51 protein-coding genes, 4 pseudogenes and 1 riboswitch (1 of these 56 running past the window's edge) are annotated in these 57395 nt (G+C 70.9%); of the genes and pseudogenes, 26 read left to right on the forward strand and 29 right to left on the reverse strand.

What is annotated here, in order from left to right; genetic code table 11:
* The first annotated feature begins 378 nt into the window (after positions 1-378).
* The 15 genes from ACFW2Y_RS02650 to hypE all read left to right on the forward strand — a co-directional run bounded on the left by ACFW2Y_RS02650 (position 379) and on the right by hypE (position 15223).
* Complete coding sequence (locus ACFW2Y_RS02650) at positions 379-2091, forward strand: hydrogenase maturation protein (RefSeq protein WP_384872443.1); 1713 nt, start codon at positions 379-381, stop codon at positions 2089-2091.
* A 56-nt stretch (positions 2092-2147) separates the two neighbouring features.
* A complete protein-coding gene (locus ACFW2Y_RS02655) occupies positions 2148-3230 on the forward strand; it encodes a hydrogenase expression protein HypE (protein ID WP_384872446.1) in 1083 nt (360 codons plus the stop codon).
* A gap of 80 nt (positions 3231-3310) precedes the next feature.
* Positions 3311-5095, forward strand: coding sequence for a nickel-dependent hydrogenase large subunit (locus ACFW2Y_RS02660; RefSeq protein ID WP_384872448.1), 1785 nt, complete (start codon positions 3311-3313; stop codon positions 5093-5095).
* Positions 5092-5649, forward strand: coding sequence for a hypothetical protein (locus tag ACFW2Y_RS02665; RefSeq protein ID WP_384872451.1), 558 nt, complete (start codon positions 5092-5094; stop codon positions 5647-5649). Before ACFW2Y_RS02660 ends, ACFW2Y_RS02665 begins: the two co-directional genes overlap by 4 nt.
* On the forward strand, positions 5646-6305 hold the full coding sequence (locus ACFW2Y_RS02670; RefSeq protein ID WP_384872454.1) for a DUF5947 family protein: 660 nt from the start codon (positions 5646-5648) through the stop codon (positions 6303-6305). Before ACFW2Y_RS02665 ends, ACFW2Y_RS02670 begins: the two co-directional genes overlap by 4 nt.
* Positions 6302-6940, forward strand: a complete 639-nt coding sequence (locus ACFW2Y_RS02675) for a DUF6084 family protein (protein WP_384872457.1) — start codon at positions 6302-6304, stop codon at positions 6938-6940. The genes ACFW2Y_RS02670 and ACFW2Y_RS02675 overlap by 4 nt, the downstream gene beginning before the upstream one ends.
* Positions 6937-8334 (forward strand): hypothetical protein, encoded by a 1398-nt coding sequence (locus ACFW2Y_RS02680; protein WP_384872460.1) that lies wholly within the window; start codon positions 6937-6939, stop codon positions 8332-8334. The genes ACFW2Y_RS02675 and ACFW2Y_RS02680 overlap by 4 nt, the downstream gene beginning before the upstream one ends.
* Positions 8331-8846, forward strand: a complete 516-nt coding sequence (locus ACFW2Y_RS02685; RefSeq protein WP_384872463.1) for a hydrogenase maturation protease — start codon at positions 8331-8333, stop codon at positions 8844-8846. The genes ACFW2Y_RS02680 and ACFW2Y_RS02685 overlap by 4 nt, the downstream gene beginning before the upstream one ends.
* Complete coding sequence (locus tag ACFW2Y_RS02690; protein ID WP_384872466.1) at positions 8843-8971, forward strand: DUF6893 family small protein; 129 nt, start codon at positions 8843-8845, stop codon at positions 8969-8971. The genes ACFW2Y_RS02685 and ACFW2Y_RS02690 overlap by 4 nt, the downstream gene beginning before the upstream one ends.
* A gap of 169 nt (positions 8972-9140) precedes the next feature.
* Positions 9141-9536, forward strand: a complete 396-nt coding sequence (locus ACFW2Y_RS02695) for a hydrogenase maturation nickel metallochaperone HypA (protein WP_384872469.1) — start codon at positions 9141-9143, stop codon at positions 9534-9536.
* 2 nt (positions 9537-9538) lie between these two features.
* Positions 9539-10234, forward strand: coding sequence for a hydrogenase nickel incorporation protein HypB (gene hypB / locus ACFW2Y_RS02700; protein WP_384872472.1), 696 nt, complete (start codon positions 9539-9541; stop codon positions 10232-10234).
* Positions 10231-12648, forward strand: coding sequence for a carbamoyltransferase HypF (gene hypF / locus ACFW2Y_RS02705; RefSeq protein WP_384872475.1), 2418 nt, complete (start codon positions 10231-10233; stop codon positions 12646-12648). Before hypB ends, hypF begins: the two co-directional genes overlap by 4 nt.
* A 25-nt stretch (positions 12649-12673) precedes the next feature.
* A complete protein-coding gene (locus ACFW2Y_RS02710; RefSeq protein ID WP_384872479.1) occupies positions 12674-12994 on the forward strand; it encodes a HypC/HybG/HupF family hydrogenase formation chaperone in 321 nt (106 codons plus the stop codon).
* The gene (gene hypD, locus ACFW2Y_RS02715) at positions 12991-14145 is read left to right on the forward strand and encodes a hydrogenase formation protein HypD (protein ID WP_384872482.1); all 1155 of its coding nucleotides are present in this window, start codon (positions 12991-12993) and stop codon (positions 14143-14145) included. Before ACFW2Y_RS02710 ends, hypD begins: the two co-directional genes overlap by 4 nt.
* A 4-nt stretch (positions 14146-14149) precedes the next feature.
* The gene (gene hypE / locus ACFW2Y_RS02720; RefSeq protein ID WP_384872621.1) at positions 14150-15223 is read left to right on the forward strand and encodes a hydrogenase expression/formation protein HypE; all 1074 of its coding nucleotides are present in this window, start codon (positions 14150-14152) and stop codon (positions 15221-15223) included.
* A 3-nt stretch (positions 15224-15226) separates the two neighbouring features.
* Here hypE and ACFW2Y_RS02725 read toward each other — a convergent pair whose 3' ends face one another.
* From ACFW2Y_RS02725 to fahA, 3 genes are all read right to left on the reverse strand, one after another.
* The gene (locus ACFW2Y_RS02725; RefSeq protein WP_384872485.1) at positions 15227-15460 is read right to left on the reverse strand and encodes a hypothetical protein; all 234 of its coding nucleotides are present in this window, start codon (positions 15458-15460) and stop codon (positions 15227-15229) included.
* Entirely contained in the window at positions 15444-15695 is a 252-nt protein-coding gene (locus ACFW2Y_RS02730) for a DUF6400 family protein (RefSeq protein ID WP_384872488.1), read from the reverse strand. Before ACFW2Y_RS02730 ends, ACFW2Y_RS02725 begins: the two co-directional genes overlap by 17 nt.
* A gap of 524 nt (positions 15696-16219) precedes the next feature.
* The gene (gene fahA / locus ACFW2Y_RS02735) at positions 16220-17440 is read right to left on the reverse strand and encodes a fumarylacetoacetase (RefSeq protein ID WP_384872491.1); all 1221 of its coding nucleotides are present in this window, start codon (positions 17438-17440) and stop codon (positions 16220-16222) included.
* Between the two features lie 434 nt (positions 17441-17874).
* Between fahA and ACFW2Y_RS02740 the strand changes: the two genes are divergently transcribed.
* Positions 17875-18282, forward strand: coding sequence for an FKBP-type peptidyl-prolyl cis-trans isomerase (locus ACFW2Y_RS02740; RefSeq protein WP_384872494.1), 408 nt, complete (start codon positions 17875-17877; stop codon positions 18280-18282).
* 171 nt (positions 18283-18453) lie between these two features.
* On the opposite strand, the gene ACFW2Y_RS02745 is transcribed toward ACFW2Y_RS02740, so the two are convergent.
* Both ACFW2Y_RS02745 and ACFW2Y_RS02750 read right to left on the reverse strand, forming a co-directional pair.
* Positions 18454-18606 (reverse strand): hypothetical protein, encoded by a 153-nt coding sequence (locus tag ACFW2Y_RS02745; RefSeq protein ID WP_384872497.1) that lies wholly within the window; start codon positions 18604-18606, stop codon positions 18454-18456.
* Positions 18607-19190: 584 nt separating this feature from the next.
* The gene (locus ACFW2Y_RS02750; protein WP_384872500.1) at positions 19191-19766 is read right to left on the reverse strand and encodes a TetR/AcrR family transcriptional regulator; all 576 of its coding nucleotides are present in this window, start codon (positions 19764-19766) and stop codon (positions 19191-19193) included.
* 127 nt (positions 19767-19893) lie between these two features.
* Between ACFW2Y_RS02750 and ACFW2Y_RS02755 the strand changes: the two genes are divergently transcribed.
* Positions 19894-20739 carry an SDR family NAD(P)-dependent oxidoreductase gene (locus ACFW2Y_RS02755; RefSeq protein WP_384872503.1) on the forward strand — a complete coding sequence of 282 codons (846 nt, stop codon included), beginning with the start codon at positions 19894-19896 and terminating at the stop codon, positions 20737-20739.
* 120 nt (positions 20740-20859) lie between these two features.
* On the opposite strand, the gene ACFW2Y_RS02760 is transcribed toward ACFW2Y_RS02755, so the two are convergent.
* Both ACFW2Y_RS02760 and htpX read right to left on the reverse strand, forming a co-directional pair.
* Complete coding sequence (locus tag ACFW2Y_RS02760; protein ID WP_384872624.1) at positions 20860-21582, reverse strand: hypothetical protein; 723 nt, start codon at positions 21580-21582, stop codon at positions 20860-20862.
* A gap of 5 nt (positions 21583-21587) precedes the next feature.
* On the reverse strand, positions 21588-22505 hold the full coding sequence (gene htpX / locus ACFW2Y_RS02765; RefSeq protein ID WP_384872506.1) for a zinc metalloprotease HtpX: 918 nt from the start codon (positions 22503-22505) through the stop codon (positions 21588-21590).
* 261 nt (positions 22506-22766) lie between these two features.
* Between htpX and ACFW2Y_RS02770 the strand changes: the two genes are divergently transcribed.
* A complete protein-coding gene (locus ACFW2Y_RS02770; protein WP_384872508.1) occupies positions 22767-23165 on the forward strand; it encodes a hypothetical protein in 399 nt (132 codons plus the stop codon).
* Positions 23166-23338: 173 nt separating this feature from the next.
* On the opposite strand, the gene ACFW2Y_RS02775 is transcribed toward ACFW2Y_RS02770, so the two are convergent.
* From ACFW2Y_RS02775 to ACFW2Y_RS02800, 6 genes and pseudogenes are all read right to left on the reverse strand, one after another.
* Positions 23339-23839, reverse strand: coding sequence for a DUF1269 domain-containing protein (locus ACFW2Y_RS02775; protein WP_384872511.1), 501 nt, complete (start codon positions 23837-23839; stop codon positions 23339-23341).
* 23 nt (positions 23840-23862) lie between these two features.
* Complete coding sequence (locus tag ACFW2Y_RS02780) at positions 23863-24504, reverse strand: FxLYD domain-containing protein (protein ID WP_384872514.1); 642 nt, start codon at positions 24502-24504, stop codon at positions 23863-23865.
* Between the two features lie 81 nt (positions 24505-24585).
* Positions 24586-25680 carry a chemotaxis protein gene (locus ACFW2Y_RS02785; protein WP_384872627.1) on the reverse strand — a complete coding sequence of 365 codons (1095 nt, stop codon included), beginning with the start codon at positions 25678-25680 and terminating at the stop codon, positions 24586-24588.
* A gap of 711 nt (positions 25681-26391) precedes the next feature.
* A pseudogene (locus ACFW2Y_RS02790) lies at positions 26392-26565 on the reverse strand (DUF5701 family protein); the annotation flags it as partial.
* Positions 26566-26834: 269 nt separating this feature from the next.
* The gene (gene metE, locus ACFW2Y_RS02795) at positions 26835-29159 is read right to left on the reverse strand and encodes a 5-methyltetrahydropteroyltriglutamate--homocysteine S-methyltransferase (RefSeq protein WP_384872516.1); all 2325 of its coding nucleotides are present in this window, start codon (positions 29157-29159) and stop codon (positions 26835-26837) included.
* 164 nt (positions 29160-29323) lie between these two features.
* Positions 29324-29539, reverse strand: a riboswitch (cobalamin riboswitch).
* A gap of 52 nt (positions 29540-29591) precedes the next feature.
* Positions 29592-29972 (reverse strand): hypothetical protein, encoded by a 381-nt coding sequence (locus tag ACFW2Y_RS02800; RefSeq protein ID WP_384872519.1) that lies wholly within the window; start codon positions 29970-29972, stop codon positions 29592-29594.
* A gap of 680 nt (positions 29973-30652) precedes the next feature.
* Here ACFW2Y_RS02800 and ACFW2Y_RS02805 point away from each other — a divergent pair.
* On the forward strand, positions 30653-31729 hold the full coding sequence (locus ACFW2Y_RS02805) for a hypothetical protein (protein WP_384872521.1): 1077 nt from the start codon (positions 30653-30655) through the stop codon (positions 31727-31729).
* A gap of 634 nt (positions 31730-32363) precedes the next feature.
* On the opposite strand, the gene ACFW2Y_RS02810 is transcribed toward ACFW2Y_RS02805, so the two are convergent.
* From ACFW2Y_RS02810 to ACFW2Y_RS02870, 13 genes and pseudogenes are all read right to left on the reverse strand, one after another.
* Positions 32364-33017 carry a restriction endonuclease gene (locus tag ACFW2Y_RS02810; RefSeq protein ID WP_384872524.1) on the reverse strand — a complete coding sequence of 218 codons (654 nt, stop codon included), beginning with the start codon at positions 33015-33017 and terminating at the stop codon, positions 32364-32366.
* A gap of 110 nt (positions 33018-33127) precedes the next feature.
* Positions 33128-33337: a hypothetical protein gene (locus ACFW2Y_RS02815; protein ID WP_384872526.1), complete on the reverse strand. Its 210-nt coding sequence runs from the start codon at positions 33335-33337 to the stop codon at positions 33128-33130.
* Between the two features lie 419 nt (positions 33338-33756).
* Positions 33757-34375 (reverse strand): annotated as a pseudogene (locus ACFW2Y_RS02820) (transposase); the annotation flags it as partial.
* 102 nt (positions 34376-34477) lie between these two features.
* Complete coding sequence (locus ACFW2Y_RS02825; RefSeq protein ID WP_384872529.1) at positions 34478-34804, reverse strand: hypothetical protein; 327 nt, start codon at positions 34802-34804, stop codon at positions 34478-34480.
* A gap of 97 nt (positions 34805-34901) precedes the next feature.
* Positions 34902-35000 (reverse strand): annotated as a pseudogene (locus ACFW2Y_RS02830) (IS481 family transposase); the annotation flags it as partial.
* A gap of 405 nt (positions 35001-35405) precedes the next feature.
* Entirely contained in the window at positions 35406-36617 is a 1212-nt protein-coding gene (locus ACFW2Y_RS02835) for a protein-L-isoaspartate O-methyltransferase (RefSeq protein WP_384872531.1), read from the reverse strand.
* Entirely contained in the window at positions 36607-36816 is a 210-nt protein-coding gene (locus ACFW2Y_RS02840) for a hypothetical protein (protein ID WP_384872534.1), read from the reverse strand. The genes ACFW2Y_RS02835 and ACFW2Y_RS02840 overlap by 11 nt, the downstream gene beginning before the upstream one ends.
* Positions 36813-37157, reverse strand: coding sequence for a methyltransferase domain-containing protein (locus ACFW2Y_RS02845; protein ID WP_384872536.1), 345 nt, complete (start codon positions 37155-37157; stop codon positions 36813-36815). Before ACFW2Y_RS02845 ends, ACFW2Y_RS02840 begins: the two co-directional genes overlap by 4 nt.
* On the reverse strand, positions 37145-38611 hold the full coding sequence (locus ACFW2Y_RS02850; RefSeq protein ID WP_384872539.1) for an NUDIX domain-containing protein: 1467 nt from the start codon (positions 38609-38611) through the stop codon (positions 37145-37147). Before ACFW2Y_RS02850 ends, ACFW2Y_RS02845 begins: the two co-directional genes overlap by 13 nt.
* A 95-nt stretch (positions 38612-38706) precedes the next feature.
* Positions 38707-39753 carry a phosphotransferase gene (locus ACFW2Y_RS02855; RefSeq protein WP_384872542.1) on the reverse strand — a complete coding sequence of 349 codons (1047 nt, stop codon included), beginning with the start codon at positions 39751-39753 and terminating at the stop codon, positions 38707-38709.
* Complete coding sequence (locus ACFW2Y_RS02860) at positions 39753-41768, reverse strand: ABC transporter ATP-binding protein (RefSeq protein ID WP_384872544.1); 2016 nt, start codon at positions 41766-41768, stop codon at positions 39753-39755. The genes ACFW2Y_RS02855 and ACFW2Y_RS02860 overlap by 1 nt, the downstream gene beginning before the upstream one ends.
* Positions 41769-42461: 693 nt before the next feature.
* Complete coding sequence (locus ACFW2Y_RS02865) at positions 42462-43010, reverse strand: SMI1/KNR4 family protein (protein ID WP_384872547.1); 549 nt, start codon at positions 43008-43010, stop codon at positions 42462-42464.
* Between the two features lie 96 nt (positions 43011-43106).
* On the reverse strand, positions 43107-43634 hold the full coding sequence (locus tag ACFW2Y_RS02870; protein ID WP_384872550.1) for a DUF3995 domain-containing protein: 528 nt from the start codon (positions 43632-43634) through the stop codon (positions 43107-43109).
* A gap of 95 nt (positions 43635-43729) precedes the next feature.
* On the opposite strand from ACFW2Y_RS02870, the gene ACFW2Y_RS02875 reads away from it, so the two are divergent.
* Both ACFW2Y_RS02875 and ACFW2Y_RS02880 read left to right on the forward strand, forming a co-directional pair.
* Positions 43730-44326, forward strand: a complete 597-nt coding sequence (locus ACFW2Y_RS02875) for a TetR/AcrR family transcriptional regulator (protein WP_384872552.1) — start codon at positions 43730-43732, stop codon at positions 44324-44326.
* An 888-nt stretch (positions 44327-45214) separates the two neighbouring features.
* Positions 45215-47698, forward strand: a complete 2484-nt coding sequence (locus ACFW2Y_RS02880; RefSeq protein WP_384872554.1) for an RICIN domain-containing protein — start codon at positions 45215-45217, stop codon at positions 47696-47698.
* 108 nt (positions 47699-47806) lie between these two features.
* Here ACFW2Y_RS02880 and ACFW2Y_RS02885 read toward each other — a convergent pair whose 3' ends face one another.
* Both ACFW2Y_RS02885 and ACFW2Y_RS02890 read right to left on the reverse strand, forming a co-directional pair.
* Positions 47807-48493: a response regulator gene (locus tag ACFW2Y_RS02885; RefSeq protein WP_384872556.1), complete on the reverse strand. Its 687-nt coding sequence runs from the start codon at positions 48491-48493 to the stop codon at positions 47807-47809.
* The gene (locus ACFW2Y_RS02890; protein ID WP_384872559.1) at positions 48490-49665 is read right to left on the reverse strand and encodes a sensor histidine kinase; all 1176 of its coding nucleotides are present in this window, start codon (positions 49663-49665) and stop codon (positions 48490-48492) included. The genes ACFW2Y_RS02885 and ACFW2Y_RS02890 overlap by 4 nt, the downstream gene beginning before the upstream one ends.
* Positions 49666-49872: 207 nt before the next feature.
* Between ACFW2Y_RS02890 and ACFW2Y_RS02895 the strand changes: the two genes are divergently transcribed.
* From ACFW2Y_RS02895 to ACFW2Y_RS02915, 5 genes and pseudogenes are all read left to right on the forward strand, one after another.
* Positions 49873-50793, forward strand: coding sequence for an ATP-binding cassette domain-containing protein (locus ACFW2Y_RS02895; RefSeq protein ID WP_384872562.1), 921 nt, complete (start codon positions 49873-49875; stop codon positions 50791-50793).
* Complete coding sequence (locus ACFW2Y_RS02900) at positions 50790-51614, forward strand: ABC transporter permease (RefSeq protein WP_384872565.1); 825 nt, start codon at positions 50790-50792, stop codon at positions 51612-51614. The genes ACFW2Y_RS02895 and ACFW2Y_RS02900 overlap by 4 nt, the downstream gene beginning before the upstream one ends.
* A gap of 91 nt (positions 51615-51705) precedes the next feature.
* Positions 51706-51908: pseudogene (locus tag ACFW2Y_RS02905) on the forward strand (transposase); the annotation flags it as partial.
* Between the two features lie 900 nt (positions 51909-52808).
* Complete coding sequence (locus ACFW2Y_RS02910; protein WP_384872568.1) at positions 52809-55871, forward strand: NPCBM/NEW2 domain-containing protein; 3063 nt, start codon at positions 52809-52811, stop codon at positions 55869-55871.
* A gap of 210 nt (positions 55872-56081) precedes the next feature.
* Positions 56082-57302 carry an aminotransferase class V-fold PLP-dependent enzyme gene (locus ACFW2Y_RS02915; protein WP_384872570.1) on the forward strand — a complete coding sequence of 407 codons (1221 nt, stop codon included), beginning with the start codon at positions 56082-56084 and terminating at the stop codon, positions 57300-57302.
* A 91-nt stretch (positions 57303-57393) separates the two neighbouring features.
* Here ACFW2Y_RS02915 and ACFW2Y_RS02920 read toward each other — a convergent pair whose 3' ends face one another.
* Positions 57394-57395 carry a 2-nt sliver of a hypothetical protein gene (locus ACFW2Y_RS02920; RefSeq protein WP_384872573.1) on the reverse strand. The gene runs 1945 nt beyond the window's last position, so a 2-nt sliver of its 1947-nt coding sequence is all that appears in the window; the start codon falls outside the window, past its right edge — the gene reads right to left on this strand; only part of the stop codon is in view: it crosses the right edge, with 2 bases visible at positions 57394-57395.

Consider the following 57395-nt stretch of genomic DNA (forward strand, 5'->3'; position numbering starts at 1 on the left):
GGCACCACCGGTCCCAAAGCCCCGTCCGCCACTCGCCAGCGACGCCCCCGGTCGGCGAACAGGAGCAGTCGGACGGCGGACCGGACGCGGACGAGCGGACCGTCGAGTTCCTGGAAGCGCGAGCCCGTCCGAGCACCCGGCCCGGCGGGCGTCCGGCCCGGGCCTCCGTGTTCCGTGCAGCCGTGGGGCTCGTCGAGAGCAGGCTCCGGGCCCCAGGTGCCGTGGTTCCCCGCCAATCGGTCGGACGCGCGCCCCGTACGGGTGAGGCGCGGGCTCCGTCGTGCTTCTCGTCCGCCCGTCGTGACCGAGGATCGCAGGCGGTCGGTGGGCTGAGGTTCCCAGGTCCGTACCGTCCGCCACGACTCGGAAGGGCCACCCGTGCGCATCCTGCTCATTGCCAGCAGCTTCAACAGTCTCACCCAGCGCGTCCTGGTCGAGCTGAGCGATCGGGGGCACGCCGTTTCCGTGGAGGTCACTCTCGACGGGGCCGCCGTGCGTGAGGCCGTGGTGCGCCGTGCGCCCGACCTGGTCGTCGCACCCATGCTGAAGGCCGTCGTGCCCCGCGACGTGTGGACGGCGCACCGCTGCCTCATCGTGCACCCGGGGCCGGTGGGCGACCGGGGGCCGTCCTCCCTGGACCATGCGATCCGCGACGGGGTCGACGAGTGGGGCGTCACCGTCCTCCAGGCCGACGAGGAGATGGACGCGGGGGACGTCTGGGCATCCGTCGCCTTCCGCGTCCCGGAGGTCGGCAAGAGCGATCTGTACCGCAACGAGCTGGCCGATGCCGCCGTCGCCGCCGTGCTCCTCGCCGTCGAGCGGGTCGTCGCCGGCGCGGCGCCGCGTCCCCAGAACGGCGAGATCCGCGTCCGTCCCGCCCTCCGTCAGGAGGCGCGTCGGATCTCATGGGCCGAGGACACCACCGAGACGGTCCTGCGCACCCTGCGGGCCGCCGACTCGCAGCCCGGTGTGCGCGACCGGCTGCTCGGCGCCGAGTGGTTCCTGCACGGCGGCCACGCGGAGGACGGTTTGCGTGGGCAGCCCGGCCGACTGCTCGCCACCCGTGCGGGCGCGGTCTGCCGCGCCACCGTGGACGGTGCGGTGTGGATCCCCGAACTCCGCGCCCGCACGGGCCCCGGCCGGCCGCGTGCCTGCAAGCTCCCCGCCACACTGGCCCTCGCGGGCCGGCTGCCGGAGCTCCCCGAACTCCCGGCATCCCTGGACCCCGGACGCCGGACGGAGCCCGGCAACCGCACCTGGTCCGACATCCGGTACCACGAGCAGGGACCGGTCGGCGTCCTGTCCTTCGCCTTTCCCGGGGGTGCGATGGGCACCGACCAGTGCCGCCGCCTGCGGGGCGCGTACGAGGCCGCCCTCACGCGCCCCACCTCCGTCCTGGTGCTCGGCGGACAGCGCGACTTCTTCTCCAACGGCATCCACTTGCACGTCATCGAGGCGGCGGCCGACCCGGCAGCGGAGTCCTGGGCCAACATCAACGCCCTCAACGACCTGGTCGAGGCGGTCCTCACCACGACCGACCGCCTCGTCATCAGCGCGATCGGCGGCAATGCCGCCGCGGGCGGGGTGATGCTCGCGCTGACCGCCGACGAGGTCTGGTGCCGATCGGGTGCGGTGCTCAATCCGCACTACCGGCGCATGGGCCTGTACGGATCGGAGTACTGGACCCGCACCCTGCCCGGGAAGGTGGGCGAGGCACCGGCCGCGCGGCTCGTCGACGAGGCCCGACCGGTGTCCGCGACGGCCTCGCTCGCCATGGGGCTGGTCGACCGGGTCATCGACTGCGGCCCGGGGGAGTTCGCCGACGAAATCACCCGATTGGCCCTCCGTCTGGCGTCCCGCGACCGCCTCCAGCCGCGCATCGCGGCGAAGAAGGCGGAGCACGAGCGACTGGAATCCGTCGCTCCCCTTGCGGCCCACCGCGAGCAGGAGCTCTCCCGGATGCGGCGGACCTTCGACGACCCCACCGCGAGCTATCACGTGCTGCGCCGCTCCTTCGTCCGGAAGGAGGCCCCCCGGCGGCCGTGCCCGGACGGCCCAGGTGCGGGCGCGGACGGATCGGTCGACTGTTAAGCAAGACCTAGGCCCTGAACGAGGCCTTCGCCCCACCCCTCCTCAGGAGGCGACTCATGAACGCAGCAAAGCCGGCCCCGGTCGAGGACCGGGCTGCCGCACCCGGCAGCGAAGAGAAGCCGATCCACATCCTCTGGATCAACGCGGGTCTGAGCTGCGACGGCGACTCGGTGGCCCTGACCGCCGCCATGCAGCCCAGCATCGAGGAGATCGCCCTCGCGGGGCTGCCGGGGTTGCCCAGGATCGCGGTCCACTGGCCACTGATCGACTTCGAGTGCGGCCCGGTGGGCGGAGCCGACACGTTCATCGAGTGGTTCTTCAAGGGCGAGCGGGGCGAGATCGACCCGTTCGTACTGGTCGTGGAGGGGTCGATCCCCAACGAGGCCATCAAGCAAGAGGGCTACTGGAGCGGCTTCGGCGACGACCCGGAGACCGGCCAGCCCATCACCACGAGCGAATGGATCGACCGGCTGGCCCCCAAGGCGCTCGCGGTGGTCGCGATCGGCACCTGCGCCACGTACGGCGGCATCCACGCCATGGCGGGCAACCCGACCGGTGCGATGGGGCTCCCTGACTACCTGGGCTGGGACTGGAAGTCGCACGCCGGCATCCCCATCGTGTGCGTGCCCGGCTGCCCGATCCAGCCGGACAACTTCGCGGAGACGCTGACCTACCTGCTCTATCAGGCGGTCGGCTCCGCACCCATGATTCCGCTGGACGACAAGCTCCGTCCGACCTGGCTGTTCGGGGCGACGGTGCACGAGGGCTGCGACCGGGCCGGCTACTACGAGCAGGGCCAGTTCGCCTCGACGTACGACTCGCCCAAGTGCCTGGTCAAGCTGGGGTGCTGGGGGCCGGTCGTCAAGTGCAACGTCCCCAAGCGCGGCTGGATCAACGGTGTCGGCGGCTGTCCGAACGTCGGCGGCATCTGCATCGCGTGCACCATGCCCGGTTTCCCGGACAAGTTCATGCCGTTCATGGACGAACCCCCCGGAGGCAAGGTCTCCAGCACCGCCAGCGGCGTGTACGGCTCCGTCATCCGCCGCCTGCGGTCCATCACGGCCAGGACCGTGGACAAGGAGCCGAAGTGGCGGCACACCGGTGAGCGCATCACCACCGGCTACCGGCCGCCCTGGTGACGGCGACGTCATCGCACCACCCCCCCATCCACCCCACTGTTCGCGAAGTCGAAGAGCTGACGAAGGGCACTGCAACGACCATGGCATCTCCGGCGAAGACGACGGGTGACGGCTCCGGACTGGTGGAGATGGCCTGGGACCCCATCACCCGGATCGTGGGCAGCCTCGGCATCCACACCAAGATCGACTTCAAGCAGAAGCGCGTCGCGGAGTGTTACAGCACGTCCTCCGTCTTCCGCGGCTACAGCGTCTTCATGCGGGGCAAGGACCCCCGCGACGCGCACTTCATCACCAGCCGCATCTGCGGCATCTGCGGTGACAACCACGCCACCTGCTCCGTGTACGCGCAGAACATGGCGTACGGTGTGAAACCCCCGCACCTCGGCGAATGGGTCATCAACCTCGGTGAGTCCGCGGAGTACATGTTCGACCACAACATCTTCCAGGAGAACCTGGTCGGGGTCGACTACTGCGAGAAGATGGTCCGCGAGACCAACCCCGGGGTCCTGGAGCTCGCCGAGCGCACCGAGGCGCCGCACGCCGCCGAGCACGGCTACCGCACGATCGCCGACATCATGCGCTCCCTCAACCCGCTCGAGGGCGAGTTCTACCGTGAGGCGCTCCAGGTCAGCCGCTACACCCGGGAGATGTTCTGCCTGATGGAGGGACGACACGTCCACCCCTCCACGCTCTACCCCGGCGGTGTCGGCACGGTCGCCTCCGTGCAGCTGTTCACCGACTACATGAGCCGCCTCATGCGCTACGTGGAGTTCATGAAGCGGGTCGTTCCGCTCCACGACGACCTCTTCGACTTCTTCTACGAAGCCCTGCCCGGCTACGAGGAGGTCGGCCGCCGCCGCGTCCTGCTCGGCTGTTGGGGCGCGCTCAACGATCCCGAGCACTGCGACTTCACCTACGCCAACATGACCGACTGGGGCCGGCGGATGTTCGTCACCCCCGGTGTGGTCGTCGACGGCAAACTGGTCACCAATGACCTCACCGAGATCAACCTCGGCATCCGCATCCTGCTCGGCAGCTCGTACTACGAGGACTGGCAGGGACAGGAGCAGTTCGTCACCCACGATCCGCTGGGCAACCCGGTCGACCCGCGCCACCCCTGGAACCAGCACACCATTCCGTCCCCGCAGAAGCGGAACTTCGACGACAAGTACAGCTGGGTCATGTCCCCGCGCTGGTTCGACGGCAAGGACCACCTGGCGCTCGACACCGGCGGCGGCCCCCTCGCACGCCTGTGGTCCACCGCACTCTCCGGCCTCGTCGACATCGGCTACGTCAAGGCCACCGGACACAGCGTCGTCATCAACCTCCCCCGCACGATGACCAAGCCGGAGACCACCTTCGAGTGGAAGATCCCGCAGTGGAGCAACGCCCTGGAGCGCAACCGCGCCCGCACCTACTTCCAGGCGTACGCCGCCGCCGTGGCCCTGCACTGCGCCGAGAAGGGCCTGGAGGAGGTGCGCGCCGGACGCACGCAGACCTGGGAGAAGTTCGACGTGCCGGACGAGTCCATCGGAGTCGGCTTCACCGAGGCCGTACGGGGCGTCCTCTCACACCACATGGTGATCAGGGACGGCAAGATCGCCAACTACCACCCCTACCCGCCGACGCCGTGGAACGCCTCCACGCGGGACACGTTCGGGACCCCCGGCCCGTACGAGGACGCCGTGCAGAACACCCCGATCTTCGAGGAGAACCCGCCCGAGACCTTCAAGGGCATCGACATCATGCGCGCCGTGCGCAGCTTCGACCCCTGCCTGCCGTGCGGCGTCCACATGTACACGGGCAACGGCAAGACCGTGAAGCAGATGCACATGCCCACCGGCCTGAGCGGCCTGGCCGGATGAGCACGACCACCGCCGAACAGGCGGGCCGGCGCGTCGAAGAGGTCCTGGACCGGCTGGCGGAGAACGGCGACGCCCAAGCCTGCGCTGCGGCGGAGGAAGTGGTGCGCGTCCTCATGGAGTTCTACGGCAGCGGCATCGCCCGCGTCCTCGACCTCCTCGGCCGCCCCGTCACCCGTCCGCCCGCCGATCCGCTCGGTCCGCTGCTCGCGGACGACCTCGTGGCGAGCCTCCTCAACCTGCACGGACTGCATCCGGAGGACGTGCCCACCCGCATCGACCGCGCCCTCTCCGCCCTGCCGCAGGCGGTGGAGAACGTCGGATTCGATCCGTCGACGGGCATGCTGCGGCTGCGCGTCACCGCCTCGACCGGCTGCGGCTGCTCCGGCACCCGGGAGTCCCTCCGACAGGCTGCCGTCGACGCCCTCGCCTGCTTCGCCCCCGAGGTCACCGAGGTAGAGCTCGAAAGCGGTGCCCCGCGCGAACCGGTGCTGCTCCAGATCGAAACCCGTCCGTCGCCCGCGCCCGCGGACGACCGCTCATCGGCCGCCCTGTGATCGGGCCGCCGAACGGCTCCGTGCGGCCCCCGGGACCCACCGGACTGCGCCGGTTCACCACCCCCCGCCCGCCCCGCGAAGAGCGCTGCGAACTCTGCGGCGCCCCACTGGCGGCCGAGCAGCGCCATCCGCACCTCGTCGACACGGACCGACGGGCCCTGGTCTGTGCCTGCGGCCCCTGCGCACAGCTCATGGACCGCTCTGCCGCCTCCCCCGGAAGGTTCCGTGCGGTCCCCGGCCGCTTCCTGAGCGACCCCGACCACCGGATCGACGACCGGGCGTGGGAGTCCCTGCGCATCCCGGTCTCGGTGGCGTTCTTCTTCCACAACTCGACCCTCGACCGACCGGTGGTGCTCTACCCGAGCCCCGCCGGAGCCACCGAGAGCGAACCGGACGAAGAGGCCTGGCGGTCCTTCCTCGACGCCACCCGGCTCGCCGCCCTCCTCGACCCCGACGTGGAAGCCCTGCTGCTGCGCCGTCACCAAGGCCGTACCGAGTGCTTCCTCGTCCCGATCGACCTCTGCTACGAACTCGTGGGCCGCATGCGACTGCACTGGCAGGGCTTCGACGGAGGGGCCAAGGCACGAGCAGCCCTCGACGCCCTCTTCGCCCATGTCCGCGGCCTGGCCAGGGAGCCACAGGGGAGCAGGCCGTGACCGAATTCTCCTTCCACTGCACCGACGTCCGTGCCGACGCCCATGCGGCCGGGCCCACGCTGGTGTTCCGGCTCCGGATCACCGCCGGCGGCGGCACCCGGGTCCACGCCATGGCCCTGCGCTGCCAGATCCGCATCGAACCCGCCCGGCGCGGCTACGACGACCAGGAGGCCGAGGCCCTGGGCGACCTCTTCGGAGAACGCTCCCGGTGGGGCAGCAGCCTCAACCCGGTCCAGTTCGCCCAGGCCTCCGTCATGGTGCCCGGCTTCACCGACGAGATCGAGACCGACCTCGTCGTGCCGTGCACCTATGACACCGACATCGCCGCCTCCCGCTACTTCCGGGCGCTCTCCGACGGGGACGTCCCGCTCCTGCTGCTGTTCTCCGGAACCGCCTTCACCGGTGCGGGCGGCTTCCACGTCGAGCCGGTTCCCTGGGACAAGGAGGTCTCCCACCGCATGCCCGTGAAGGTGTGGAGGGAGATGATCGACCAGCACTTCCCGGGCTGCGGATGGGTTCGGCTCTCCGGCAGCGCGATGGACGCCCTGCTCGCCTACCGATCGCGTCGGGCCCTCCCGTCCTGGGAGGCCACCGTCGAGTCCCTGCTCGAAGCGGCAGGGGAGAGGACACGATGACCACAGCCGCCTTCACCGCCGACACCGAGGCCCGGTTCGCCGTCGCCCGGCACGTCGCCGACGCGGTCCTCTTCGAGGGGTACGTCCTCTACCCGTACCGCGCGTCCGCCGCGAAGAACCGGCTCCGCTGGCAGTTCGGGGTCCTGGTGCCCCCGTCCTGGAGCGCCGCCACCGAAGAACACGACTTCCAGCTCACCGAGTGCCTGATGGAGCCCAGGACCGGCGCCGAACTCGCCGTGGAGCTCCGCTTCCTGCGTGCCCAGCGGCGCACCGTCGAGGAGCTCAGCCCGGACGGGACCTTCACGCCGACCGGCGAGCTCCACCTGGCCGACCGGGTCCTGGTGGACTGGGACGAGGGCGTCGAGGAGCGCGTCACCCTCGCCGTCGCCGTCGGCGACCTGAGGGGTGACGGCACCGTCCTGCCCTTCGCCCGACCCGCCGCCGAGGAGGTGGAGGAGGTCACCGGCCCCGACGGACGCCTCCTCGGCCGGCTCGTGCGCCGCCGCGAGCACGTCAGCGGCACCCTGCGGATCTCGGCGGCCGAACTCGACGGCCCGTACCGCGTCGAGCGCCTCTCGGTCACCGTGGAGAACACCAGCACCTGGACCGCCGGACAGGGCGCCGACCGCCACGCGGCGCTCCCGCACTCCCTCGTCGCCACGCACGTCCTGCTCCGCCTCGACGCGGGGTCGTTCCTGTCGATGACCGACCCGCCGGAATGGGCCGGGGGCGCCGTCGCAGCCTGCCGCAACCTGCGCACCTGGCCCGTCCTGGCCGGCGAACCCGACCACGACGACCTGATGCTCTCCTCGCCGATCATCCTTGAGGACCACCCGGCCATTGCGCCCGAGAGCCCCGGCGCCCTCTACGACGCGACCGAGATCGACGAGATCCTGGCCCTGCGCACGGCGGCCCTCACCGACGAGGAGAAGCGCGAAGCGAGGGGAACCGACGCCCGCGCAGCGGCGGTGATCGAGCTCGCGGACACCATGCCCCCCGAAGTCCTCGAACGCCTGCACGGCGCGGTGCGCAGCCTGCGGACCGTCACCGGGCCTCCGAAGCCGGCCGGCAACGTCCTCGAACCGGAGACTCCCTGGTGGGACCCGGGCGGGGACACCGGCGTCGACCCGGGCAGCGACCATGTCCTCGTCGACGGACGTGCGGTCCGTGCCGGCAGCAGGGTCCTCCTGCGCCCCCGGCTGCGCCGCACCGACGCCCAGGACCTGTTCCTCGACGGGCGCAGCGCGTTGGTCGAAGCGGTGCTCCACGACGTCGACGGTGGGATCCACATCGCGGTGACCGTGGAGGACGACCCGGGCGCCGACGTCCGCCGGGAACAGGGCCGGTTCCTCTACTTCCAGCCGGACGAGGTCGAAGCCCGGGAGGACGCGTGAGCACCCCCGCGTCCGGCGCCCCGAGGCCCCGCACCCTCGTGGCCGGGGTGGGCAACGTCTTCCTCGGCGACGACGGCTTCGGCGTGGAGACCCTGCGAAGGCTCACCCGGGAGGAACTCCCCGCCTCCGTCGAACTGGCCGACGTCGGCGTCCGGGGCGTCCACCTCGCCTATGAACTCCTCGACGGCTGGGACGCCCTCGTCCTCGTCGACGTCACCGCGCGCGGCGGGGAACCAGGCACGCTCTACCTGATCGACGCCTCGGCGCCCGGTGACCGCGGCACCGAGCCCGTGCCCCTGGACGGCCACCGGATGACGCCCGACGCCGTCCTCGCCCTGCTCGACACCCTGTGCGCGGGAACCGGCGCAGCACCTCCACGACGGATCCTCGTCGTCGGCTGCGAACCGGCCTGCCTCGACGAAGGCATCGGACTCAGCCCGCAGGTCGCCGCTGCCGTGCCCGAAGCGGTGCGGATGGTGACCGAACTGGTCCGCCAGGAAGCCGTCGTATGAACACCGAAACGGAGAGCACCATGCACAGGAGCGTCATCGGCGCCGCCGTCGCCCTGGCCGTCGTGGCCGTCGTCGTGAGGGTCCTTCCCGACCTCCGGCGCTATCTGCGCATCAGCAGGATGTGACGCCCGTCGGTGCAGCGGTCCACGGGACGACGCTCCCCGGCCCGGCGCGCCAGCAGCTGCACCGAACGGACGACACCGCCGTGCGGCGCCGGCGCGCCGGGCGGGATCCCGCCGCCACCCGTCCTCTAATGGCGCCCGAGACCCACTCCCGCGCCCAGGACGGAGACCGATGCACGAGATGTCCCTCGCGGTCGCCGTCGTCGACCAGGTCGAGACCGCGGCGAGGGCACGCGGGGCCGTGGGCGTCAGCAGCATCGAGCTGGACGTGGGCGAGCTGGCGGGCGTCGTCGCCGACGCCCTCTCCTTCTGCTTCGAACTCGCCTGCGCCGGAACCGTCGTCGAGGGCGCCGAGCTGATCACCCGTACCGTCCCGGGCACCGCGCGCTGCCAACCGTGTGCCGGGGTCTGGGCGGTCGGCATGCCACCGCGGCTGCTCTGCCCCGGCTGCGGCGCCGCAGCCGACGAACTCGTCTCCGGCCGCGAACTCCAGATCCGGGAGGTCCGTTGGACCGACCCCGGGGCGGCGCGCGAAGAACATCGCCGATCCACCACCGAGGAGAGCTGAGCATGTGCCGAGCAGTCGATCTCCAACGTGCCGTCCTCGCCAAGAACGAGGCCGCGGCACAGATCCTGCGCACCGAACTGACCGCCCGCGGCACCACCGTGGTCAACCTGCTCTCCAGCCCCGGAAGCGGCAAGACCGCCCTGCTGGAGCGGGAACTGCGGCTCGCCGGAGACCGGGGGGTCGGCGCCGCCGCGCTCACCGCCGACCTGGCCACCGAGAACGACGCCCGCCGCCTGGCCCGTTCGGGCGCCCCCGTCAAGCAGGTGCTCACCGACGGCCTCTGCCACCTGGAAGCCGACATGGTCGCCCGGCACCTGCACGACTGGCTGCCCGAGTCCACCCGCCTGCTGTTCGTCGAGAACGTCGGCAACCTCGTCTGCCCCGCCGGCTACGACCTGGGCGAGTCGCTCCGCGTGGTGCTCGCCTCGGTCACCGAGGGGGAGGACAAGCCGCTCAAGTACCCCACCGCGTTCGGCCTCGCCCAGCTGGTGATCGTCACCAAGACCGACATGGCCGAGGCGGCGGAGTTCGACGAAACGGCCTTCCGCGCCCACGTGGAACAGGTCAACCCCGGCGTCGAAGTCCTCCTCAGCTCGGTGCGCGACGGCCGGGGGGCCGGAGCGCTCCTCGACCGGGCCCTCGCGGCTGCCGGGGGGAACGGCGTCCACACCCCGGTGATGGCCCGGGCCGGCGCGTGACCACGGCGCACCCCGGAACCGCACCCGCCACGGCCCCGCGGCGCAGCCGCGTGCTCGTCCGCGGCGTCGTCCAGGGCGTGGGCTTCCGCCCCTTCGTCCACGCCCTCGCCACCGGGCTGCGCCTGTCCGGCCACGTCACCAACACGCCGGACGGCGTCGTCGCGGAGGTCGAGGGCGCCCCCGAGGACGTCGCCGCCTTCTGCGCCCGCCTCGCCCCCGATGCCCCGCCCCTGGCCCGCGTGGAGTCCGTCGAGACGGCCGAGGTGACGGCCAGCGGCGGCAGCGGATTCACGATCGTGCCCTCCCACCGGGGCGGCGCCGTCCGCACCCTCGTCCCGCCGGACACCGCCACCTGCGACGACTGCCTCGCGGAGCTCGCGGACCCGACCGACCGGCGGCATCTGCACCCCTTCATCACCTGCACCCACTGCGGCCCGCGGTTCACGATCGTCACGAGCCTCCCGTACGACCGGGTCCACACCACCATGGCCGGCTTCCCGATGTGCACGCACTGCGCACGCGAGTACGCGGACCCCGCCGACCGGCGCTTCCACGCACAGCCCGTCGCCTGCTCCCGCTGCGGCCCCCGGCTGCGCCTGGTCACCGCACCGGAGGGCCCGGCCCCCGCGGGTACCGCACCGAACGCCGACCGCCACTCCGACGACGACCCGATCGCCGCCGCACGCCGGATGCTCGCGGCCGGCGCGATCCTCGCGGTCAAGGGCCTGGGGGGCTACCACCTCGCCTGCGACGCGACCAACCCCGAGGCGGTGGCCGAGCTGCGCCGCCGCAAAGCACGTGGTGACAAGCCGTTCGCGATGATGGCCGCGGACCCGGCGGACATCGAACCCCTCGCGCACCTCGGCACGCTCGAACGCGAACTCCTCACCGGCGGCGTCCGGCCCGTCGTCCTGCTGCGCCGCCGCGACGACGCCCGGCCCCGCCCGAGGGCCGCCCCGGCACGGGAGGTCGCCCCCGGCAGTCCCGATCTCGGTTTCATGCTCCCCTACACCCCCGTGCACCACCTCCTCCTCGGCCTCGGCGCAACGGACCCGGAAGGGCCCCGACTGTTGGTGATGACCAGCGGCAACCTCTCCGGCCAACCCATCGTCACGGACGACGCGGAGGCACTGACCGGGCTCGGCGGCCTGGCGGACGCCTGGCTGCTGCACGACCGGCCGATCCACGTGCCCTGTGACGACTCCGTCGTCCGCGTCTGCGACGGGGAGCAACTGACGCTGCGCCGCTCCAGGGGCTACGCACCGCTGCCGGTGGCGCTGCCCGTCGAGGTCGTCCCCGCGCTGGCCGTCGGAGGGGACCTGAAGAACGCCTTCTGCCTCGGTGCCGGACGCCAGGCATGGCTCTCCGCCCACATCGGAGACATGGACGACCTCGCCACCCAGCTCGCCCTCGGTTCCGCCGTGCAGCACCTCGAGTCCGTCACGGGCGTACGGCCCGGCCTGCTCGCCGCGGACCGCCACCCCGCCTACCGGTCCGCCCGCTGGGCCAGGGACCGTTCCGCCGGTCGGCCCGTCGTCCCCGTGCAGCACCATCACGCGCACGTTGCGGCGGTGATGGCCGAGAACGGCCTCGACGGCACGGGGCCGGTGATCGGCGTTGCCTTCGACGGCACCGGCTACGGTCCCGACGGCGCGGTGTGGGGCGGCGAGTTCCTGCTCGCGGACTACGGGGGATTCCGGCGGCTCGCCCACCTCGCCTATGTGCCCCTGCCGGGTGGTGACGCGGCCGTCCGGCGGCCCTACCGCATGGCCCTGGCCCATCTGTGGGCCGCGGGCCTCGACGCCGACCCCGCACTGCCGTGTGTGACGACTTGCGCTCCGGAAGAACTTTCCGTACTGAAAAGGCAGTTGGCGCGCGAGTTGAACTGCGTGCCCACGTCCAGCATGGGACGCCTCTTCGACGCCGTCTCCTCCCTCGCGGGGATCTGCCACCGCGCGGGATACGAGGCGCAGGCCGCGATCGAGTTGGAGGCCGAGGCCCTGCGCGCCCCCGCCGTCACCGAGGACGGACGCTACGCCTTCCGGTTCGGCCCGGAGCGAACCGGTCTGCCGCTCACCGCGGACCCCGCACCCCTGCTGGCGGCGGTCACCGCCGACGTGCTCGACGGGACCCCGGCGGCCGTGGTCGCGGCACGGTTCCACCACGCCGTGGCCCGGCTGGTCCGCACGGTCTGCGCCGCCGCCCGCGAGGAGACCGGTGTGGAGACCGTCGCGCTGACCGGGGGAGCGTTCGCCAACACGGTGCTCTCGACGGCCTGCGCCGAAGGACTGCGGAAGGACGGATTCACCGTGCTGCGCCATCGCCTGGTCCCGCCGAACGACGGCGGCCTGGCGCTCGGCCAGCTCGTCGTGGCCGCCCGGGTCACCGACGGCGCGGCCCCCGGCACGCCATGACGAGAGCGACAGTGAGGAGACACCCATGTGTCTGGCGGTACCCGGAAGAGTGCTGGACGTCGAGGACCGGGACGGCACCCGGATGGCCACGGTCGACTTCGGCGGGGTGGTCAAGGAGGTGTGTCTGGAGTACCTGCCGGACCTGAAACCCGGTGAGTACGCCATCGTCCACGTCGGGTTCGCCCTGCAGCGCCTGGACGAGGAGTCGGCCAGGAAGACGCTGGAGCTGTTCGAGACCCTCGGCATGCTCCAGGAGGAGTTCGGCGACCCGTGGGAGGCTGCGGCCGAAGCGACGGGGAACGAGCGGCCGGCGCACGAGGGCGCGGCCGGAGAGGTGCGGCCGTGAAGTACATCGACGAGTTCCAGGACCCCGAGCTGGCCCGGCGGCTGCTCGACGAGATCCGGGCGACGGTGACCCGCCCCTGGGCGTTGATGGAGGTCTGTGGAGGCCAGACCCACACCATCATCCGACACGGGATCGATCAACTGCTGCCATCACAGGTCGAGTTGATTCACGGACCGGGCTGTCCCGTGTGCGTGACGCCGCTCGAAGTGATCGACAAGGCACTGGAGATCGCCTCCCGTCCCGGTGTGATCTTCTGTTCGTTCGGAGACATGCTCAGGGTTCCCGGTACGGGCCGTGACCTGTTCCAGGTCCGCGGGCAGGGCGGTGACGTCAGGGTCGTCTACTCGCCGCTCGACGCGCTGCGGATCGCCGAGCAGAACCCGGACCGCCAAGTGGTCTTCTTCGGCATCGGTTTCGAGACCACTGCGCCGCCCAACGCGATGACGGTCCACCAAGCGCGCAAGCTCGGCATCCGCAACTTCAGCCTGCTCGTCTCCCACGTCCGGGTCCCCCCGGCGATCGAGGCGATCATGCGTTCCCCCGACTGCCGCGTCCAGGGCTTCCTGGCCGCGGGGCACGTGTGCAGCGTGATGGGCACGGCGGAGTACCCCGAACTGGCCGCACGACACCGGGTTCCGATCGTCGTCACCGGGTTCGAGCCCTTGGACATCCTCGAAGGCGTACGCCGGACCGTGCTCCAACTGGAGCGCGGGGAACACACCGTCGACAACGCCTATCCGCGTGCGGTCCTGCCCGAGGGCAATCCCGCCGCCCTGGCGATGCTGGACGACGTCTTCGAGGTCACCGACCGTGCGTGGCGCGGGATCGGCGTCATCCCGGACAGCGGTTGGCGGCTCTCGGAGCGGTACCGGGACTACGACGCCGAGCACCGGTTCTGCGTCGAGGGCATCGACACCCGGGAACCGTCCGAGTGCCGCAGCGGCGAGGTCCTCCAAGGACTGTTGAAGCCGCACGAATGCGAGGCCTTCGGCACGACGTGCACGCCCCGTTCCCCCTTGGGCGCCACGATGGTCTCCAGCGAGGGCGCGTGCGCCGCGTACTACCTCTACCGACGGCTCGACCTCGGCACCCGGCCGTCGCAGTCCCCGACGGCCGACTCCCCGGCTCTGGAGGACGGTTCCCTTGTCTGAACTCATGCGCGACACCCCCGGGGCGCAGACGCCCGACATGCTCGCCTGGACGTGCCCCGCCCCCCTGCGCGACCAGCCGCGCGTGGTGATGGGGCACGGCGGGGGCGGCGCCCTCTCCGCCGAACTGGTCGAGCACGTCTTCGCGCCGGCCTTCGGCGGTCCTGCGCTCTCGACCACCACCGACGCGGCGACGGTCGAACTCGGCGGCGCCCGAGTGGCCTTCTCCACCGACTCCTTCGTCGTGCGCCCCCTGTTCTTCCCCGGAGGCAGCATCGGCGACCTGGCCGTCAACGGCACGGTGAACGACCTGGCCATGAGCGGAGCCCGCGCCGCCTACCTCTCCTGCGGCTTCATCCTGGAGGAGGGCGTGGAGACCGATGTGGTGACCCGGGTGGCGAACGCGCTCGGCGAGGCGGCCCGCGCGGCGGGAGTCCAGGTGGTCACCGGCGACACCAAGGTGGTGGAGGCCGGCCACGGCGACGGCGTGTACATCAACACCTCCGGCATCGGTCTGATCCCGCCCGGCGTCGACCTGCGGCCCCAGCGCGTCGTACCGGGAGACGTGGTGATCGTCAGCGGTTCCGTCGGAGTTCACGGCGTGGCGATCATGAGCGTGCGCGAGGGCCTGGAGTTCGGGGTCGAGATCGAGAGCGACTGCGCCCCGCTCGGCGGCCTGGTCGAGGCGATGCTCGCGGTCACTCCGGACCTGCACGTGCTGCGCGACCCCACGCGCGGGGGGCTTGCGGCCTCGCTCAACGAGATCGCGGCGGCATCGGGCACCGGCATCGTCGTCCAGGAGCGTGCGGTGCCCGTGCCCGCCCCCGTGGCCAATGCCTGCGCGGTCCTCGGCCTCGACCCGATGTACGTGGCGAACGAGGGGAAGCTGGTGGCCTTCGTCCCGCGCCCACAGGCCGACGCCGTGCTCGCCGCGATGCGCGCGCACCCGCTGGGCGCGGGGGCGACCGTGATCGGCGAGGTCGTCGAGGAGCATCCGGGCATGGTGGTCGCGCGTACCGGCCTGGGAGGCACGCGCGTGGTGGACATGCCGCTCGGGGAGCAGCTGCCGCGCATCTGTTGAGTCTCAGCCACGCGGGCCGCGACGGCGGTCACGGGCGGTGTCGAGGGTCCAGGTGTGGGTGCAGTTCGGGCACTGCAGATGGACCTGGGGCCCCTTGTTGGCTATCAGGTAGCGCCAGTGCTCCGGACAGTTGCGGCGCTCCGTGCAGGGCCCACAGCCGCGTGCGTCGTCGCAGCCCGGGCAGGCGACCCAGGCGCGGCGGGCCCGGTCGGCGTGGGGGTCAATGGGAAGCCGCACGGCCCGGCTCCCGTCCCGGCAGCACGCCTGCCGCCACCAGTGCGGAATGGATCCGCAACTGTTCCTCGTCCAGACCCGAGTAGAGCAGGTCGTGTGCGGCCTGCTCTACCCGCAGGACGGCCGCCGGGTCCCAGTCGGGTCCCAGTGCCGCCACGACCTCGGCCCGTCGGCGGGCCTCTTCCAGGGTGAGGTCGATGGTGAAGGGGACGAGGTCGGGGTCGGCGTCCTGGTTCATGGGAGTGCTTTCGATGGAAATCGGTGGGGGATCGGTCACGTGTACCAGAGCGGGCGCCGGGTACGAAAGGGCGGAATTCACTTTCTGGGACATGGGCGGGGACACCTGCGAGGGGACGGGAACGGGCCGGCACCTCCATGACGCGGGGCCGGAAAAGGGAACGGGCCGTGGAAGGCGGCTCGTGACGGGCCGCCGGGCTCCACGCTGTTGTGGTGCAGCTCACCGTTGGGGAATCCGACGTCGAACCGGTCGACGGGGGAGCCCCGCCCCCAAGCCCCACCGGGACCGTGGTGGCCGTGGTCACGGTGGAGCGGGCGGCGCCCCTCCCGGCCCGTGACGACGTCCGGACCGCTTCCGCTCCCCCGGTGGGGACCGGCAGGTGCCCCCGCCGGCCTGAGGGCCGATGCACGCGATCGTGCGGCGCCCCCGGGCCTTCCGGAGCGGAAGGGACGATCGGCGGCGATCGGGTGGCCCCGTCCTGCCGTCGCGCCCGTCTCCTGGAACGGACCGTGTGGAAGGCGGCCCTACGGGGCGATCCGGCCGGTGACCTCGCCGAAGCCCACGGTGGTGCCGTTCGGGCCGGGGGCGGTGGCGGTGATGGTGACCTCGTCGCCGTCCTCCAGGAAGGTGCGGGTGGTGCCGTCGGGGAGCTTGAGGGGCTCCTCGCCGTTCCAGGTGAGTTCGATGAGCGCGCCGCGGGTGTCCGGCTCGGGGCCGCTGACGGTGCCGGAGGCGAAGAAGTCGCCGGTGCGCAGGGAGGCGCCGTTGACGGTCATGTGGGCGAGCTGCTGGGCGGCGGTCCAGTACATGGCGCCGAACGGCGGTCGAGAGATCAGGTGGCCGTTGAGCCGGACCTCCATGGCGAGGTCGAGGCCCCAGGGCTCGCGCTGGCGGTCGTCGAGGTACGGGAGGGGCTCGACGTCGCGGGCCGGCGGGGTGATGCGTGCGCCTTCCAGGGCCTCCAGCGGAACGATCCACGGGGAGAGCGAGGTGGTGAAGGACTTGCTGAGGAACGGCCCGAGGGGGATGTACTCCCAGGGCTGGATGTCCCGGGCGGACCAGTCGTTGACCAGGCAGACGCCGAAGACGTGCTCGTGGAAGCGGTCCTGGGGGACGGGGGTGCCGAGCCGGGACGGGGTGCCGACGACGAAACCGACCTCGGCCTCGATGTCCAGACGGCGGGTGGGACCGAAGGACGGGGAGGCGTCGGCAGGGGTCTTGCGCTGGCCGTGCGGGCGCATGACGGGGGTGCCGGAGACGACGATGGTGCCGGAGCGGCCGTGGTAGCCGATCGGCACGTGCTTCCAGTTGGGGGTGAGGGGTTCGCTGCCGGGGCGCAGGATCCGGCCGAGGTTCGCCGCGTGGTGCTCGGAGGCGTAGAAGTCGACGTAGTCGGCGACCTCGAACGGCAGGTGCAGTTCGACGTCGGCGAGCGGGAGCAGCAGCGGCGTGAGCGCGTCCCGGTGGGTCTCCTCGGTGAGCCAGCGGGTGAGCGCTGCCCGTACTTCGGTCCATATCGGACGGCCGGCACCCATCAAGGGGTTGAGGGTCTCGGCGTCGAGCAGGTCGGAGGATTCCCCCACGGTGCGGGCGGCGGCCCCGGCATCGAGGACGAAGTCGCCGATCCGGACGCCGATCCGGCGCCGGCCGGGCCGGTCGGCTGCGGTGAAGACGCCGTAGGGCAGGTTGTGCGCACCGAACGGCGAGTCATTGGCGCTGGTGAGCCAGCTGCGGGGGGTGGCCAACGGTCCTCCTGGGCGGACGGCTCGGACGACGGCAGCGGGCCGGGGTGGGCAGGTCCTCCAGCGGCTCGGCGGTGCTGCAGATGCCGAAGGTGGTGAACGAGTTGTGGATCACCCTAACGAGGGAATCCGGCGGCCCCGGCCGCAGCCCACCGGCAAGGGACTCGCCCCCTCGATCCTGTCCGTCTCGCTCCCCGTGGCGCAGGAATCGTGACTGCAGGAGGAGTTGGGGGCCGTGGTGGGAGGGGTGCGGGAGATCGGCGGGAGGAGGGCGCTGCGGGGCGGGTGGCGGTCGAACCCCGTAGCGGTCCGCACCGCTGGACGGGGGGGTGCTCGGGGAATCCCCGTCCTCGGTAGCGTGTTCACGGGACGCGTGGAGGGCCCAGGTGTCCGGCTGGTCCGTGCGACGGTTTCCGGCGGAGAGTGATGAGGCTGCAATGAGCGAACCGACGAAGCCCCGGGTCGAGGTTCCGGAGGGCGAGGCCCCCACCGAGCTGACCATTCGGGACCTGGTCGTCGGAGACGGGGTCGAGGCGAAGCCGGGCATGGTGCTCAGGGTCCACTACGTCGGGGTGGCCTTCGGGTCCGGGAAGGAGTTCGACGCTTCCTGGGACCGTGGTGAGCCGTTCAAGTTCGCCCTGGGCGGTGGCAGGGTCATCAAGGGCTGGGACCGGGGGGTGAGGGGAATGAGGGTCGGAGGTCGGCGCGAGATCGTCGTTCCGCCGCGTCTTGGGTACGGCAAGCAGTCCCCTTCGCCGTTGATCCCGGCGGGCTCGACCCTGGTCTTCGTGGTGGACCTGCTGGACGCGTACTCCGGCACGGTGGGGTGGAGCAACAGGTCCTGATGCCGACCGTCTCCTTGCCCTTGCGGGAGGAGACGACCGTCCGCGGCCCCGAGAACGGCCCGGGGCCGCGGTCCGAGCGCTTCGCCGCGGCACGGCGACGAGCCGGCAAGGAACAGCGCATCGATCCGGGCCGCGGTGGGTGGCAGGCCTGCCGGCGGAGCGGCCGTGTGACTACCCGTCGAGGGCTTCGACCGGTTGGCGCAGGATGGTCCTCAGCTTCTCGGGCACGGTCCTGCGGGGGTCGCTGAGGTAGATCTCGTGATGCAGCCCCGACGGGCGCAGCCCGTGGGCGGCGAGGTAGGAGTGGTGGAGTTCGTGCAGCACGGGTGCCTTCGTGGAGGGCGAGGCGTCGGAGCCGGGAGACCGCGGGGACCTTCTTCTTGGCCAGCACGGTCCGCTTGGCCTCCTCGATCGTCTCCCCGGTGATCCAGGGAGGCATGCTGATGAGCACGGTCCAGCTCCAGGTGTCCTTGGCCCCGCTGGTGAAGGCTTCGGGCCGGTCCGCCCACCACAACCCTTCGAGCGGGGCGACGACGAAATCGCCGCCCTCCGCGCGCTTGCCGGCGGATTTGAGGGTGTAGGCCACCGGGTGGAGGGCCTCGACCGCATGGGCGTAGGCGGGTGCCGCATTGGGGTTCCCCGTGCCGTCGACGGCGATGAACTGTTGCTCGGGAACGTCCACGATGGCCCACGCCGTGTTCTTGGGCGCGTAGAGCTCTTTCCGCTCCCGCTTGACGTCGTACGGCGCCACGGGTGCCTCACTTCCTGGGGGCCACGCCTCCTCCGGCGGTGTTCCTCCACGGCCATAGGGGGCGGTACGGCGGGGAGGACGGGGTGTCGGTTACCGGCGGTGGGGGAGGCAGGTTCCGGCCCCGTGCGGAAGGCGATCGGGGCCACCGGCTCGGGCGCTATCCGGCCGCCCCGTGGCGAAGCCCGTCGAGGAGCAGGTCGAGGAGGTGGCCGGACCTGTCCCGCTGGGCCGGAGAACTGGTGATCAGGGCGACACCGGCGAGGCTGAGACCCACGTCGAAGGGGTCGACGTCCGAGCGCAGGAGGCCGGCTTCGGCTCCCGCCCGGAGCAGCGAGTCGATCGCCGCGCCGAGCCGGTCGAGGGTCTCGGCGAAGGGATCCGCGCCGGACGCGACGGCGGCCCGCAGGGCGTCCGCCATGCCCTGCTTGGCGGCCAGGTAGTCGATGAACCGGTCCATCCACAGGCGCAGGGCCCGATCCGGCGGGAGGTCGGCCAGCAGTTCGGCGGCGCTGTCGCAGACGCGGGCCAGTTCGTTGCGGTAGGCGGCTTCGACCAGCGCCCCGCGGGTGGGGAAGTGGCGGTAGAGCGTGGCCGAGCCGACGCCGGCGGCCTTGGCGATCGTGTCGATCGGAACGTCCGCGCCCTTCTCGGTGAAAGCGCGTACGGCTGCTTCGAGGATGCGCTCCCGGTTGCGGCGGGCATCGGCGCGCAAGACGCTCGGCTGGGTGGTCAAGGCTGCTCCCTTCGTCGGGTCCAGTCTATCTAGACAAACGGGGAGTCCCCCGGTTAGCCTCCCGATTAAGTGGGGAGTTCCCCGGTTATTGGCCGGCGCTCCGTTCGACAGGTAAGGAGACCCCTTGATGACCAGCGGGAAGACCGTTCTGATCACCGGTACCTCTTCCGGAATCGGACTGGCCGCTGCCGTGGCCGCCGCCAGGGCCGGCTGGACCGTCGTCGCCACCATGCGCGACACCCAAAAGGCCGCGGCCCTGCTCGAAGCGGCGGCCGAGCACGCCGTCACCGACCGGATCCGGGTCAAGCGCCTGGACGTCGTCGACGGCGGGGCCATCGCCACCTGCCTGGACGAGGTGATCGCCGAGCACGGTCGCCTCGATGCACTGGTCAACAACGCCGGTGCCGCACAGGTCGGCACCATCGAGCAGATGGGCCTCGATGACGTGCGCGCCACCATGGAGGTCAACTTCTTCGGCGTGGTCGCCACCACCCGCGCCGCACTGCCGCACCTTCGGGCGTCCCGGGGACGGGTGGTCACCGTCACCAGTGTGGGCGGCGCGGTCGGCCAGCCCTTCAACGAGGCCTACTGCGCGGCGAAGTTCGCGGTCGAGGGCTTCATGCAGTCGCTCGATCCCGTTGCCGCCACCGTCGGTGTCGACGTCGTCGTGGTCGAGCCGGGAGCGGTCGCCAGCGAGTTCGTCGCCAACATCGGCCTGGACGTTCCGGCCCTGCTCGCCGCGGCCGGACCGTACGCCCCGGCCCTCCAGGCGTACGTCGCCCGCACCCAGAAGTCCTTCGGCAACGCCCAGACCCCGTTCGAGGCCGCGGCACCGATCGTCGAGGCGCTGACCGGGGACCGCCCCCCGTTCCGCGTGCAGACCTCCGAGTGGGCCCGGGACTTCGTCGGCACCACGCTGACCGACCTCGACGGTTCCGCGGTCCGCGAGCTCACTCGCTCCTGGCTCCGCTGAACGGCGCTGCGGGGGCCGGGGAGACCGGTCGTCTCCCCCACACCACCGTCCCGCCGTCGGTGGCGATCCGCCCCGTCCCACGCCATCGCCGTGCGACCGGTGGGTCCGTTCGTACGGCGGTCAAGGTCCCGGGAACCCCTCCGCCCCGCCCAGCCCCGGCGCGCTCCAGACCGGGAACCACCGCTCCATGTCCGGTTCCATCGCCAAGTCACCGGCGAGCAGCCCCCTGACCTGGAGTTCGAGGACGTTGTCGCGGCTCTCGGCGCGATCGGTGCGCGGGGCGAAGGGATAGAAGGTGCCGCGCTTGTAGAGGTACACGAGCGCGAGGTCGCGCGCCCGGTGCCCATCGGCTCCCGGGCCGTCCGCGCGGTCCCCCTCCGCCTCCGGGCCCCGCACCCCGGACACCGGGGCGCGGAACGCGGTCAAGGAACAGAGCAGATTGGGGCCGAAACCGGCTTCCTCGAGGAGCGTGTTCACCGCGTGCAGATCGTTGACCAGCGTGATCAGGTCCTCGGCGGGACGTCGTACGGTGAGCCAGGTGTAGCCGTACGTGTCCGAGGAGTACGTCACCGGGTACGCTCCCGGCTCGCCGCTCCGGTCCTCGTCGCCCGTGTCCCCATCGGATCCGGCCACCACCTCGACGTCGAGGAGATCCCGCACCTCTCCCCTCAGCCGTACGAAGGCCCCGCCCTCCACCGCGGCGAAGCACACCGACCCGGCGCCCGTCGGAACGAAGCCCGTGCCCGCCCGAAGGGTGAGCGCCGCAGCCGGTAGGCCGAAGAGGCGGTCCAGATCGGGCCGTACCTGCCGACTGCGCCCGAGGATGCTGTCGAGCAGGCCCACCGCCGTCACGCCCCGCCGAGCTGCGCCGAGATCCGCGTGAGCTGTTCGAGCCGCTGCTCCAGGGTCGGGTGGGTGGAGAGCAGTCGACTCAGGCTCTCCTTGGAGGAGAAGGCGGGCGCGAACCAGAAGGCGTTGTACGGCTCCGCCTTGCGCAGGTCCTTCGTCGGGATCCGGGCCATCTCGCCGCTGACCTTGGTGAGCGCCGAAGCGAGCGCCGACGGGCGGCCCGTGAGGAGCGCGGCGGCACGGTCGGCGGCCAGCTCACGGTAGCGGGACAGCACTCGGGTCAGCAGGAAACTGACGACGTAGACGGCCGCGCTGATCACGGGGACGAGGATCATGGCGAGGCCCAGGGTGCTGTCCCGGCTGCGGCCGAGACCGCTGTAGAGCACGACCCGCGTCATCATGCCCGCGAGGACGCCGAGGAAGGACGCGATGGTCATGACCGCGACGTCCCGGTGCGCCACGTGCGACATCTCGTGCGCCAGCACCCCCTCCAGTTCCTCCGGCTCCAGGCGTCGCAGCAGGCCGGTCGTGACACAGATCAGCGAGGTCTTCTCGCCGCGGCCGGTGGCGAACGCGTTCGGCACGTCGCTCTCGGCGATCGCCACCTTCGGCTTCGGCATGTCGGCCAGGGCACAGATCCGGTCCACGGTGCCGTGCAGCTCGGGCGCCTGCCCGCGGGTCACCTCACGTGCTCCCATGCCCAGCGCTGCGATCCGGTCGCTGAACCAGAACTGCCCGACGAACAGCACGCCCGTGATGAGTAGGACGATCGGCCAGGACCCGCGCAGCAGTACCAACAGGACGCCGACGAAGACCACGTACAACAGGCCGATCAGGAACATCGTCGTCGCCATGCGCGTCGCGAGCCCCCGGTCGGGGGCGTAGCGCGAGCGGGACGAGGACCGCGCTCTGGGCATCCGGGCACCCTCTTCCACGAGCGGGCGGGACCGGCCGAACCCCGGACGGGGCAAACCTTCCGCCCCCTCCTGCCAGTGTGCTCCCCCGCGCACCGGAACGGGGCCGTTCCCTCCCCAGCCCCGGCGCCGGCCTCGCCCGGGACCGGCGTGACCGCCACGACTCGCCCGTACGGAGTGCCACGGGATCCCCGCCCGCGCAGCCGACCGGGCCGTTTCCCGTGGATCTTCATCGGCCGTGTCCGGCCCGGGTACGGTGGCGACATGACGGCGATCCTGAGGCACCCCCGACCCGGATTCACATGGGATTGGTGGGCGGTGGATGCTCAGGGCTTCCTCGTGCAGTTCAGTGACGGCCCCGCTCCCGAGCACCTGCTGGCGCATGTGGACCGCGTCGACGCCGCGGCTGCGTGGGCGGAGGAGAACCGCCCCGCATGGTTCGCCGAGGGTCCCCCGCCGCTTCACGCCCTCAGCTGCAACGGAGAGACACCGACCTACACCCGCAACGCCGTCCCGGACGCCCCGTTGCTGCTGTCCGACGCGCCGGCAGCGATCGCAGAGGTTGCGGCCTTGGTCGAACTGCACCGGGCGGTGGGGGGAACCTGGACGGTGTGCCTCGACGAGGGATGGGTCCAGACAGCTCGGCCGGAGGCGTTCCGCTGACCGGATGAAGACGGTGACGAGAAGGGGTCCGGCTCGGTGCCGCCTCGTCACGGGCACCTTCCCCCGGTCCGAGCCGGTCCCGTTCTGACGCGTACCGAGCGGCCGGATCCGGAGGGGAGCCGGCATCGGCCCCCTCTTCTCCACGATCCGACCGCCGGGACCCGGCCGACGGGTCAGGCGGCGGCTTCGGGACCGGCCAGCTGCTCCGCGATCTCCCGCTCCCCCTGCTCGGAGAGGGAGGTCGTGAGCAGCTCTCCGCCCAAGGGCCCCATCGCGGCGGCGAACCGGTCCTCCGTGATCTTGGTGGCCATGATCACGACCGCGGACGAGCCGGGCCGGAGCAACTCCTGGACCTTCTCGCGGAACCTGCTGGTGACGCCGACTTGCTGGAGCTTGCCGATCAAGCCTCCGACGGCCGCACCCACGACGCCGATCCCCGGGGTGAGGACGAGGATGCCGAGGACCATGCCCCACAGGGCGCCGGCGGTCGCCGACAGGGCGATGCCCTCGGTCTTGGCCGGTGTGTCCACATGGGTCTTGCCGTCCTCGTCGACCGACACGACGGCGAGTCCGGACAGTTCGACCACGTGGTCCTTGCTGAGCCGCTGCACCTCGGCGAACGCCTTGTCGGCGGCGGAGCGGTCCTCGTAGCCGAGGACGATGAGTTCGGACATGCGGTTCTCCTCGCGAAGGACTGTCAGTACCGCTGCGCCTTGGCCAGTCGCGCCGTGAGGGCGGGCTCCGGCGGCTGCCGGCTGATGACCAAGGGCTGTCTGCGCTGGCCGGGAGCGAGATCCTCCTCGCCGACGAACTGGGTTTCGACGACCTCGCCCGCCGCATCGAGGAAGTCGACCTGGACGGCGTACGAGGCGGTGCTCTGCGTCTTGTTGGTGATGGTGACGATGGCGGTCGCGACTCCGCCGGCATCCGTTCGGGGCTTGCCGGTCAGGGCCACCTCGCCCAGGGCGTTCCCCCGGCCCTGCACGTCCTGCAGCGCCTCCTCGGCCGCACGGCGCGAGCGTTCCACCTCGGCCCCGATCGACGCCTTGCGCGAGGCCTCCCTGGCGGACGCGGAGGCGGCGGCCGACGAGGCGGACGCCCGGGCCGACTCGATGGCCGCGGAGGCTGAAGAGGCGAGTGCGGAGGGGGGCATTCCACTGAAGGAGTCGGTGACGGGGGCGGTCGGGCGCTCGCTGAAACTCGGTCCGCTCGTGTCGTCGCCGTCGGATCCGCAGGCGACGACGGTCACCGCACCGAAGCCCATGAGGACGACGGAGGCGGCTGCGCGCACGGCGCGGGAGCGGACCGGGCGGCTGAGCCGCTCGGGTGAGGGGTTCACGGTCGCGTCTTCTCGGTAGGGGACGTCACGGGTGGTCCTGCCGGGGCCGGTCGTCTCGGGACCGGCCCCTTCGGACGGCGGTCAGTACCGCAGCACTCCGGCGATGTGCCCTTGTGCGGCCAGTGCGTCGTCGGGTACGAAGAGGATCTCGGCCCCCCTCTCCAGGGCCTGCTCGACGATCTCGTCGACCATGTCGTCCCGCGCTCCGGGCTGGTCGGTCTCGGAGGGCTCCAGGTGGCCTCCCTCCTCCCGTACGACCGTCCGGTAGTGCTCCTCGACGGCCAGCAACCGCACGCGTCCCTCCTGCACGGCCTGCCACACCTCGTCGAGTCCGCCGGCGAACTCCCTTCGGCCCCGTGCCGCCTCCAGCTCGGCGGTGATCGTGGCCGTCGAGGCCGCCTCGCGCGCGGTGCGAACCGGCTCCACGGCCTTGGAGATCGCACCGGCCGGCCCGTCGGCGAGCCCACCGTGCGGGATGGTCACGGTGCCCGGGCCCAGCGGGCCGAGTTCCTCCAGGAGCGCGAGTGCGGCGGTCGAGCCGATCACGTACAGCGGGCGGGGCGCGCGGGCGAGGACGGTGCGCAGCTTGTCGTGCGCCTCGCGCAGGAACCGGCGGGTGGCCTCGTCCTGGAAGGTGCTGGGCAGGTCCCCGACGCGTTGCTCGCGTTCCGCGTCCGGATCTTCAAGGCTCCGTGCGAGCGGGAAACCGTCCCCGGAGTGCTCGGTGGTCCGCTCAGGGGTGCCGTCCCACAGCGAGACCCGGTCGGCCGCCACCGCGAGCGCCCAGTACGGGTGCTCGGCTGCCTGCGCCGCCACGAGGTTGCGGGTGAGGAAGGTGTCGGCGAGCACGACGCGCTCGGGAACGGAGCGGGCGAGCGACCACACGTGGTGTTCGCCCTGGGCCACGAAGATCACCAGGCCGTCTTGCGCGTGGGCCGGATCGACCTCGCTGACGGCTCGTCCCAGCCGGTCGACGATCTCACCGCGCTGCTCGCGCGACACGTCGGGATCGCTCTCCAGCGCCCTCTCCGCCCGAGCCACGAGGTTGCGCAGACGCACGGGGTCCTGCGCGTTCTCCGGCTCGCGGCGGTGGGTCGGCATCAGCAAGGAAAGGGCGGGATAGGGCCGGGGTCGGCGCAGCTCGGCGAGCTGGTCCGAGGTGAGCAGGGGATCCATCGGGTGCCTTCCTGGTGGTGAGGGCGGGCATGGCTGGTGCGGGACGGAGGCGGGGCGCCCGTGTGTGGTGGTGGGGGGCGGTGCGCGGTTCGGTGGGGGCGGGCCGCGCCGGTGCGGCCCGACGGGCCGTTCGGCTGCTTCGTTCTCGTCCTCGCTGCGGGGCGAGGCTTTGAGACCGGTGTCGCCGTGCGGTTGCACCGCTGCCGTCGACTTGCCGTCGGTGACCTCAGCCGCCGCGATCGTGGCCGCGCCGGATCCGGGCTTCACGGAACCGGTCGTCTGCCGACGGAACCGGTCGCCGAGGTCGGACCGGCCGAGCCCGTTCACGGGGCCGTCGATCGCAGATCCGCTCGGGAGGCCGGGGCAGGGGACGAGGAACGGCATGGTGAAGACCGCGTCCCACACCGCTCCGGTCGCCGCGCTGGAGTGCACGGTGTGGCCGTCGGGGTCGCCCGTGGGCCCGCCCGTCGTCACCCCTGACGACCGCCGGGCCGTCGAGGTGCACGACGTGGCTCCCTCGGAGTTCCCGCACCGTCCTGGAGGTTCCGTCCGTCACGTGGGCGCCGTCGTATCCGATGGCGATGAACTCACCCACTTCCGCCTCCTCGGTCCGGCGCCCTTCCTGAGGATCGCGGCATGGGGCGATTCCATGTGAACGGGGACACATAGACGAGCTTGACCCGATATGCAGGAAGGCGCGACTCGATCCGAAACGAAGCCGGGTTTGCCGTCACGGTCGAGCAGCGGCGCGAGGGCAGAGGTGGGAACGCGACTCGGGTCGACGGCGAGCAGGACGTCGCCCGTGTCCCCATGGGCGCGCTCGGCGAAGGCGCGCAACTCGGCGGCGGAGATCCCGGCGAGCTCGTGCACGCCCAGCTCGATCAGACGTTTGGCCTGGGCGGTGAGCGGCGGGAGCGGTGTGAGAGTGGTGGGGGCGGTGGTTCCGGACTGGTGTCGGACGTCGCTTCGGGCACGTGAGTCCTCCGGGTCGCTGTTCGCGGCAAGCCCCTGGGGCAACGCGGGGCGTCACCCGATCGTTCCCGTGATCGGCGTTGGACGTGCACCTTCGCCTGAAGCGGCGTGCGCCCCGAAGGGGGCACCCTTCGAGGACGTCCGGGCCGGACGACGATGCGTTCGGCCCGGACCTCGGGGCATCAACCGTTGTGGGCCGGCAGCTCCTCCCTGACCGTGCGGGCTGCGGCAACGAGGTTTTCCAGGGAGGCGCGGGTCTCCGGCCAGCCGCGGGTCTTGAGGCCGCAGTCGGGGTTGACCCACAGGCGCTCGGCCGGGATGGCGTCCAGGCCCTTGCGCAGGAGCACGGCGACCTCGTCGACGCTCGGGACGCGCGGGGAGTGGATGTCCCAGACCCCCGGACCGGCCTCGCGCGGGTAGCCGTGCTCGGCCAGTTCGTCGGCCACCTGCATGTGGGAACGGGCCGCCTCCAGGCTGATGACGTCGGCGTCGAGGTCATCGATGGCCCGGACGACGTCGCCGAATTCCGCGTAGCACATGTGCGTGTGGATCTGGGTGTCCGGTCGTACGCCACTGGTGGTCAGCCGGAAGCATTCGGTCGCCCAGGCCAGGTAGGCGGGGTGGTCGGCGGCGCGGAGCGGCAGGGTCTCGCGGAGCGCCGGCTCGTCGACCTGGATGACCGGCGTTCCGGCCGCCTCCAGGTCGTTCACCTCGTCGCGCAGGGCCAGCGCCACTTGCCGGGCGGTGTCACCCAGCGGTTGGTCGTCCCGCACGAAGGACCACGCGAGCATCGTGACCGGACCGGTCAGCATGCCCTTGACCGGCCTGGAGGTCTGCGACTGGGCGTACGTCGTCCAGCGCACCGTCATCGGTTCGGGGCGGGAGACGTCACCGGCGAGGACGGGCGGACGGACGTAACGGGTGCCGTAGGACTGGACCCAGCCGTGCTGGGTGGCGATGTAGCCGGTCAGCTGCTCGGCGAAGTACTGCACCATGTCGTTGCGTTCGGGCTCGCCGTGCACCAGGACGTCGATGCCGGTCTTCTCCTGGAAGGAGATGACCTCGCGGATCTCGTCCTCGATGCGGCCTTCGTATCCGGCGGTGTCGATCCGGCCGGCCCGGAGGTCGGCACGGCTCGCACGGAGCCCGCCGGTCTGCGGGAAGGAGCCGATGGTCGTGGTCGGCAGCAACGGCAGCCCTAGATGCGCGCGCTGTGCCGCGGAGCGCTCGGCGTACGGCTGGGAGCGCCGTCCGTCCGTGTCGGTGATGGCCGCGGTACGGGCACGGACCGCGGGGTCACGGGTGAGGGCGGAGCCGGCTCGTGAGGCGAGGTCGGCGCGGTTGGCGGCCAGCTCGGCGGCGATCGCACCGGTGCCTTGGGCGAGGCCGCGGGCGAGGGTGGCGACTTCGGTGCTCTTCTGACGGGCGAAGGCCAGCCAGCGTCGGATCTGGGGCTCGATGTCGCGCTCCGCGGTCGCGTCCAGGGGGACGTGCAACAGGGAGCAGGACGCGGCGACGTCGACCCGGTCGGCCAGCCCGAGGAGGGTGGCCAGGGTGGCCAGGGACTTCTGGTGGTCGTTGATCCAGACGTTGCGGCCGTTGACGACGCCTGCGACCAGGCGCTTGCCGGGCAGTCCGCCGATCGCGGCGAGGTCGTCCAGGTTCGCGGCGGCGGAGTCGGTGAAGTCCAGGGCGAGGCCCTCCACCGGGGTGGCCGCGAGCGCCTTGAGGGCATCGCCCAAGCGGTCGAAGTACGAGGCGACGAGCAGCTTGGGCCGGTCGGTGGCACGGCCCAGATCACGGTAGGCACGGACGGCGGCGCTCAGCTCGGCCGGGGTGCGGTCCTGGACCAGGGCGGGTTCGTCCAGCTGGACCCATTCGGCGCCGGCCGCGCGCAGATCGGCGAGTACTTCGGCGTAGACCGGCAGCAGCCGGTCGAGAAGGCTCAGCGGTTCGAAGTCGGCCACGACGCCCGGGGCGGGCTTGGCGAGCAGCAGGTAGGTGAGGGGGCCGACCAGGACCGGTCGGGGGGTGTGACCGAGGGCGAGGGCTTCCTTCAGCTCGGCGACCTGCTTGGTCGAGTCGGAGGCGAAGACGGTGTCCGGGCCGAGTTCGGGGACCAAGTAGTGGTAGTTGGTGTCGAACCACTTGGTCATCTCCAGCGGCGCCACGTCCTGGGTGCCACGGGCCATCGCGAAGTACCCGTCGAGCGCATCCCCCCCGACGGCGGCGCGGTGACGTGCGGGCACGGCGCCGACCATGACACTGGTGTCCAGGACGTGGTCGTAGTACGAGAAGTCTCCCGTCGGCACTTCGTGGATGCCGGCGTCGACCAACTCCTGCCAGCGGGAGCGGCGGAGGCCGGCCGCCGTCTCCCGGAGGGCATCGGCGGTGGCACGGCCCTTCCAGTAGCTCTCGACGGCCTTCTTCAGTTCGCGGTTCTGACCCTGGCGGGGATAGCCGTACACGGTGGCTCGTGCTGCCGTGGCCACGGGTTTGGCTGTCACGGAACTCTCCTTCGCGAGATGTGTCCACAACATCCCGGAGACGGGAGACGGACGCGAAGGAGCCACAGGCGGTGCGGACCACCGGGCGGGAAACGCCGGATGTGCCGCTCGCCGTGTACGCCGACCCGCCCACGAGGTCACCGGGATGTCCGCGCACGGCATACGACCGTGCGTGGGCAACGGGCAGGTCTTCGGACTCGCGGGCACGTCCTCCTGGCGGAGGAAACCTACTGGCCGTCGCTTCCCAGGGCCGTTGTCCGGTCCCAGTGCGTATGACGGCGGTCGTTCCCGCTCACCGCTGCGGGGCAGTCCCGGATTCCCACCGGGTTCCCTCTTACGACGCCTACCGCCATGGGGGTCCCCATGCCGTTCAGGCCATGGGGCGGGACGGGGCGAACCAGCTGCGAGTGCCAGCCTAGGACGTGCGATCGCTCAGCGGCGAGGTTTTCCAACATGCGGACGCAAGAACGAGGTGGCTCCGTAATCGACGACGCCCTGCGGTACGAGTACGGCCGCGCGGGAGCCCAGCGTCGTTCGTGCCGTGGCGCATACGGTGCATGGGGGCGCACGGCCGAGAGCCTCACGGAGACCGGGGCGGTGGAGATGCTCCTGGCGCTGGACGCCGTGGGTCAGACGAAGACCGGCGTGCTCGATCAGGAAGCCGGTGGCGGCGAACGGCTCCACCGGCTGGCCGCTCTTCCTGCTCTCCACGACGACCTCGGCCACGAACGCCGCGGCCTGCTCCTCGAACGCCTCGGACGTCGGGGCACCGCGCACGGGTGTGAGCCCGGGGTCTTCGGCTCCGCCGTTCACGGTGTCGTCGACACGGTGAAACCTGGGGTGCAGACCCGTCCGCTCGTTGCGGTGCCCACGAGGTCAGGACACCGGGCGCTGGCTGACGGGCCGTCCGACATGCGCGTCGTCGGCGGGCCGGCTGAGCGCCGGTACCTCGCCGAGGAAGTCTCCGCTCGAGCAGGTCTTGGTCGCTTTTGCGCTCTTGAGCCCCGCACCACCCAGGCATGATCTGAGGGCAGCACCAGGACTGCATCTGCGACGGTTCTGCTGCCTTGGCCGTCTGGCCAAGCCGCTCGTACCAGTGGCTCCGTTGAGCGCCCGAACGAGAGCCTCATCCTCCACGAACTGCGCCACATCGTGGGTCCCTGGTCTACGCGACTCACTGGGGAGTCCCCGCACCAATGGAGTTCCGACGTGGTGGAATTGATCTGAAGATCCGAAATGGACCGGGGGTTTCCCTCTACAATCAGGCGGGACGCCGGATCCGGTTGAGGGGGCTGTGCGGAGTGTCGCTGAGGGATGAGGCCGAAGAGGTCGTTGTCCGTGTGACAGAAGGGCACGCTGTCGTGTTCGGTGCTCCCCGTGGGGAGAACGGCTCGCGATGGGGGCGCTGGGTGGCTGGCCTCACCTCCAGCGAGTGGGCAGCTGTCGTGCGGACCTTGGATCCTGCGGTCCGGGTGTTCGTCGAGGCTCGGCGCGTGACCGGTCATCTGGTCGAGATCGATCCGCTCTCCCGCAAGTTGATGGAGACGGGGAAGTTGATCGTCGAGGAGGGCGGCTGGATCCAGAGCAGCATCCGCAACGACCGGGGGCAGGTGGCACGTCTGCTGCGTGTTCGTGGCACCACGGCCATCTCTGCCTTGTCGGGTGGGGCGGCCGTTCTGGGTGCCATCGCAGCTCAGGTTCAGGCGGCCGAGATGGCCCGGGACATCAAGGCCATCCGCCAGCGGGTGGATGAACTGGCCCAGCGCATGCAGTCCGACCAGATCGGTGCTGCCGAGAATGTCTTCGAACAGGTTGAGGACCTGGTGGCACGGCTGCGTGCTCATGGGGAGCGTGGTGTTGAGGCGAGTGACTTCTCGGTCACGAGGAGCAGTCTGGGTGATGTGAGTCGTAAGGGTCTTCGCCATCTCGGGGACGCGATGGCGCGGCTGGAGGATGTTGGGAAGGGATCCTTGCGCCGGGTGCACAAGGGCCTGAGCCAGGGGGCTGTGGACGAGGTGGAGCTGCACCTCGATCTGATGACGCAGTGTTACGTGGCCACGGTCCAGTTCGGGCTCGCCCAGATCGCCTTCGACTATCACGGGGGAAAGCCTGACGTTGCCAGGACCAGGTCCGAGCAGATCGCCACGTCCCTCTCGGGGCTCCGTGACGGGATTGAGGACGTCCATGGCAGGCTCGGCCGGGTCGACGAGCACGTCCGGGCCAGGTTCCGGTCCTCGAAACGCATGGGTTCTCTGTCTTCGGTACCGTCGCTGATCACGGACGCTTCAGCTGTTGCTGTGAGCCAGGCGGCAGGCAAGTCCGTGCCCATCGGGCGGTTTTATGGAAAGTCGACCTCGATTCCGGTGGCTCTACTCGCCGTCGGTGGGGGCTTGCTGGTTTGGGGAGGCTTCGAGGTTATGACGCAGCCTCATGCGGAGAAGGAGCTGGAGGGACGTCTGAGGCAGCTCACGAGGGCCGGCGACAGGAGTTCCCGGGCACTCCGACAGGCGGCACCGAGCCTTGGCATGCTGCAAGGCATGGCCCATGAGCTCGCCGGGTCCGGTACGTGAGTTCACCGGTGTTCTGGCCGTGCAGGTCACCTCCATGTTCCCTGATTCGTGTATCCCCCAGCGGATAGTGAAGGGTGGGACGAGGCTAGGCGCCGGTGTCGGTGAGCCAGAAGGAGGCCCGACGGTGCCGGGGCGGTCAGGGCGTGTCCTCATGGCGGAGCGCATGCGGATCGGCTTCGGAAAGCCCTCTGCCCTGTGGCTCTACTTCTATGGCGAAACGGCTGGAAACGGACGGATTCATGTCGGGTACATGAGCGAGCACCTCCGTAACACGCACACCAACTGACGCTGTCCTCACCCTGGTGAAGGAACGGGCACCGCTACCGAAGCAGTCCGCCGGCCGTTTGCTTCCCGTCGTCTCTTCCGTGCTCATCACGATGAGCATCTCCAGTCGGCCGTGAGGTCGGGAGCGACCCCAGGGCGCGCGCTTCCGGTTCGCGCGTATGCAGCACACGCCGGACGGCCGTCCAACGCCCTGTCACGCGTCGTCGTCCGCTGCTCGGGGGCGGAACCCTGCCGTCTGCCTTCGTTGGCCAGGGCTAGGCCCCGGTTGCCGGACACGCGTCCGAGCCGGCGCACCCCGCGAGAAGTTCCCCGACCGGGCCATCGGTCCGGCGTCGAGCTCGCTCCTGGGTCAGGACCCTGCGGTGGGACGGCGGGGGGAGGGAACCGTGCCCAGGAGTTCCCACAGCGGAGTGGCCCCGGCGGCCCACTGGGCGAGCAGGTGCCGGTCGACCAGGTGGAGTTGTTGGGAGCGGGCGAAGGCGACGGCCTTGCTGGTGAAGCGTCCGTTGGTCACCAGGACCACGACATCGCCGTTGTGGACGGGCCGGCCGGTGCCGTTGAGGACATGGAGGTCCGGGGTCCCGACCGCAGAGCCAGCCAGCCCAGCCCGCCGGTGCTTGCACTGGATCACCCAGAGGCGACCGAAGGGGTCGGTGGCTTTCACATCGGCGCCGTTGTCACCGGTTCCACCCACTCGGATCGCCCCGGGGCAACCGTCGCGGCGCATCAGATCCCGTACGGCTTCTTCGAACTGCTGGTGGTGCAGGGCGTCGATCTGCGGCATCGCGTAGCGCAGCCCCCGCTCCCGCACCTGGTTCCAGCGAGCGGTCTCCTGCCGCCGGCGCAACCACACCCCACCGACCCCCGCCGCGATCAGGAGCAGCACGACCGGCACCCAGGGGTGCGCGGCCAGCCACCGCAACGCGCCGACGACCAGGCTCCACACCACGGCGAACGCCAACAGCAGCAGACCGACCTGCTCCCAGCCGGAGGCCCGCCGCAAGCGGCAGGCAGCCGTGCGACGCCGTGGCGAAGGACGACGGCGAGAGGCGGGAGACGTACGGCGCCGGCGTGTGGCGGGGGAGCGGCGAGTACCCGGCCGGGGGCGCGGACTCATGTGCCGGCCTGCGAGACGCCGCTCACCAACTGCTTGATGACGTTGAAGATGCCCTGGCCCAGCGGGGTCGGTGCGATCACGATGCCCAGGGCCAGGACGAAGAGCGCCGTGTTGCGTTCCTCGACGCGGCTTCTGGCCTGGGTCCTGCGGCGTAACCGCATCACCACGATGACCGCGAGCAGCACCCCCACGTTGATCGTCATCATGCAAAATCCGCTCCCGCCCGCCCTCGTGGCTGCACGCTCTTCCGGCCTCTGCGCAGTGGCCGGGCATCAGTACAACGGACTGCGCATGTGGGCCGCAGCCGGCCGGTGAACGTTGGCGAGACCTTGCCGGGCGGTGTCCGGTTACCGGTCCGGACACTCGTTCGCGCAAACCCAGAAGGATGACCAGCCGGACGCTCCGCCCTTCTGCCGGGAAGTACCGGCGGCACTGCAACGCCGACCCTGGCGGTGCTGTGCCAAGGGGCGGGCGGCAGGAGCTTCGACGACCGTCGGACGAGTTGCCCCGCAGTACGGGGAACCCAGGTGTCGTTGCTCGACGGTCCGGGAGAGGGGGCGTGAGAAGGCTTGAGCGCTCAGTTGAGCTGCCGTTGGCGCTGAGATCGTTCATGGCTGCTGCCAGGCTCGACATCGATGCCCAGATGGGTGGCCGTGGGAGGCGCCCTGGTTCTTGAAACCCTGGTCGACCAGCGCCTTCTCGACGGCGCCGCCGACGTGCTCGGCGACCTGGTCCAGCAGGGCGACGCCCGCGGCGTTGCCATGGGTGCTGGTGGCGAGGAAGGTGACGGCGATGACCAGGCCCAGCACGTCCACGGCCAGTCCCCGCTTGCGGCCCGGGACCCGTTTCGCCGGGTCCCGGCCGGTCGTGGAGGCGGGGACCTCGGCGGCCGCGTGGACACTCTGGGCGTCCAGCACCACCAGGAGCGGGTCCTCTAATCGGCGGGCCCGTTCACGGACTTGACAGCGCAGGAGTTGGTGGATGACCTGGTCGGTGCCGTCGTCCCGCCAGGCGGCGAGGTAGTGGAACGTCGCGCTCTTCGGCGGCAGATCACGCGGGAGGTAGGCCCACGGGCAGCCCGTCCGGCCTTGCTGGAGGATCGCGTCGACGATCTCCCGCATCCCGTAGGCGCTGTGGTTGCCACTGACCGAGCGGCGCCGGTCCTTCCAGGCGGTGATCACCGGCTCGATCAACGTCCACTGCTCGTCCGATGAGCCGCTCGGATGCGGATTGCGTTCGCTCACCCCGTCACACCAGCAGGCCATCAGCTGTGGGCCGGCAGAATCCGCCCGAACCCACACCGTCAGGCGACGACGAGTAAGCACAAGGGCTCATGAATCGCTACCTCAGTAGCCGAATTCAGGTGCCTGATAGGGAGTCCACCAACTCATCAGACCCCAGATCCCCAGGGCGACCCCGGTGACGGCGGCCAGGGCGGCGAGCCACGGGCGATGGAACCAGCGCATCGTGAGCATCCAGAAGGCGAGCGGAACCAGGGCGCCCCCCACGGCGACGAGCGGCAGGTCCACGTAGAGCACGCTGAGGTCCTGGTGCCTCCCGTCGAAGCCACCCTCCACATTGACCCTCGCCAGCGGTGCCCAGGCCAGCAACACCGCTGCGGCACCCAGAGCGGCGACAAGGAAACCAGCAAGACCCTTGATCTCTTCCTTCACGACAGGTCGGACGCCACAGCCCCGCTCGCAGTTCCCGAGTCGGCCGACTCCACCATGCGCGCGAGGAGGGCGACCGCCGCCGGCCGTCGGTGGTCTGGGTGCATTGCCCTGTGAGGTTGGGGATGCGGCTGGTGGGTGGTTTGTCTGCGAGCGTGGTGTGTCCGCGGTGGTGATCGTAGGTGTGGAGCCAATCGGGGAAGGCGTCGCGTCGTTCCTGCTCTGAAGGGTGAGGGCGGGTAGCAGTGCGGCCGGCACCTGCCCCGTGCCGGTCCCCAGGTCGAGCAGGACGGGCCCGTCGACGTCCCGCACCGCGTCAGCGAGGAGCGAGACGGCCGCCGGAGGGAGCCCGGGCCGGTAACGGGCGTAGTCCTGTGCCGCCGCCGTGAACAGCCCGTCGGTCCCGTGGCACGGGTGGGTGCTCATGCGTCCCCTCGCGGGACCTGCAGAGCAGCGGTGCCCGACAGCAGCGCCGCGCTCTGGCGCCTGCCGGTGAGGAGGACTTCTGTCCGGCCGGCCCTGGCGGTGCCATCGGCTGGAGGAGGGACTTGCTGCTGCGTCACGGGTGACACCTGTCTGCTGTTCGGCTGGCGGGGCTGCGCGGTCACGGCAACTGCGAGGCAACGGTGGTGAGCTGCGGCAGTGTCCAGGTCAGTGCCTTCGGCCCGGGGCCGGAGGTGGCGTGCTGGATCCCGGTGTCGTCGGAGAGGTCGACGCGGTAGGTCTCCGGGCACCCCGCCTGCTCCCAGCGTGCGTGCGCGTCCTCGAGTTCGGCCCACACGTCGCGGGGCCCGTGGGTGCGGACGGTGCCGTCGCCGGGACCGGCCACGGCCCATGAGTCGTCCTCGGGGGCGACGATCGTCATCGTGTCGGCCTGGAAGTCCCGCACCAGTCCGGGAGCGAGGTAGGCCGCGGCGAGCCAGAATCCGTGGGCGTCGTCCGGCGGCGGGGCGAGCCGGGTGGGCCGCGCCGTGCCCGGGTCGGCCTTGACGCGGGCACGGTGGCCGAGGGCGCTGAGCCATTGGTAGCCGAGCATCGGCCGGTAGCCGCGCGGCCGGCCCGTGAGGACCGCCTCGACCGTGCCCGTCGGGGTGCGGGTGACGAGGAGTTGCCCGGGCCAGCTCGGCGTGCGGGTCGCGAGTGTCGTGAGCAGCCGGCCGTCCGGCGCGAGCTGCTCCACCCACGCGGTCGGGACACAGGGCACGCCGATGCCGGAGTGGATCCGGTCGTACGGCGCCCGGCCTTGGTGCCCGTCGAGCGCGTTGCCCTCGATCACCCTCACGCCGACGCCGAGGCGGTCGAGGTTGCGCTGGGCGAAGGCGACCATGTGCGCGTCCCGTTCCACGCCGGTGGTGAGGTCGGGCCCGGCGAGGACGGCGGCGAGCGCGAGGGAGACCCCGGGGCCCGACCCAAGCTCCAGATAGCGCTGCCCCGGCCCGAGCCGCATGACCTGGAGGGCTTCGACGGTGCCCGGGGTATAGGTCGACATGGAGGTCATGTGGCCACCGGTCACCGGTCCACGGCCGAGCGAGTCGAGGGGCTCGCCGTCGCGCTGGAGGAGGATCGACTCGTCGCTGTGGATCAGGTCGAGCCACTCCTGACGGTCCTCGGGGTGGGAGCCGTCGAGGAGGCGCCAGTCGATCGGATCGGCACCCGGGCCGCTGACCCGCACATAGGCGTGCGGGAGCAGGACCTCGCGTGGCAGACGCAGCAGCGCGTCACGCAGCAGCGCGTCGGTCAGGACACCGTCGGTCGCGAGCCGGTCGACCATGTCGGCGCGCCGACGGCTCGTCGCTTGGTGGGGGTCAGAGGGCATGCGGGCGGTCCTTCGCGGTAGCGGTGGTGGGCACGGCGGTCAGGGCGGCGGCCGGCCGCAGGCCGGTGACCAGCCACACGGAGGGCTGCTGCGCACGGGACTGCAACTCGGGCGGGCACAGCTGTTGACGGATCGAGCGCTGTGTCGTGCCTGCCGCGACCGCGGCCGCCGTCCGCACCGCGCCGGCCAGCGCGATCACCTTGAGCCACCCCGGTCCCAGGCGTCGTCGAGGCGGTCATGGAAGACCCGTACTCCTTGCCGGGGCAGCGGCATCAGCCCGTGCCCTGCCGCGAGCCGGGCTGCCGCGGCGGCCAGCATCCGGGTGGACGGATCGACGCCGGTCACATCGTGTCCGGCGGAGGCGAGCCGGAACGTCATCTCGCCGTCTTCACAGCCGACGTCCAGGGTCCCGGCGGACCCGGTCGGCAGCTCGGCGAGGAGCCGCCGTTCGACCAGGCCGTGGCGCAGCCTTCCTCGCACGCCGTCGGAGTGGGCCGTGTACGCGGCATCCATGGTGGCGAACCCGGTCACTGCGACCACCCCAGTTCCGTGTAGCTCCGTCCCGCCCGGATGCCGTCGATCGCGGCACGGGTGTAGGGGACGATCGGCTCGGGCAGGTCCTTGGCGTTCCACCACTCCCATCGGACACACTTGTCCGGCTCCCGCAGCTGAGGGGTGCCCTCCCAGGTGCGGGCGCGGAAGTAGAGCTGGATCCGGGGCGACTCCGTGGGCCGCTCCCTCATGTGCACGGTGTGGACGAGGTCGACGTCGGCCGGGTCGATCACCAATCCGGCCTCCTCGTACGCCTCCCGCACGAGGCACGCGGTCGCGGCCTCCGCCTCGCAGTGGCCCGCCAGCACGTGCCAGGACCCGCCGGCATACGCCGAGTCCGGGTGCCGCAGCCCCAGCAGGACCCGACCGTCGTGCTCCAGGTAGAGGTGGACACCGACCACGTTCAGCACCGTCCCGACAGGTGCCGTTGCCACCGCGGTCCCCTCCGTCCGGACGGAGGGGACGGGGTGCTCGGCGGCGTGCCGTTCCAGCAACGTCCTGGTCGAGGGGGGCATCGTCATGTGAGGGAACTTCTCAGGTCTCACCCAGGCGAGCATGACGCCCTCGGTCAGCGGAAGTTGGGCTGGGTCACCGCTCCAGCGGCAGGTGAACAACTGGATCGGCACACGGGCTCGGTCCGTGCCGGTGACGTGCTCGACCGCGTACGGCTCCAGTCCGGCGACCGTCAGGTCGGCCTCCTCCCGGAGCTCGCGCACGACCGTGTCGAGCAGGGTGCGGTCCTGCGGTTCCCGGCCGCCGCCGAGCAGTGACCAGCATCCGGGCTCCCAGATGTCGGGCTTGTTGGCGTCCCGCAGATGCAGCAGGTACCGGCCGGCTCCGTCGTGGATGATCGCGGAGGCGTTCATCGGCACGATCACGCCGTTCAGAGCCGAGGTCGTGAGCTTGTCGCGCAAGGTGGGGGAGACCGTCTCGTCGAACGGCAACCAGACCGCCTCCGTGACCTCCTCGGCCTGCAGGGTGATCTCGGGTGCGTCGTCGGCGAGGTGGAAGACGAAGCGGACGTCGTAGTGCTGGTGGGCCGGTTCGCCCTTCGCGAGGTCGGGAGTGATGTCGTGGACGTTGATGTCGATGGGCTCGCCCCGGAACTCGGCGGTCAGGACGAGGCCGGAGGCAGGAATCCCCGTCTCTTCCTCGATCTCGCGCAGGGCTGCGGCCAACAGCGTGCCGTCGGAGGCTTCGACGTGCCCACCAGGCGTCAACAGCAATCCTCCGGTCGCCTTGTGACGGACGTGGAGGACCCGCCGACGACGGTCGATCACCACCGCACCACAGGTGACGTGGCCGGGCAGGGCAGAACGGCTGGTCGGGTCGCGATCGGTGTCCAGGGCGGTCAGCAGCCCGTCGAGGGCCTCACGTTCGCCGGGGTGCCGGATCAGGTAGGAGGTGAGCAGGGCGCGGATGTCGGGAAGGGGGGGTGGCATGTCAGGACCTCGCGGGCAGGAGAAGCGGACGGTGGAGAGCGCGGCCGGGGACGGCAGCCTGTGCTACGGAGGATGGTGGGCCGGACGGACGGGGACTACGTCAGGTGGTCACGCAGGATCTCCTCGGCCTCGTCGAGACGGGCACGCAGCACGGCTGCGGCCCGGTGGCGGTCGCGGGCGTACTGCTCCAGCGAGGCGGCGAGCGGGCCCAGGCCGTCCCGGACCGCGTTGAGCGGATACAGCGACAGTGCCAGGGCGGCGGCGGTCACCCGCACCACGTTCACCAGCTCCTCCACCGGCACGGCAGGGTGCAGGCCGTGGTAGGCGGAGGTCAGCCGACCCAGCCCTTCGGGCCAGTCCGGCTGGGCCAGGACGGTGCGCGGATCGAGTGCGAGACGGCCCAGCTCCCAGACGGCTCCCCGGCGCACCGGCGGGTGGAAGTCGACCAGTGCCGCCACATCGTCCCCGCGCAGCAGGACGTTCGGGCCGGACAGATCTCCGTGGACCAGCTGCGACACCATCGTGTGAGGGACCCCGCCCAGCAGTTGCTCGACTTCGGGCACCCCCGCCAGCTTTTCGCGGGCCGTGCCGACCGCCCACCGCTCGAACGCGGTGGGCGATGGCGCGGCCTCGTATCGGGCGAGGAGAACCTTCAGCCCGGCGACGGCCCGGGCAGGATCGATCGCCCTGTCCCTCGGTCCAAGGCGCGGCGGCCCGAACCCGTGCCGGGCCAATCCCCGATGCAGCCGCCCAACGGCCTGACCAACCGACTCCCAGCGGCGTCCGGTCAGCCGCCCGTCCGCTGTCACCGAGTCCGGGACGTACCGGGTGACCGTCATGACCAGGCCCTGGTGTGCGGCGACGAGCCGGTCCTGGTTCGTCGTGGGGCGGGCGGCGGCGACCGGCACCCGGCACAGGCGCGCGTACTCACTGAGCCGGGCAGCGGCGTCAACCGGTCCCAGCGCAGTGCCGGCCGGGCGGGTCTTGACGAACCATCTTCTTCCGTCAGCGCCGGTGGCGACGTAGTTGTGCGTCGCGGTCCCCGCAGGGCCCTGCGCGACCGAGGCGGGGGTGATGCCGAAGTCACCGGCCAGCATGAGCGTCACCAGCGAGATCCGCGCCTGGGAGACGGACGGTGTCATCACAGGGCCTGCCCCTCACTGACGGTGTCGGCCGACTCGGTCGGGAGCGTGTCCGCGGGGGTGACCTGGGCCGGCACCGGCGGGTTGAGGAACTGGCGTGCCTGCAGTTCGTACATCTCCCTGAACGCGCCGACCCCGGTGGTCGGGTCCATGAGCTCGATGAAGGTCCCGTGCTCGACGACCCGGCCCTCGTCCAGGACGTAGATCAGGTCGGCGTGCCGAACACTGTGCAGCCGATGAGTGATCAGGACCGTGGTCTGGCCCGAGCCGGCCAGCTGGTGGATCTGGTCGAACACCCGCTGCTCGGCCGCCGGATCGAGTGCGCTGGTCGGCTCGTCCACGATCAACACCGCACCCTCACGGTGCCGCGCTCGGGCAAGACCGATCTTCTGCCACTGTCCGCCGGAGATCTCCTGCCCGCCCTTGTAACCGCGGGCGAGCAAGCTGTCCAGACCATGCGGCAGGCCCTTGACCACTTCGTCGGCGCCCGCGTACGCCGCCGCGGCCTCGATCGTCGCGTCGTCCATCGCGGCACTGCTGCGGCCGATGCCGATGTTCACCCGCGCGGTGAAGGGCCAGCGGAAGAAGTCCTGCGCCACCATCGCGACGCGGTCGAAGATCTGCGCCCGATCCGCCTCGACCGTGCTCACCCCGCCCCACAGGACACGCCCCGAGTCGGGGAGCCGCGCGCCGCTCAGCAGCCGGACCAGGGTCGACTTGCCCGAGCCGTTCCTTCCCACCAGGGCGACGGTCCGGCCCCGGGGGATCATCAGGTCCACCTCGCACAAGGAGGGCCGGTCGGCGCCCGGGTAGGTGAAGCTCACGTTTTCGAACCGGATCTGGTCCGGGTCCTCGGGCACGTCGAGTCCGCCGGTGGGGATGGACCGTCGTACCGCCTCCGTGCACAGCGTTTCCAGATCGGCGACGAACAGGGCCTCCTCCTGGACGTCGGTGACCCTCAGGACGAGGTCGGTGATGCTCGACGCGCCGGTACGGATCGCCAGCACCGCCGTACCGGCGACGGCCAAGCCCATGTGTCCGTGCCACAACAGCAGTCCGAGAACGCCGTAGGTGACGAGGGTCGCGATGCCGCGGGCGGAGTCCGCGAGCACATTGGTGCGGGCGCCGGTCCACGCGAGCCGGGTCTGCTCCCGCTCGCTCGTCTCGGCCATCTGCCGGAAGTGGGTGAGCAGGAACGGGGCGGCGTCGTGAACGCGGATCTCGGCCGCGGCCTGCTGGTTGACCAGCAGCTGGCCGATCAGCTTCGCGGCCCGGACGTGCTGGACGAAGCGGTGCCAGCTGACATAACGGTGCCGTGCCATCGTCAGCGAGCCCCATGCGCTCGGCAGCGCCATGAAGGCCAGGAGCGGTAGGAGGACCGGGTGCAGGACGGTGAGCACGCCGGCGGCGGCGATCAGCGAGATGGCGGAGGTGACCACGGCGGTGCAGTAGCCGACCATCCGTCGCGCCGAATCGGCGCCCCACTGGGCGGAGTCCATCAACTTGTGGAAGGCGTCGTCCTCGATCGCCTCCAGCTCCACCCGCGCCACCAGACCGAGGTACCGCTCGGTCGCGACCCGCTGGGCCTTCGGTTCCAGGATCCCCGTGGCGGCGGCGGAGGCCGACCGGCACGCCGAGCCGATCATCGCGAGGACGGCTACCAGCACCAGCGACGGCAGCGCCGCGTGAAGCCGGCCGGCGATGTCGCCGGAGGCCAGTAACTCGACGAGCAGGGTGTTGACCGCGATCAGGGAGACGGCCTGGGTGATGCCGCGGGAGATCTCACTCGCGGCGATCGTGGTGAACGCCCGCGGGTCGGCCTCGCGGGCCAGCCGGACGGCCACCGCCACCTGCCGCGGCAGCGACCTGGCCATGGTGCGCAGTCCCAGCTTCAGCCAGGCACCGTCGTGGGCTCCCCACCCGTAGTCGTAGGTGAGTTCCCCGCCGAACAGCAGCTTCTCGGATTCCGATGTGCTTTCTGCAGGGGCCGCCAGTGGGTCGTCGCCGTTCGTCATGCCCCCCACCTCGTATCCGGGCGTGCCGTGCGACGGGAGGCGTCGGCCTGGAGCGGGGCAGTGGTCGAGGCCGTTCCGGGGCGAAGCTGATTGGTCGGGGCAGAGAAGGCAGGAAGGGGGTGCATCACGGTCTCCTGTGGATCGTGCAAGGGGGTGTCGGGTGGCTCAACGAGGCGGGTGGGCGGAGCGAGCACATGTGATTCGGACGGCGTTCGAACCCCGTCATTGCGCGAAGGTCCGTTCGTGTGGTGTGCATCGATCCGTGCGGGACAGGGATGCGGGCCGATGGCGGGGGTGGCCGAAACACCGATGCTCGGGCCATCGACGGACTCGATGTACGGGGCGTCCCCGTGTTGCAGCCGGTGCGCCGCACCACATCGTGGCGCAGCACCATCCGCACCCCCGTGTACGGGACGGCCGACGAAAGCGTGGCCCATCAGGAGCGGGCGCCACAGGCCCGGGGGACCGGCCCGGCCCTGAACCCGGTCTCCTCCAGAACTTCGCGGACGGTGGCGTCGTGGGCCCCCGACTTCGCCGCGGTCGCCGGTAGGCACGTGGCTGGCCCGGAAGGTCGTGCCGGATCAGCCCCACGCTCCAGCCGTACGGCGGCTCCATGCCCTGACCCACCACGACGACCCGATCCGCCGACCACTCTGCCTCGATCACCGCGAGCGTCCGCGTGTCGAAGGCCCGTCAGCCGCCCAGGATCTCGTCGTTCGGGTCGAAGGTGTGGTCGTCGGCCGGCAGGTCGTCGAGGATGTCGGAGCGGATCTCGCCGGTGAGTACGGAGAGGACGAGCCGGGTGCTGGGCACCGGGTGGTGCTCCCACTCCGGTCCACGGCCCGCGTTCGCCGGGACGGTCCAGTCCTCGGGGCGCACGTCCTCGCCGGTGAGCCAGTAGAGGTGGGCGCCCGTCCCCTCGATGTACGCGAGGGGGAGCAGCCCCGCGCCGTCGTCCTCCAGCTGCCGGGGACGGGGCTCGGGACCGATCTCCCACAGCCGCTCCAGCACCTCGGCGCGCTCCACCTTCATGGCCAGGAGGCCGTGGTCGGGGTCGGCGCAGTCGGGCTCCAGGATCCAGATCGTCTCGTCGAAGACGCCCCCGCCGTAGGTGTCGACGAGGTTCTTGAAGTCCTCCGGCAGGGTGCGGCCCGGGCGGGCCTCGACCTCGGGCCGGTCCCGCGGCCGGCGCTCTGCCGGCGGCGGGACGATGCGGGTGAGCCGTTCCACGTCGGGGTGCATCGGGGCGTTTCCGGAAGAGCGTCCAGGTTCGTCTTCACGCACCGATCAACGGGCGCCCTTCGCCGTGGTCGTGACCAGTACGAACGCCGTACCCACTCACCTGGGACGTCGCCCGGGGCGGGTGCGGACCGCCAGGTAGCCCGTCAGGCCGCCCAGCGCGACGCACAGCGGCGAGTAGAGCGCGAGGTCCCAGCGCTGGAACTCGGCGGGGACGTCCCGCAGGTCGAAGCCGGACACCAGCAGGCCGCCCAGTCCGCGGGCGGTCAGCACGCCGGAGACCGTCCACAGGCCCGTCCGCACCAGTCGCGAGGGAGCGAGACGGTGCGTCGGCCGGGCGGCCGTGACCACGAGCCACGCGCCCGCGCCGAGCAGTCCGGCGACCACCAGCGTCCCCTGGGCCGAGGGCAGCCGGCTCTCCTCGACGCCGACCACGACGGCCGCGAACTCGGCGCGGCTGGCCAGCGGCCAGGGGGAGAAGGTCCACACCGCGTGCAAAGCGCCCGCCGCCGCCAGGCCGGCCGCCGCGACGCCGGCTGCGACGCGGGTTCCACCGCTCACGCCGGCCCCCGTGCCACTGCCCGTACCCCCGCCCGTCGAACCGAGCAGCCATTCCATGGCCTTCATGCTGCCGCCCTTCCCTACTCCACAGGTCTGCCACCGACGCTCGGGGCAGTTCCGTACAGTACTGTACGGATGTTCCGTACAGTACTGTACGGGCTATGGCGAAGGGCAAGGTCAGCAAGGACGACTGGACGATGGCGGCACTGCGGGCACTTGCCCGCGGCGGGGTCGCCGCGGTGGCGGTGGACGTACTCGCCAGGGAGCTCGGCGTCACCCGCGGCAGTTTCTACTGGCACTTCGCGAATCGGGAGGCCCTTCTTGTGGCCGCCCTCGAAACCTGGGAGCGGCACGGTACGGCAGAGGTCATCGCGACCGTCCGGGAGGAAACCGACCCCTTGGCACGGGCCCGGACCCTGTTCGCCGAGGCACTGGGGGACGAGGAGATCGCCGGGCTGGAGCCGGCGCTCGCCGCGCAGACCGGACATCCCGCCGTTGCCGAGGTCGTCGCGCGCGTCACCCGGGCCCGGCTCGCGTTCCTCGAAGAGGTGTGCGCCGGCCTCGGCTTCGGGCCGGGGGACGCACGCCACCGGGCCCTCGCCGCGTACGCCGCCTACCTGGGCTGGCTCGAGCTCCGCAGGGCGGCGCCGGAGTCCGCCCCCGAAGCGCAGTTCCAGGATCCCGGCTCGACTGCGGCCCTCGACCACCTGGTCGACATGATCCTCGCGCCGATCGGTACCGACGCCACACCGGAATGAAGGCCATCGGCCTCGTGCAGGTCCTTGCGCCGCTTGCCCTGCCCGAAGCCGTCGGCGACGCCCGGCCGGGCGTCCGCTCATGAGCATGGCCGTGGACCACAGCACCATCGCCTCGTGCGGAACGGCCGGGATCTCGTCGTCGCACACCAGGCAGTGTGAGCACATCGGCCGGCTCAGCGTGTGCTCCACCACCCGTCTGCGCGGCAGGACCACGAACCCGGTCGTGTCGTCCGGGCGTTCGACGGTGGGGCCGAACCTCCCGGCGGCCCCGTCGACGGGCCGGCCCGCGTAGCTTCGGTCCACCCGCACCAGCCGGACCGAGAAGTGCCACCTGCGCAGCTGCTCCGGCAGCGGGACGGTGGCGTCGCGGTCCCGCACGCTCGCTGCGGCCACGAGTGCCACCAGGACCAGGCCGAGGCAGTCGACCGTCAGGTGTTGATCGCGCCCGCCTTCTTCCCACCCTCCCACCCCGACGTCGAGCACGGGGCGTTCACCGCTGCCCGCATCGACTCGGCTGCGAGTCCACGATCAGGGCCGTTCGGCGTGGGCACGATGTGGCGCGAAGGAAAGTCCAAGTGCTGCTGCGATCCATCCCTAGGCGCCGGGACGCGCACGCGAGCAGCCTGGATGCCGCCATCCAGCAAGCGCGCTCGTTGCTGCACGCCCTTCCCCCGCCTCCTGGGAGTTTCCTCCCCTCATGCACAAGGGAGCACTCATGACCGACCGGGTTCACCTCCCGCCGGTCGAGTACGTCATGCGTTCCGTCCACCAACACGGGCCTCACCTCGAACTGCCGTGACACGCCCCGAGCACGACCGCCGTCCCCGAGGACGCCGGACCGCCCAAGGAGCCGTCGTCCCCTCTCGGTTCCTGCGATCAAGGAGAACCATGCCCATCCCTCGAAGCAGACTGACCGGGGCGCTCGTCGCCGCCGCGCTGGTCGTCACCGCCGGGAGCGCGGTGGCGACGACCACGGCGTCCGCGGCACCGACCGCCGCCACCTACACCGTCACCGTCGGGGCCAAGGGCTCGTGGACGCACCCCGACGACACGCCCGCGGGCACGTACATCGACAAGGACGGCACGTTCTACTTCCAGCAGGCCCATGCACTGTACGGCGCCAGCGATCCCCGGAAGTGGACCTTCTACACCGGAACGAACTTCGACACCGCCACCAGGTCCGGCACCATCAGCGACGCGGTGAACCCGGCCAACTCCAACGACCGCAACAACGACACCACCTGGCGCTGCAACAACAGCCCCACGGGCATGGAGGCCACCCAGGCGCCCTCCACCGCTTCCTACGCCCACCGCAACTACTGCGACCTCGCCGGTGTCTGGGTCGACCCGGACACCGGCGACTGGTACGGACTCGTGCACAACGAGTTCACCCCGCAGCCCTTCGGCGACGGCATCCACTACGACGGCATCGACTACGCGGTCTCCAAGGACCAGGGGCGAACGTGGACCATCAGGGACCACGTCATCACCTCGCACTACAGCACCGACCGCGGCGACGCCACCGCCTTCCCCCAGCAGACGTACCACTACGGCAATGGTGACCAGCGCCTGTACGTCGATACGGCGTCCGGCTACTTCTACGCCTTCTACGGCTCCCGGATCGTCAACAAGGGCGGTGGCTGGGCCGCGTTCTACGGACACGTCGCCCGCGCTCCGATCTCCTCGAAGATGGCGCCGGGCTCCTGGCGGAAGTGGTACGGCGGGGCCTGGTCCGAGCCGGGTGTCGGAGGGCGCGAGAGCACCATGGTTCCGGTCGGCTCCGGCAGCACGACGGGTTACACAGCGCCGTCGGAGGAGTACGACCCGGCCAACAGCGGCACCGTGAGCCAGCAGGTGGCCGCCGGCCTGATGCCCCCGACCTCCCCGTTGTTCGTCATGGACATCACGTACAACGCCCATCTCGGTCTGTACATCGGCCAGCCCCAGGCCGTCGACCAGAGCGGAAAAGCCTCCCAGGAGATCTACGCCACCGACAACCTGGCCACCCAGAAGTGGTTCCGCCTCGGTGACACCGGCAGCTACAAGAACGCGTCCTGGTACCGCTGGTTCCTGGACGGCGAGAACAAGACCAGCTCCGGGATCGTCGGCAAGGACTTCCGCACGTACTGCTCCTTCGGATGCTCCAACGGCACCAGCAGCGAGTACGTCAACCTGACGATCAGTACCACCGCGCCCGCGGCGCCCGTCGACACCACCAGGGCGTACCGCATCGCAAGCGCCGCCGACCGCGTCCTGTCCCAGGTCCCGGACAGTTCGGCCACCACCTCGCTCGCCGCCGCCACCGGATCCGGTCTGGAATCTTGGGTCTTCACCCCGAACGGCGACGGCTCGTACCGCATCGCGAACGCGGCGTCGGGCCAGCTCCTCGGTGTGAGCACCGCCTCCACCACCACCCGGGCCTGGGGTACGCAGCCCACCGTCACCGCCGCCGGGAACGGCGGTCCCACCGTCGGGCAGCAGTGGTTCGTCATTCCCGGCACCTCGCCCGTCGACGGCGCCGCCACCGGTGCGTACAGGATCGTCAACCGTTACAGCGGCCTCGTCATCGGCCTCTCCGCCGACTCCGGCCGCCTCGCCGAGACCACGCCCACCCGTAGTTGGAACAACACCACGGGCAATGCCGTCGGTGGCACCCGGACCGCCGCGGAGCAGGTCCTGACACTGACCCCGACCGCCCAAGTCCCCGAGACGGTCACGATCGACGGTCCTGGCAACCTGACGACCACTCTGAACAAGCCCGTCTCCCTTCAGCTGACGGCCACCGATTCCGCCGGAAAGCCGCTGACCTTCACGGCCACCGGCCTCCCCGCCGGTCTGGGCATGACCACCGGCGGACTGATCACCGGCACCCCCACCACGCCGGGCACGTCCACCGTCACCGTCACCGCGTCCTCCGGCAGCGCCTCCGGCACGGCCACGTTCAGCTGGACGGTCACGGCCTCCCTCGACGGAGTCCGCACCCTCGTTGCCGCCGGCAAGGCGCTCGACGACCCCGACCACAGCACCACCGCCGGTACCCAACTCATCACCTGGGTGCCGACCGGCGGCCTCAACCAGAAGTGGCGCTTCACCCAGCAGCCCGACGGAACCTACGAACTCAAGAACGTGGAGTCCGGGTTGTGCGCGGACGTCGAGGGCGGCTCCACCCGCACGGGTGCGAAGATCATCCAGTGGACCTGCACGAAGGGTTCCAACCAGCGCTGGAGCGCCGTCCGCCAGGCCGACGGAAGCCATACGGTCGTTTCCGCGGCGAGCGGGCTTCTGCTGACGACCTCGTCCTCCAATGACGGGGGCCGCATCACCCAGCAGCCCGACACCGGATCGATGCTGCAGCGGTGGACCATCAACTGACGCCCCGCGATCGTGGCCGGCCTGTCGGAGACCGTGCGTGGCGACGCAGGGGCCCGGCAGGCCATCGCGGGCCGCGGACGAGCACACCGGCTTCGTTCCCCCCGTTGCCTAACGGACGACCGAGCCGGTGGATCGCTGAGGCAGCGTGACGAGCCCCATCTCATAGGCGGTGATGACGAGCTGGACGCGGTCCCGGGCACCCAGTTTGGTGAGCAGCCGTGACACGTGCGACTTGGCGGTGGCCACGGTGATGAAGAGGTCCTCTGCGATCTCGGTGTTCGACCGGCCCCGTCCGACCAGGGTCAGCACTTCCCGTTCCCGTTCGGTGATGCCTTCGACCGGCTGTGGGGAGCGTTCCGGTACAGCCGCGGGGCGCCCGATGAAGTCGGCGATCAGACGGCGCGTCACACCCGGGGCGATCAGAGCGTCGCCGGCAGCGACCACGCGGACCGCCGCGAGGATGTCGTCCAGCGCCATGTCTTTGACCACGAAGCCGCTCGCACCGGCCCGGAGCGCGCCGTAGACGTGGTCGTCCTCGTCGAAGGTGGTCAGGATCAGGACGCGCGTGGTCGCCGGGCCGGCTGTGATCAGGCGGGTGGCCTCGATGCCGTCCATGCCGGGCATCCGGATGTCCATCACCACGACGTCGGGACTCACGTCCCTGACCAGTCGGATGGCCTCGGCACCGGTGGCGGCTTCACCGACGACTTCCAGGTCGGGGTGGTCGGCCATGAGTACACGCAGCCCGGACCGAACCAGCGGCTGGTCGTCGGCGAGCAGGATCCGGACGGTCATCGGGCCTCCACCGGGACTTCGACGGGTGCGGGCAGCGGCAGCTGGGCCGTCACCCGGAAGCCGCCCTCGGGGCGCGGTCCGGCGCTGAGGCGGCCGTGCAGCAGGTCGACCCGCTCCCGCATCCCGATGATGCCGAAGCCGTGGGGCGAGCCGTTCTCGGTGGCGCCGCGCCCGCCGTCGACGACCTCCACGGACAGTTCTTCGGCTCCGTAGTCGATGGCCACTCGGCAACGCCCGGTGTCTGCGTGGCGCACCACGTTGGTCAGTGCCTCCTGCACGATGCGGTAGGCGGACAGGTCGATGTCGGCCGGCAGGGGCCGCTGCTCTCCGCTGCGCTGCACGTCGACGCGTACCCCCGCGTCCGCGGTCGCTGCCGCCAGCCGCTCGACGTCCGCCAGCCCCGGCGAGGGTGCGAGCGGTGACCGTTCCGGGGCGGTCGCGCCCCGGTCGGCCTGACGGAGCGAGACCAACGTGCGCCGAAGGCCCGACAGGGTCTCTCTGCTGGTGGCCTCGATGGCGTGCAGGGCTTCGTGAGCCTGTGCCGGCTGGGTCTGGATGACTCGGCTGCCCACACCGGCCTGGATGGCGATGATGCCGATGCTGTGCGCGACCATGTCGTGCAGCTCTCGTGCGATGCGCAGCCGTTCGGCGGTCACGGCCTCGGCCACCTCCTGTGCGCGTAGCGCCAGGGCGTGCTCGCGGCGTTCGCGGCTCAGCAGACCGGCCATGCAGGATGCGGCCATCGCCAGGAGGGCGATCACCCCGTTGACGGTCAGGTTGTCCCCGTGCGCGAAGCCCCCGATCACTAGGAGTTGCACGACGAAGCAGACGGCCACGGCGACGATCGAAGCGCGCCGCGTGCAGGTGGCGACGATGAAGCCCAGTACGAGGTCCACCGCCAGATACGACAGGAACTGGCCCTGATACGACGCCGTCAGGCGCTCATGAACGGAGCTCGGAGTGGCCACCACCACGGCGGTGGATCCGAAGAGTGCCATGGCCAGAGCCAACTGCGGCTTCCGTCGCACCACGCCGACGAGCAGGCTCACGGCCAGTAGCGACCCGACAGCGTGGACCGTGCCCGACGCCCGCGTCGCGCCCCCCACCAGCAGACCCACCATGAGGAGGTAGGAGGCACCCCCCGCCCAGGCCACGGCCTTCGTTCTCGTCATCGGCGGTGTGCCACCTCGGGGGCAAGGCCTCGACGCGCAACGCGCGCAGGCAACGGAGTGATCGTTACGGGGTTCACGCTGCGAGACTAGCCGGCCACCACCCGCGCGGCATCGGCCCGGGGACGTACGCCCACGGGCCAATGCGGCCGCACGATTGCCGCCCACGGCCCCATGCCAGGGCGGGGCCCTCTCGACAGTGTGGGCGTCGTGATCGAAGTGAACGAACTCACCAAGCGCTACGGCAGCGAGACGGCCGTCGACCAACTGTCCTTCACCGTGCGGCCGGGCCGGGTCACCGGATTCCTCGGCCCCAACGGAGCCGGCAAGTCCACCACCCTGCGGATGATCCTCGGCCTGGACGCGCCCACTGCCGGCAGCGCCACCGTCAGCGGCGTCCCTTTCCGCCGCCACCCGCGCGGACTGCGGCACGTCGGCGCCCTCCTCGACGCCGGACAGGTCCACGGCGGACGCAGCGCCGCCGCCCACCTGTCCGCCCTGGCCCGCAGCAACGGCATCTCGCGACGCCGGGTGGACGAGGTGCTCCAGGAAGTGGGGCTGACCGAGGTGGCGACCCGCCGCATCGGCGGCTTCTCCCTCGGCATGAAGCAGCGCCTCGGCATCGCCACCGCCCTGCTGGGCGACCCGCCCGTGCTCGTGTTCGACGAGCCGATCAACGGCATGGACCCGGAGGGCGTGCTCTGGGTACGCCGGCTCTTCCGGCGCCTGGCCGCCGAGGGGCGCACGGTCTTTCTCTCCAGCCACCTGATGTCGGAGATGGAGAACACGGCGGACCAGTTGGTCGTCATCGGCCGGGGCCGCCTCATCGCCGCCGAGCCGCTACGGGACTTCGCGGCCCGTAGCACCCGTAGCAGCGTCGTGGTCGGGACACCGCAGGCCGCCGAGCTGGCAGCCGTGCTGACCGCGGCGGGCGCCTCGGTCGAGCCGGAGGGCTCAACAGGCGCCGAGAAGCTCGCCGTGACCGGGCTCCCGGCGGACCGGATCGGAGCGCTCGCCTTCGAGAACCGCATCCGAGTGGACGAGCTGACCACGCGCACCGCCTCACTGGAGGCGGCCTTCATGGAACTCACCGCCGACAGCGTCGAATACCTGGCAGGACAGCCCCGATGACCACACTCGTCTCCGTCTCCCCGACCACCCCCGTCGCCGCGGCGACCGCCCGCTTCCGCGACCTGCTCGCCTCCGAGTGGATCAAGCTGCGGTCCCTGCGCTCCACCCCGTGGACAATCGCGCTCACCGTCCTGTTCGTCATCGGGTCCACCGCCGTGGCCACGCTGACGGACAAGGCCGCCCGCTCCGGCCCCGCTCGTTTCCTGCCCTACGACGCCTACCCGGCGGCCGGCTACTGGACGCTGATGCTCGTTGCCAGCAGCATGGGCGCCCTCACCGTCGTGAGCGAATACAGCAGCGGTCTCATCCAGACCACCACCGTGGCCGTCCCCGCCCGCGGCTCGGTCGTGCTGGCAAAGGCGGCCGTCACCACCGCACTGTGGACCGCGGTCGGCACGGTCGCCTCCACCGGTTCCTTCCTGGTCTCCCAGGCCATCCTGGACGGGCACCATGCCGGCGTTCCGATCACCCACCCCGGGGTGTTTCGGGCGATGGTGGCATCCGCGTTGCTGGCTCCGGTCTGTGCCCTGGTCGGTCTGGGCCTCGGCGTTCTGCTCCGGCATGCCGCCGGGACCATGGTCACCGGCGTCTTCACCCTGCTGATGCTGCCCACCATGTTCTCGGAGAGCAACCGCTGGTCGGCGGACGTCAAACACGCCCTGGTGTCGGCCGCCTGGACTCGCCTGGTCCGACCCTGGGAGCCGGACCCCGGATCCCTGGGCTACACCGCCACCGTGCTCGGCTCCTGGACCGTGTACACGCTCTGGCCGCTGATCACGGTCGCACTCGCGGTGCTCGTCGTGCGGCGCCGCGACGTGTGAGCGTGCCCCAGGACACGACGAGCATCACACCCCGGAGGCACGATCCGGAGGCGAGGCCCGGGGGCTCGTCGCAATCTTGACGGCCTCTCAGCACGGAACAGTGCTGGTCGTGGTCGACCAGCCGGCCTCCATCAGAGCCCTGCCGCTCGCGGTCGCCCGGGACGAGGGCTGTGCGGTCGCCTACCTGCCGGGCCTGACGAAGCGGCGGATCGCCGACCTCTACCCCGGCGAGGTCAAGACCGATGGGGGAGGCGCGCTCATCATCGCGGAGCCGCCCGCGCGATGCCGCACACACAAGCGCATCCACGGGGGTTGCCTCACACTCCAGGAAACCCGCCCGTGCCACCGGCAAGGCCAGACCCCCGCGGCGTGACGACACCGTGTCCAAGGTCACGGGGACACTCCACGCCACCCCTCCTCTCAAAGGCGAACAGTCGCGCACATGGCCCCTGTGTGCCGGGATGCTACTCAGTGTCGCCACGACGTGCAATGTGGTGATGAAAATTTTCATATTGAACTTCAATTTTTTATCGCAAGCATGCGACTTGAAGCGGATTCGATCATGCCGTTGAGGGGGAGCGGCCTTGTCGTGGCCGCCTGCCGTGCGCGTGTCGCCCCGTCGTATGAGGTCGCTGACCTGCGAACGTGCGGTGTCGCCTGGGTCTGGCGTCAGCGGGGTCGGCGTGCCCGGAGTGAGATGCGCTGCCTGGGGGTTCGGCTCATGGGTGACTGGGTCCGCTGTGGTCGAGTCGAGCGCGGCTATTGACAGCATCCTCGGCGAAGTACTCAATAGGCGACACAGTTCAACGTCTTCCAACATGACGTGGCGATGAAAGGACGTCACCCGCACTGCCCGTCGCGTTGGGCGGCGCCGGCAAGCCCACCCGAGCGACCCACCGCCGCGCACTCGGGTGCCTTCTCCCTCGGAGATGCTCCCGGCCGTGCTTCGCCACCGACGTGATCACGGGCGACTTCATGCCGCGCCCACGCCGGCAGGGCCGTAACCGCTCTGCTCCGTCCGGATCCGTGGCCCCCGGCGTCGTGATCGGCGACATGTACACGCTGGTCGTCCGGGTGGCCGACGGGCTGCCAGGAGCGCTCTGGAGCGGCGCACTTCGCGCCTCGCCGGATGAACGGTCGGGTTCGACCGCGCCCAAGGCGCGGAAACCCCCACACGAAAGGAATCGACCGCACATGCGCCGCATTGCTTGTGCACTGTCCGCCGTGCTGACATCGGTTGCCGCCGGTGTCGCCCTTCCCCCCGCGCCCGCGGTGGCGGTAGGAGCGGCGGATCCGTACGTGATCGAAGTCGAGAGGATGGCGCTGACCAACTTCACGACATCCACCGTCAACCACACCTGGAACGGTGCGACGGTCGACGACGTCACCTATGCCCAGGGCGTGTCGGGTCAGACGAGCACCGCCAGGACGACCTTCGCCGGCTCCGACGGAACCTACGACCTCATCACGCGCTACAACGGCGGGACCGCGGACGGAGTGACGTACGAGCTCTCCGTGAACTCCGTCCCCGTGGATTCATGGGCGACGCTCCGGAGATGGGGCAGGGACTACACCGATCCGATGAACATCGACACCCGTACGTCGAGCAAGGTCACGCTCAAGTCCGGTGACACGATCGAGCTGGTGGCCACGTCCGCCGGCGAGGTGCCGCGTGTCGACAGGATCACGGTCCAGGAACACGTGGGGGCACCGACCAGCACCCTGACCATCGATTCGCCGAACGCCACGCTGAACGACGGCTTCAACTGGGGCAAGAACCGTGCCCTGGCGATGGCGTTCTACCCGGGCAACCCGATGATGGGGCACGAACCCGAGTGGTGGCGCTTGAAGAACTCCGCGCACCCCACGGTCGAGCCCGGCTACTGGGGCGCGTACACCAACCGGGAGTCCTACTACAACCGGGACGTCTCCCACCAGTCGGACGGCGCGCACGCGCTCGGCCTCGACGCCGAGACCTTCCACATGATGAGGACCTTCGCCGGCGACGCCGACGATCCGGGGCAGAAGGGCTGGCCGCTGTGGGCGCACAGCTCCCACGGCGCCATGTACTACGTCGACGGCACCGGATTCCGTGAACTGCCCTCTCCGTTCAACGTGATGGCGAAGGCGTACAAGCAGTACCAGTGGACGGGCAACTCGGATTGGATCAATGACCCGACCCTGTCCGCGTACTACGACTCGACCATGGGCCCGTTCCTGACCGACCACGAGGTGACGTGGAACGACGCGAACCCGGCCGATGAACAGCCGGTGGCGAAGAAGCAGCCGGGGGAGTACTCGGCGACGTTCTTCGAGTTCGCGAACGAGAACCTCGTCTCCGCCGCCGACTCGCTCGGGTACCAGTACCAGTCGATGCTGGCGTACGCGGAGGTCCTGAAGGCGAGGGGCGACGGCAGCGGCAGCGCGAAGTGGGCCGATCGCGCCCGGCGGGTGCGCGACCACTTCGAGGCGAAGTGGTGGGACGCCCCGAACGACCGGTACATCCGCGGCAAGGACGCCGACGGCAAGGGCTACAGCAGCTGGGGCCACGAGGCCAGCTTCCTGATGATGCTGACGGGCCTGGGCGACCACGGCCCCAGGACCAGTGGCTACCTGGACTTCATCGCAGCCAACGACGACGACCTCAACGTCGAGGCGACCTCCTACCTGCCGGAGATGTACTACCAGTACAACCGGTCCGCCGAGGGCTGGGCATGGCTCAAGAAGCTCATGACCGGCAAGAACAACTACCCGGAGATCTCGTTCCTGGCGGTCGGCAACACCATCGACGGCATGATGGGAGTGCAGCCGGACGCTCCGCACGACAGGGTGGCCACCGTCTCGCGGCTCACGTCCGAGACGCCGTGGGTGGAAATCGACCATCTTGCGGTCGGCGACAACGACCTGAAGCTCAAGCACGTCGGCACGACGAGCTCCACGCTGACCAACAACTCCGGCGGCACCGTCGATTGGGAGGCCCAGTTCTACGGAACCCACGCCACGATCAAGGTGAACGGCACCGAGCAGCCGGCACGGACCAAGCGGTTGTACGGTCAGACGGTGTCCTACGTGACCGTACCGCTGGCCAGTGGCGCGTCCGTGACCGCGACCGCCGGGACTTCGGGAGGGGACGTCACGGCCCCGACCGCGCCGACCGGTCTGACGGCGAGCAACGTGACGACGAACAGCGTGGACCTCGACTGGACGGCGTCGACCGACGACGTCGGAGTGACCGGCTACAACATCTACCGAGGTGGCACGCTCGTCGGCACGTCGACGGGCACCGCCTTCACCGCGACCGGACTGTCTCCGTCGACGTCGTACACGTTCACGGTGAAGGCGGTCGACGCCGCCCAGAACTACTCCCCGGCCAGTGACGGCGTTGCCGTTGCCACGGTCAGCGGCGGCCCGACGGTCGATCTGAGCGATCTCACCTGGGTCGCCGCCCGGAGCGACTTCGGCACCGTTCAGAAGGACCGGAGTGTGGGGTTGAACCCCCTCAGGTTGAACGGGGTCACGTACGCCAAGGGTGTGGGTACGCATGCCGACAGCACGATCACCTATGCCTTGAACGGTGCGTATGCGCGGTTCCGTTCGGATGTGGGGGTCGATGACGAGGTCGGTGCGAATGCGACGGTCAGGTTCGAGGTGTGGGGTGATGGGGTCAAGCTGTACGAGAGTGCGGCGCCGATGACGCCGTCGAGCGCGACCCAGTCGGTCGACGTCAGTGTCGCCGGTGTGAACTCGTTGGTGCTGAAGGTGACGGACGCGGGTGACGGCATCAACAGTGACCACGCCGACTGGGCCGGGGCCACACTCGTCGGGAACGCCCCGGAGCCGACGCCCCTCAGCGGCCTGGACTGGACGGGCACTCCCACGATCGGGTGGGGCACCGTTCAGAAGGACCGGAGTGTGGGGTTGAACCCCCTCAGGTTGAACGGGGTCACGTACGCCAAGGGTGTGGGTACGCATGCCGACAGCACGATCACCTATGCCTTGAACGGTGCGTATGCGCGGTTCCGTTCGGATGTGGGGGTCGATGACGAGGTCGGTGCGAATGCGACGGTCAGGTTCGAGGTGTGGGGTGATGGGGTCAAGCTGTACGAGAGTGCGGCGCCGATGACGCCGTCGAGCGCGACCCAGTCGGTCGACGTCAGTGTCGCCGGTGTGAACTCGTTGGTGCTGAAGGTGACGGACGCGGGTGACGGCATCAACAGTGACCACGCCGACTGGGCCGGGGCCACATTGGTGAGGTAGTGCCGATGCCCGAGCCGGCGGGGAACCCAGGGGCGACCCGCCGGCTCGGGCATTGCGCCCCGGTGGGGGCCGCTCGTGGGTCTTTCCCGGCCCGATGGTGCCACCGTCTTCGGGCCGTGCCGTTCTCGCCCTCGGCGTGTGCCGGTTGCGGCCGGAGGAAGGCTCCGCCACCGTTCGATCCGGATGCTCGTCCCGCCCCATGGGAGTGTCGTGAACACGACGGACCGCACCACCGCACCGCCTCCGTTGAAGCTGGCCGACGGCCGTCCCGCCGCCGCTGCCTGGTCGCTCGATCCCTCGGTCAAGCACCTGAACCACGGGTCGTTCGGGGCGGTGCCGCTCCCGGCCCAGGAAGAGCAGCACCGGCTCCGCCAGTGCATGGAGGCCTCACCCGTGAAGTGGTTTCCCGCCCTGCCCCGGAAGGTGGCAGCCGCACGGAACGCCGCCGCCCGCTTCTTACGGGTGGCGGCGGACGACCTCGCCCTCGTGCCCAATGCCAGCGCCGGCGCGAGCGTCGTCTACGCCGGCGTCCCCGAGCGAACCGGCGGCGAGGTCGTGGTGACCGATCACGGCTACGGCGCCGTGACCATGGGAGCCGAGCGCATGGCCCGGCGCTGGGGCGGTCTGGTCCGCACGGCGCGCGTGCCGCTCGACGCCGACGCCGACACGGCGTACGCGTGCGTCATCGGCGCGCTGGGCGAGAAGACCGGCCTCATCGTCCTCGACCACATCACCTCGGCAACAGCGCGCTGGATGCCGGCGGCACGCATCGCCGCCGAAGCGCGCCGGCGGGGCATCCCGGTCCTCGTGGACGGGGCGCATGTGCCCGGACTGGTCGACGACCCCCTCACCGACATCCCGTGCGACTTCTGGGTCGGCAACCTCCACAAGTTCGGCTGCGCTCCGCGGGGCACCGCGGTGCTCGTCGCGCGCACCGGACTGCGCGATCGCCTGCACCCGCTGATTGACTCGTGGGGTGCTCCCGAGCCCTTCCCCGACCGGTTCGACACCCAAGGGACCGTGGACGCCACCAGCTACCTCGCCGCGCCCGCGGCCCTCGGCTTCATCGAGGACACCTGGGGGTGGGAGAAGGCCCGCACCTATATGCGTGAGCTGGCCGACCATGCGGAGCGGATCGTCGCCGAGGCGTTCTCGGACCTGACCGGGCAGGACTGTCGCGTGGACGTGGGCATGCCCGTCGGCGCGATGCGGCTGGTGCGGCTCCCCGCACCGTTGGCCGCGACCCGCGCAGAGGCCGACGCGCTCCGTGACCGGGTCGGGCGGGAGTTGGGCGTCGCCGCCGCCTTCACCAGCTTCGGAGGCGTCGGCTATCTGCGCCTTTCGACGCACGTGTACAACACGGCGGCCGATTTCGAGTACTTCGCCGAGCGCTGCGTTCCCGTGCTCGGGGCATGGTCCCGCGAGCGGTGATCTGGTGGCGGTGCGGGACCCGGCATCGCCGGATCCCGCACCGTCGGTCACGGCCGTGCGAACCCCGTACGCGGGGGCAGCCTCCCGTGCCTC

The organism is Streptomyces sp. NPDC058877 (assembly GCF_042742855.1).
GTDB lineage: Bacteria > Actinomycetota > Actinomycetes > Streptomycetales > Streptomycetaceae > Streptomyces.

Coding starts and splice junctions, on each gene's coding strand:
- ACFW2Y_RS02655 (WP_384872446.1), top strand. CDS start 2,148: ATGAACGCAGCAAAGCCGGCCCCGGTCGAGGACCGGGCTGCCGCACCC.
- ACFW2Y_RS02660 (WP_384872448.1), top strand. CDS start 3,311: ATGGCATCTCCGGCGAAGACGACGGGTGACGGCTCCGGACTGGTGGAG.
- ACFW2Y_RS02665 (WP_384872451.1), top strand. CDS start 5,092: ATGAGCACGACCACCGCCGAACAGGCGGGCCGGCGCGTCGAAGAGGTC.
- ACFW2Y_RS02680 (WP_384872460.1), top strand. CDS start 6,937: ATGACCACAGCCGCCTTCACCGCCGACACCGAGGCCCGGTTCGCCGTC.
- ACFW2Y_RS02690 (WP_384872466.1), top strand. CDS start 8,843: ATGAACACCGAAACGGAGAGCACCATGCACAGGAGCGTCATCGGCGCC.
- ACFW2Y_RS02695 (WP_384872469.1), top strand. CDS start 9,141: ATGCACGAGATGTCCCTCGCGGTCGCCGTCGTCGACCAGGTCGAGACC.
- hypB (WP_384872472.1), top strand. CDS start 9,539: ATGTGCCGAGCAGTCGATCTCCAACGTGCCGTCCTCGCCAAGAACGAG.
- ACFW2Y_RS02710 (WP_384872479.1), top strand. CDS start 12,674: ATGTGTCTGGCGGTACCCGGAAGAGTGCTGGACGTCGAGGACCGGGAC.
- hypE (WP_384872621.1), top strand. CDS start 14,150: ATGCGCGACACCCCCGGGGCGCAGACGCCCGACATGCTCGCCTGGACG.
- ACFW2Y_RS02730 (WP_384872488.1), bottom strand. CDS start 15,695: ATGAACCAGGACGCCGACCCCGACCTCGTCCCCTTCACCATCGACCTC.
- ACFW2Y_RS02740 (WP_384872494.1), top strand. CDS start 17,875: ATGAGCGAACCGACGAAGCCCCGGGTCGAGGTTCCGGAGGGCGAGGCC.
- ACFW2Y_RS02755 (WP_384872503.1), top strand. CDS start 19,894: ATGACCAGCGGGAAGACCGTTCTGATCACCGGTACCTCTTCCGGAATC.
- htpX (WP_384872506.1), bottom strand. CDS start 22,505: ATGCCCAGAGCGCGGTCCTCGTCCCGCTCGCGCTACGCCCCCGACCGG.
- ACFW2Y_RS02770 (WP_384872508.1), top strand. CDS start 22,767: ATGACGGCGATCCTGAGGCACCCCCGACCCGGATTCACATGGGATTGG.
- ACFW2Y_RS02775 (WP_384872511.1), bottom strand. CDS start 23,839: ATGTCCGAACTCATCGTCCTCGGCTACGAGGACCGCTCCGCCGCCGAC.
- ACFW2Y_RS02785 (WP_384872627.1), bottom strand. CDS start 25,680: ATGGATCCCCTGCTCACCTCGGACCAGCTCGCCGAGCTGCGCCGACCC.
- ACFW2Y_RS02815 (WP_384872526.1), bottom strand. CDS start 33,337: ATGATGACGATCAACGTGGGGGTGCTGCTCGCGGTCATCGTGGTGATG.
- ACFW2Y_RS02835 (WP_384872531.1), bottom strand. CDS start 36,617: ATGCCCTCTGACCCCCACCAAGCGACGAGCCGTCGGCGCGCCGACATG.
- ACFW2Y_RS02850 (WP_384872539.1), bottom strand. CDS start 38,611: ATGCCACCCCCCCTTCCCGACATCCGCGCCCTGCTCACCTCCTACCTG.
- ACFW2Y_RS02855 (WP_384872542.1), bottom strand. CDS start 39,753: ATGACACCGTCCGTCTCCCAGGCGCGGATCTCGCTGGTGACGCTCATG.
- ACFW2Y_RS02860 (WP_384872544.1), bottom strand. CDS start 41,768: ATGACGAACGGCGACGACCCACTGGCGGCCCCTGCAGAAAGCACATCG.
- ACFW2Y_RS02865 (WP_384872547.1), bottom strand. CDS start 43,010: ATGCACCCCGACGTGGAACGGCTCACCCGCATCGTCCCGCCGCCGGCA.
- ACFW2Y_RS02870 (WP_384872550.1), bottom strand. CDS start 43,634: ATGAAGGCCATGGAATGGCTGCTCGGTTCGACGGGCGGGGGTACGGGC.
- ACFW2Y_RS02875 (WP_384872552.1), top strand. CDS start 43,730: ATGGCGAAGGGCAAGGTCAGCAAGGACGACTGGACGATGGCGGCACTG.
- ACFW2Y_RS02880 (WP_384872554.1), top strand. CDS start 45,215: ATGCCCATCCCTCGAAGCAGACTGACCGGGGCGCTCGTCGCCGCCGCG.
- ACFW2Y_RS02885 (WP_384872556.1), bottom strand. CDS start 48,493: ATGACCGTCCGGATCCTGCTCGCCGACGACCAGCCGCTGGTTCGGTCC.
- ACFW2Y_RS02890 (WP_384872559.1), bottom strand. CDS start 49,665: ATGACGAGAACGAAGGCCGTGGCCTGGGCGGGGGGTGCCTCCTACCTC.
- ACFW2Y_RS02900 (WP_384872565.1), top strand. CDS start 50,790: ATGACCACACTCGTCTCCGTCTCCCCGACCACCCCCGTCGCCGCGGCG.
- ACFW2Y_RS02910 (WP_384872568.1), top strand. CDS start 52,809: ATGCGCCGCATTGCTTGTGCACTGTCCGCCGTGCTGACATCGGTTGCC.